Below are 57,671 nucleotides of genomic sequence, written 5' to 3' on the forward strand. Positions count from 1 at the left end.
CCCTGCAGTGGGGGTTTTCGTTTTGGAAAGTCGAAAAGGATAAATGGATCTTGGGGCTGCCGAGAGGGTTTGCCGCGCGTGGATGTGAGGGCGCGATTGGAGCCTTGAGATAATCCCCGCGCCGAAGGACGCAGGCGCGGGAGAATGACTGACAAACTCCCGAACAGCGACACCGCTGTTAATGGAGAGAATGAGGGGCCGAATGGCGAATGCTGGCCAAGCACCATTGCGCGCTCTGCCAGATTACCGGGTATTGATCGGGCGGCAGGGTGTTCAGCGCCGTGGCGAGGTTTGTATTTCCCGCTGCTCCGCACCGGTCCTTGCGTCAGGCGGGGGCGCTCGATGGCTCGGTCGTCGGGGATTCGTAAACCGCCCCTCCCACCGTGTGAAGCGAGTGGGGCTGTTAGCTCGCTTGCGTTGTGAGCTCGCTGGGGCGACCGCTTTGACGATGAGGGAATCGGTGGCTGCCTGCTGAAATTGGCAAACGGAGTTTCGATTTTCCATCCTGCAGCGATTGTCCGGTTTGCTCGATGGCTCCGGTGCAGCAGCAACTTATCAGCGATTGATGACCGCTTCGATGCGATGGCCATCGGGGTCGATGAGGAAGGCTGCGTAGTAACTCGCGCCATAGTCCGGGCGTAGTCCGGGGGCGCCATTGTCGCTACCGCCTACCGTGAGCGCATTGTTATGGAAGTGATCTACTGCCGTTTTGTCAGGTGCGCTGAAGGCGAGATGGAAGCCGGCGCTTGCTGCGTGGGCATCTGAATTTAATTTCAGGCAGAGCAGATCTTTTTCATCTTCAACGCCATAGCCAATGGCATCGTCATCCTCGAAGACACGGCGATAGCCCAAGGCGCCGAGTGCGGCATCGTAGAAGGCACCGCTATGGACAAGATCTCGGACGGGGAGGGAGATGTGATGGAGCATGCGTATATGTCTGCCGAGCGCTGTCGATGAACGCTGAGTATGGCGGTATGGCGCCGCCCTAGTATTCACGCTGACGAATCACTCTAAGGAAGTCAGCTCCTCCCATCGGCTTCTATTCGATGCATGCTGCGTCGGTTGGCGGCGAGAGTAACTCCGGCGCCCGGGCGCTTCAGATCTTCGGGTGCGGCGGTGTTTTACCAGAGTGATCGAGGAATGAATGCCAATCGCATTCCATGTAAACGCCATTGGACGAGGTTGAGGCGTCGGGAAATCCTCGCCGTGCTGGCTTGATGCGTCGGTACGCACGTATCGGCACACTATTCGGTGCGCGGATGTCGAGCAGAGCAGAGGCAATCCACACGTGGCGGCGCGCATCTTCGGGATCGTTCGACTCCTTTGCTGGGCATCTGCGACATTGGCAAAGCTCGGCTGACCCAAGAAGGTAGTTCTGCGGCCGATGGCGTTCGATGACGGGATTTTGATCCACACGCTGAGGGGGGAAGGTGAGGCGGCACCAACACAGTCAGGTGCTGTGAACCTACGGTCTTGATGTTCACTGAAGCCCGCGCCATTGCACCTGTCTTCAGTTGATTTATTGGACTGACAGAAAAAAACGGCGCCCAGTGGGCGCCGTTTTTTTTGCTGTTCGATGTGGATTATTTCGCCGGTGTGCTGGCTTGATCTTTCATCATCGTGTCGCGATTGGCTTTGAAGGGGTTGCCTTCGTACCAGTTTGGCCAGGTTGCGCCTGCAGCCAGCTGGCTGCCGACGCCGTACAGCAGCTCGAGATCCTCGACCGCACCGTCCAGTTTCCAGGTGGCCGGATCGTACTCATCCTTCGGGCCGTGGTAGCGGTCCTTGCCATAGGCTTCGGCCGCCCGCTTGCCGGCTTCAATCCCACCGTCGAGCAGGTCCTCGCCGCCGTCGGCATACAGCGCCGGGACGCCTGCCTTGGCAAAGTTGAAATGATCGGAACGAAAGTAGAAGCCGCTCTGTACCGAGCTCTCGGCGTGCAGGCTGCGGTTCTGTTTGGCAGCCAACGGCTTGAGAATGTCTTCCAGCTCCGAGCTGCCGAAACCAGTGACGGTCATGTCGCGGGCGCGGCCATTGACTGACATCGCGTCGATGTTGATGACGCCGGCAATCTTGTTGAGTGGGAAGGTCGGGTGGTTCACGTAGTACTGCGAACCGAGCAGACCTGATTCTTCCAGCGTAACGGCCAGGAACACCACCGAACGTTCCGGCGGAGTTGGCTGGTGGGCCATTGCATCGGCGACTTCAAGAATGCCGGCCACGCCGGTGGCGTTGTCCACAGCACCGTTGTAGATGTTGTCTCCTTCTTCGCCCTCGTGCTTGCCCAGGTGATCCCAGTGAGCCATGTAGACGACGGCTTCGTCGGCGCGCTTGCTGCCCGGCAGTACGCCGACCACATTGCGTGACTTCTTTTCGGCGATGGTGCTTTTCAGGTCGAGCGAGAGCTTGGCTTGCAGCGGTACCGGCTTGAAGCCGCGCTTGTTGGCGTCGCGGTAGGCTTTGTCCAGGTTGAGCCCGGCATCGGCAAACAGCTTGCCGGCGGCTTCGGCAGTGAGCCAGCCCTGAGCCTGAAGGCGTGGTTCTTTGTCTTCGGCGGCCGGCAGGTCGTACTGCGCGCCACCCCACGAATTTTTCACCACGTCCCAGCCATAGGAAGCGCCCGCGGTGTCGTGGACGATGAGCGCGGCAGCTGCGCCCTTGCGTGCGGCTTCCTCGAACTTGTAGGTCCAGCGGCCGTAGTAGGTCATGCGCTTGCCGTCGAACAGCTTGGCGTCGTCGACGTGGAAGCCCGGGTCGTTGACGAACATGACCACGGTCTTGCCCTTCCAGTCCTGGCCGGCGTAGTCGTTCCAGTTCTGCTCGGGCGCATCAACGCCGTAGCCGACGAACACCAGGTCGCTGGCGTCGATCTTGATCTCCGGCTGGCCGCTGCGGGTGCCGATGACCATGTCGGTACCGAACTTCAACTCCTGGCTGGCGGCACCGCGCTGGATGGTCAGCACGGTGTTTGGGTCGGCCGTGGTTTCGGTCATCGGCACGTCCTGGAACCAGCTGTCGCCGTTGCCCGGCTGCAGGCCGATGCGCTGCATCTGGTCGCGGATGTAGTTGACCGTAAGTTCCTCGCCCTTGCTACCGGGCGCGCGGCCTTCAAATTCATCCGATGCCAGATTCTTGACCAGCTCGCCGAAATCAGCGGCGTTGATCGCGCTGGCGAAGGCGTGGGCAGGCACAGGGGCGGGCGCTGGTGCGGAGGCGACGGGCGCCTCGGCGTCGCGTTTACAGGCGACCAGGGCCGCACTCGCGGCAAGGCACAACAACAGTTTGCGTGGCATGGAAACTCCGGAATTGCAGTCGAACCCCGATTCTAGGCCGAAGCGGGAGGACGTGACTCAGTTGGCGGGCGCGGTTTCGCTGCTGAAGTGCTGGACCGTTGCGCCGCTGACCGGCCCGATACGGGCGGTGTCATGCACATACAGGACAACTTCACGCTCGAATTGCAGCGTGCCTTCCACCACCGCATTCGGGCCGATGATGATGCGCGGCTTGCGCGGCGCCTTGAACGAAATGCCGAACGAGGGGCGCTCCACTTTGATGCCGCCCTTGACCACCGAATCGACGCCGACTGTGATGTCGCCATTCACCGTTTCAATATCACCATCGAGCTGCGTGGCGACCAGGCCGATGCCGCCGTTGACGGTGCTCACGTCACCGCTGATGCGGCTGCCACGGTCGACGAAGATGCTGCCGTTCACCGTTTCCAGGCCGCTGGACAGCACCAGATTGCGGCCGGCGCGGATGCTGCCATTTACGGTTTCGATGTTGCGCGCGGTGACGTTGTCGTCGGTACGGATGCTGCCGTTGACCGTTCCCACGCTACGCGCATTCACGCCGCTTGCCAGCTGGACGCTGCCGTTCACCGTTTCCAGATCGCGGTAGCTGGCACCGGCGGTGGTTTGAATGCTGCCGTTGACCTTGCTGATGTCATCGTCGGCCATCGCCTGCGGTGCAGCGACGGCGAGGGCCAGCAACAGGAGGAATCGTTTCATGGGGATCTCCTTGGGTAGGCATTCTGGGGGACAGGTACCGATGGCACCACGCTTGGTTACAATCCGCACCTGCCTTAAGTCACTGGAAAGTCATTGCGCCAGACGTGCTACCACGACCACCACCACCGGCTGCAGACCTCGCCGCGCTGGAGCGCGGGCTGCCTGCTGGTGTTGGCGTTGATGGCGGGCCCTTTGCTGGCGCAGAACAATTCACGTGATGCCGAGAAAAAACTGCAGCAACTGCGCGGCGAGTTGAAGGGCGTCTCCCAAGAGCGCAGGCAACTGGAAGAGCAGCGGGGCGATGCCCAGCAGCGGTTGCGCGACGCCGACCAGAAGGTCGCACGCAGCGGTCGTGCGGTGGCCGAAGCCGAAGCGGCGGCGCGTCGCCAGCAACAGGCACTGGTGGAGCTGCAGCAGCGCAAGGTTGAACTGGAAAGTGGGTTGTCGCGCCAACGCCAGCAATTGGCCGGGTTGCTGCGAGGCGCCTATCAGCTGGGTAACCATGCGCCCCTGAAGTTGCTGCTGTCACAAGACCAGGTCGCCGATGCCAACCGCCAGTTGGCGTATCACCGCTACATGCAGCGCGAGCGGGCACGGGCCATTACGGCGTTGACGGCTGACCTGCAGGCGCTCAACAGCACCGAGCAGCAGATCGTCACCCGTACCAAGGAGCTGGAGCAGGTGCGCGAGCAACAGCGTCAGCAGGCCGCCGCGCTCACCCAGGATCGGCGCCAGCGTGCTTCGTTGCTGACCGAACTGGATCAACGTTACCAAGACCGCAGTGAGCGGGAGAAGGCGCTGGGCAAGGATGCGCATTCGCTGGAACGGTTGCTGGCCAACCTGCGCGCGGCTGCGGCCCGTGCGGAAGCCGAACGCCGCACTGCTGCCCGCCGAGCAGCGGCGGAACAGGCCCGGCAGAAAGCCGCCAACGGCAGTACGGCGGGTCGCACTCCGGCCCGCAGCACAGCAGGGAAGACACCCCCGCAGGTGGTGGCCAACGCGCCCGCACCGCGGGTGGGTGGGCTGGGATGGCCGCTGTCGGGCAACTTGCTGGCGCGTTACGGTGGCCGTTTGCCGGATGGCCGCAGCAGCGCCGGTGTACTGATCGGCGCGCCGGCAGGAAGCACCGTAACGGCCGTGGCCGATGGCACGGTGGTGTTCTCCGATTGGATGACCGGCTACGGCATGATCCTGATTGTCGACCACGGCAACGGCTATATGAGTCTGTACGCGCACAACGATGCGCTGCTGCGGGATGCAGGCGCCCGCGTGCGCCGTGGCGAAGCGGTGGCCAAGGTAGGCAACTCCGGTGGTCAGGGCGTGACAGCGCTGTACTTCGAGCTGCGCCGTGGTGGCCAGCCGGTGGACCCGACAACCTGGTTGCAGCGGCAGTAAATGCCGCGTGTTCGGCGTGCCGCGACGGAGGGACCGCCGCAACGGAGAGTGAACGGAATAACGACGTCGGTTTACCGTGGCTGCCTGAGCGCATTAACCGGCACTCGGTTCAACGGGAATTTAGCTGGGCTTCGCGCATAATCGGGGCCAGCGCGCTTGGCGTGCATTCGTTTTCTCATGGAGTGGTTCATGCGTGTAGCCCGTCTTGCTGCTGCCCTGCTATTGGCCCTGTCCCCCGCCGTAACACTGGCGCAGAGTGCGTCGGACAAAGTGCCTGCGGCAGATGACCCCGATGCCAAGGAGTCGGTGACCTCACGCGTACCGTTGGATGAGATCCGCCGCTTCGTTGCGGTCTACAACGCGGTACGCGCGGCCTATGTGGAACCGGTCGATGACAAGCAGTTGATGCAGTCGGCGGTGCGCGGGCTGCTGCTGGAGTTGGACCCGCACAGCACCTACTTCGACAAGGAGGATGCACAAGCCTTCGACGAGCAAGCGACGGGTGCCTATGAAGGCATCGGCGTGGAACTGCTGCAACAGGACAACGCGCTCAAAGTGGTGTCACCCATCGACGATACGCCGGCTACACGTGCCGGCATTCGCGCGGGTGACCTGATTGTGGCCATCGACGGCAAGCCGATCAGCGCAATAGAGGCGATGGAACCGCTGCGCGGTGTAGCCGGCAGCAAGGTAGTGCTGACCATCGAGCGCGGCGATGGCAAACCGTTCGACGTCACCGTCGTGCGCGAGACCATCCGCGTCACCAGCGTGCGCAGCAAGATGCTCGAGCCTGGCTATGCCTACGTGCGCATCAGCACCTTCCAGGCCGATACCGCCGCCGATTTCCAGAAACACATCAGCCAGTTGCAGGCGCAGTCGGGCGGCAAGTTGAAAGGTCTGGTGCTCGACCTGCGCAGCAACCCCGGTGGCCTGCTGACCGCTGCGGTGCAGGTGGCCGATGACCTGCTCGACAAGGGCGGCATCGTCAGCACGCGCGGGCGCATTTCCATCAGCGATGCCAAGTTCGATGCCACACCGGGTGACCTGATGAAGGGAGCGCCGGTGATGGTGTTGGTGGACGCCGGTTCGGCCAGTGCCTCGGAAGTGTTGGCTGGCGCGTTGCGCGACAACCAGCGTGCCCGTGTGATCGGCAGCCGCACCTTCGGCAAGGGCTCGGTGCAGACCGTGTTGCCGCTGGACAACGGTGATTCGGTCAAGCTCACCACTGCGCGTTACTACACGCCGAGCGGGCGCTCGATTCAGGCCACCGGCATCCTGCCCGACGTGGAGCTGGCACCGGAGCCCAGCGATGTGAACAAGGACGTGCCGGCCAGCCTGGCCGATTACAGCGAAGCCAGCCTGCCGGGCCACCTGCGTGGTGACGACGAGGCGACGGCCAGTAAAGCGGGCGTGGTGCTGTCGGGCGAAGGCCCGGTGCAGTCGGCGTTGCGTGAGCTTAAACAACCGGGTTCGGTCGTAAGCGTTGCCAGGGCCAAGCCGGCCAATCCTGCATCGGCGACCCCGGCTGCAGCGGCACCCGCCGCGGCCAAGCCAGAGCCAGCCAAGCCGGAGGCGGTGGTGCCTGCAGCTGCCAAGCCCGAGCCCATCAAGCCCGATCCAAGCCCAGCCCCGGCGGTAACCGATTCGCCCAAGCCGGCGATTGACGACGGCAAGTGATACCGAAACGGCCCTGCAATGCAGGGCCGCTTCATTTTCCATCGTCACGGTTTGGCGAGCACGGGAAGGGTGTGATCACCTTTTCGCCGGTACCGGCGCCGTTAGAACCCGTGACTCTTGCGCAAACGCCGGGCGATGGCTGCACGCACATACAACCCATAAATGATGCCGAACAGGAAGCCAGCCACATGCGCTGACCAGGCCACCATGCCGAAGCTGGGGCCGATGTAGGCGAACACCACCTGCAGTGCCGCCCACGCGCCGATCAACAGGAAGGCGGGGGCACGGACGAATTCGAGGAACAAGCCCAGCGGCAGCACCAAGCCCAGACGCGCACTGGGGAACAGCGCCAAATAGGTGCCCATCAGCGCGGAAACGGCGCCACTGGAACCAATGATGGTCCGTTCAGGCGTGCCCATCACATACAGGGCGGCGAGGTTGGCAGCGGCACCGCCCAGCAGGAACAGCAACAACAACCGCCACGGGCCGAGCATGCGTTCGGCCGGTGGCCCAAAGATCAGCAGGAACACCAGATTGCCGAGCATGTGCAGCCAGTCGGCATGCAGAAACAAGGCGGTGAACAGCCGGAGCACGCTGCCGTCGCGCAATGCTGCCCACCAATCCTGTGGATTCCCCAAGCCCGTGGACAGTGCGCCCCAATCCAGCCAAAGCGAGCGTCGCGCCTCATCTGGGCGTGAGATTGACCACAGGAAAGCAAGCCAGATGGCCGCGAACAGCAGCGGGACAGCCCAGCGCAGGCCCGGCTTCTTACGGGAGGGAGTGGAGACGAACATGTGCGCAAAGCCTAACCCGGCACCCGTCAATGGTGGGGCTCGGGGTTTTTCGGCGCCGTTATTGTTTAGTTAAGGTTGCTGGGTAATACTGCATACGGCGTCGTATGTCGGGAGGGGACTCCGGCGCACTTCCAGCGGCTTCGGCAGCTTGGTGGTGCAGGCGCAAAAACGAACATTATCGTCTTACGTCTTACGGAGAGAGTTTCCAACATGACCGCTTCTTCAATTGCACGCGTTACCGCTCTGGCTGTCGGCATTGCCGGCGCGTTGGCCTTTGGCCATGCCCAAGGCGCGGCTTTCCAGCTGAAAGAAAACAGTGCCAAGGGCCTGGGCCGCGCATTCGCCGGTTCGACCAGCGCATGGGACGACGCTTCGGTGATCGCCACCAACCCGGCCTCGATGCGTTTGCTCGATGGTCGCCAGTTCCAGGCTGACCTGAGCGCCATCAGCTTCTCGGCTGACTTTGAGAAGAGCGCCGCCCGCAATTCCAACGGCACCCCGATCACTGGCGGCAACGGCGGCGACGCCGGCATGATCGCTCCGGTCCCGGCGGCTTACTTCCATCTGCCGTTCGGCGAAAACGACAACATGCATTTTGGTCTGTCGTTGACCGCTCCGTTCGGCTTCAAGACCGATTACGACAAGAACTGGGTGGGCCGCTACAGCGGCGTGACCACCGACCTGAAGGCCATCGACCTGGGCGCGGCGTTCTCCTATGACGTCAACCCGTACGTGTCCTTCGGCGCATCGGTGTTTGTTGAACACCTGACCATTGAGCTGTCCAACGCACTGGATATGGGTTCGGTGATCAACGGTACCGCCCAGCAGAAGGCTGCTGGCGCTGTGTTGGCCGGTGGCGGCACCCCCGCTCAGGCGCAGGCCGCTGCCAACGCCGCTGCCCAGCAGATGGCAGGGCTCGGTTTCTTCCCGGGCAGCGCTGATGGCTTCGTCACCATTGAAGGTGACAACAATGCCGTCGGTTACGTGCTCGGCACCACGCTGAGCCCGACCGAAAACACCAACATCGCTTTCAGCTACCGCTCGAAGGTTGAGCACAAGATCACCGGCGGCAAGGCCAACTTCACCGTTACGCCGGAAACCGCTGCGCTGCTGGCACAGACCGCTCCGGGTACCTTCGTGGACAGCTCGGGCAAGGCAACCGTGACCCTGCCGGCATCGGTCTCGATGAGCATCACCCACCGCATCAACGACCGTTGGACCGTGATGGGCGACCTGTCGCGCACCGCGTGGAAGACGGCGTTCGACCAGGTGACGGTGGACTTCGCTTCGAACCAGCCGGACAACACGCTGGGCTTCCACTACAACGACACCACCTTTGGCTCGATCGGTACCGAGTACAAGTTGTCTGACACCATCACCCTGCGTGGCGGCGTTGCGTATGACGAGTCGCCGACCAGCGTCGAGCACCGTGACGTGCGCGTGCCGGACGTGACCCGCAAGTGGTTGTCGCTGGGCCTGGGCTGGACCCCGTCGGAGAAGACCGAGTTCAACTTCGGTTACACCCACCTGTTCACCAGCGAGCCGAAGATCAACGTGACCTCGGTCAGCGGCAACGTGGTGCAGGGCAAGTACGACGTGGGCGGCGACATCCTCGCTGCTTCGATCAACTACAAGTTCTGATCTGACCTGTAGAAGCTTCAAGCAGGAAGCCCCGCGCAAGCGGGGCTTTTTGTTTGGTGTCGTGCACAAAAGTGCGGGTACCGTTGAGCGCAGTGCAGGCTGCGCGGGAGCACTACTGGGCGGCGCACTGCTCGGCACCACAGGCACGGGCTTTCGTTTGATTTGGATGTGGCAGAAGCAGAGGCGCGACTTTGTCGCTTTCCCTCTCCTGCCTTCAACATCCTCTGCCGGAAGGGAAGAAACGAAGAGTAAAAGCCCAAGACCAAAGCCAAAGTTCAAAGGGTGATTTTGCTGCTCTCTAGCCGTAACGCACCCGGTATCTGGCAACAAAAAACCCCGCTTTCGCGGGGTTTTTCATTACTGCATCACTGCCGCCGGATCAATCGCCCAGTGTCAGCAGCGAGGCGTTGCCGCCCGCTGCAGTGGTGTTCACCGTCACCGTCTTTTCGGTGGCGAAGCGCAGCAGGTAGTGCGGACCACCTGCCTTGGGGCCGGTGCCGGACAGACCCTGGCCGCCGAACGGCTGCACACCGACCACGGCGCCGATCTGGTTGCGGTTGACGTAGACGTTGCCGACGTTGACGCCATTGGCGATACGGTCGACGGTTTCGTCGATGCGCGAATGCAGGCCCAAGGTCAGCCCGTAACCGGTGGCGTTGATCTGATCGATCACCGCATCCAGCTGATCGGCCTTCCAGCGGATCACATGCAGCACCGGTCCGAAAATTTCCTTGTGCAGCTGGCTCAGATCCTTCAGTTCATACGCACGCGGTGCGAAGAAGGTGCCGTGTGCAGTGGCGTCGGACAGCGGCGCGACGGCGATCAGGCGTGCCTCGGTGTCCATGCGTGCGGCGTGGTCATTGAGGATCTGCAGCGCGTCAGCGTCGATGACCGGGCCGACGTCGGTGGACAGTTCGCCCGGATTGCCTATTTTCAGTTCGGCCATCGCACCGGCGAGCATGCCCATCACCTTGTCGGCGATGTCGTCCTGCACGAACAGCACGCGCGCCGCCGAGCAACGCTGGCCAGCGGAGGTGAAGGCCGAGCCAATTGCGTCCTTGACCAGCTGTTCCGGCAGCGCCGAGGAGTCAGCGATGAAGGCATTCTGGCCGCCGGTCTCGGCGATCAGCACACCGATGGCGGCGTCGCGTGCGGCCATGGCGCGGTTGATCGCGCGGGCGGTATCGGTGGAGCCGGTAAAGGCCACACCGGCCACGCGTGGGTCGGCGGTGAGCGCGGCACCGACGGTGGCACCGTTGCCTGGCAGGAACTGCAGCACGCCTTCCGGCACGCCAGCGTCGAGCAGCAGCTTCACGGCGTAGTAGCCGATCAGGTTGGTCTGTTCTGCCGGCTTGGCGATGACGCTGTTGCCGGCGGCCAGTGCGGCACTGATCTGGCCCAGGAAAATTGCCAGCGGGAAGTTCCACGGGCTGATACAGACGAACACGCCGCGTCCGTGCAGCTGCAGTTCGTTGCTTTCACCGGTCGGACTGGGCAGCTTTTCAGCGGTGCTGAACTGCTCGCGGGCCTGCTTGGCGTAATAGCGCAGGAAGTCCACCGCTTCGCGCACTTCGGCGACGCCATCGGGCAGGCTCTTGCCGGCTTCTTTCACGCACAGCGCCATGAACTCGGCGATGCGGGCTTCCAACTGGTCGGCGGCGTGCTCGAGGATGGCGGCGCGACTGGCGGCCGGGGTGCGATTCCAGGCGGGCTGTGCGGCTACCGCGTTGGCCAGGGCCTTCTGCACGGTGGCGCTGTCAGCGGCCTGCCAGTGGCCGACCACGTCGCGGCTGTCGGCCGGGTTGGTTACCGGCAACGCGGCGCCGCTGATGCTGGCGCCCGGTACCAGAGGTGCGGCCTGCCACGGCTTGGTCGCGGCGTTGAGCTGCTCGGCGAGGGCGCGCAGGTCGTTGTCGTTGGCGAGGTTGATGCCCATGGAGTTATTCCTGTCGTGGTTCTGGCTGCGCAGCAGGTCAACCGGCAGCGGGATCTTGGGGTGCGGGATGGACGCGAACGAGGACACCGCTTCGACCGGATCGCGGATCAGGTCGTCGATGGAGACGTCCTCGTCGGTGATGCGGTTGACGAAGCTGGAGTTGGCGCCGTTTTCGAGAAGGCGACGCACCAGGTACGGCAGCAGGTCTTCGTGCGAACCAACCGGTGCATAGACGCGGCATGGCACGTTGAGGCGGTCGGCCGGAATCACTTCGGCGTACAGGTCATCGCCCATGCCGTGCAGCTTCTGGTGCTCGTAAACGCCGCCCTTGGCGATCTGCTTGATCGTGGCGATGGTGGCCGCGTTGTGCGTGGCGAACATCGGGTAGATGGCATCGGCGTGGCCGAACAGGCGCTTGGCGCAGGCGATGTAGGAAACGTCAGTGTTCTGCTTGCGGGTAAACACCGGGTAGCCGGCCAGGCCGTCGACCTGCGCCCGCTTGATTTCCGCGTCCCAGTACGCGCCCTTGACCAGACGCACCTGCAGCTTGTGACCAATGCGTCGCGCCAGATCGGCGAGGTAATCAATCGTGTACGGCGTGCGCTTCTGGTACGACTGCACCACGATGCCGAAGCCTTCCCAGCCCTTGAGTGAGGGATCGCTGACCACACGCTCGATGATGTCCAGCGACAGCTCCAGACGGTCGGTTTCTTCGGCGTCCACCGTGCAACCGATGCCGTAGGACTTGGCCAGCTGCGCCAGTTCCAGCACGCCCGGCACCAGATCCTTGAGCACGCGCTCGCGCTTGGCATGTTCATAGCGCGGGTAGAGCGCCGACAACTTGATCGAGATGCCGTGCGAGGCGGTGACATCGCCATCGGCCTTGCCGCCGCGCGCGATGTTGTCGCTACCGATGGCATGGATGGCGCGACGGTAATCTTCCAGATAACGCAGTGCATCCTTCATCGTCAGCGCGCCTTCGCCGAGCATGTCGAAGGAATAGCGGTAGTTGTTGTTGTCGCCCTTGTGCGAACGCGACAGCGCTTCGTCGATGGTGCGGCCCATGACGAACTGGTGGCCCATGATTTTCATCGCTTGGCGCACGGCCAGACGAATCACCGGCTCGCCAACGCGACCGATCAGGCGCTTGAATGCGCCGTGCACATCGCGCTTGGTGCCATCAGCCAGATCGACCAGATGGCCGGTCAACATCAGGCCCCAGGTCGATGCATTGACCAGCACCGAGTCAGACTGACCCATGTGCTTTTTCCAATCCGCTTCGCCCAGCTTGTCGCGGATCAACTTGTCGGCGGTTTCCTGGTCCGGAATGCGCAGCAGTGCTTCCGCCACGCACATCAGCAGCACGCCTTCCTCGCTGCCCAGGTCGTACTGACGCATGAAGGCTTCGATGGCGCCCTGGTTCTTGGCGCGGGCGCGCACGCGGCGCACCAGATCCGCGGCGGTGGCCTGCACCTGTGCCTGTTCGGCAGCGGGTAGACGTGCCTGTTCCAGCAGTTCGCGAACGTGGCGGGTTTCATCTTTCAGCCATGCATCGGTGATGGCCTGGCGCAACGCGGACGGAGCCGGCGGCAGTTCGGGCGAAAGCAGTACTTGCGCGGGAGAGGTGACAGCGTTGGATGAGGGTGCGTGCATGCCTTGGGCCACGGTTGTGGAATTGGGCCATTTTAATCCTCGGTGACTTTTTTCCCAGCCCCTTACAGGCTCTTTTTTCATTGCCGAAAGCCTTTCGTACAGGGCGATTCGGCGTAATAAGACGAGGAAAATTATTTTGTGCCGTTTCCGGCAAGTTTGCTGCCGACGTTGTGTGAAGTGGGTGGAAAGTTTGTGTGCAACTGCAGCATCCTGCACATCAATGAATGGAAGCTTGCCGGTGTGGTTGGGCGCGGCTACCATCGAGTCGTTTTCCGCGATACGGACGCGGTTGCGCCATGATCCAGATGCTTCGGTCAGTTTCCGATGTCTCGCATGCGCAGCTGGTACTGCATCCCCCACGGGCGCTCACTGCCCGGCAGTTTGTCCTGTTGTTTGCGGCGTTGGCAGGGTTGATGGTGTTCTCGGCAGGCTTGGCTTGGTTGTCCGGAAACGTTCTTGCTCCTGTCTTCGCGTTGGTGCATTGCTTCCTGGTGGGTAGTGCGTTGCGTGCGGCATGGCGCAGCGGCGACCGCAGGGAAGAGATCCGGGTAGGGCCGGACTGCGTGGAAGTGATTCCCGCAGCCGGGAGTTCACCGGTGTTCCGGGCACACCCCTATTTGGTGCGGCTGGTCGCCGGAGAGGAACGGGTCCTGTTGGTTTCCAGCGGCAAGCAGGTGGAAGTGGGGAGTTTCCTCGCACCTGCGGAACGTCGGGAACTTGCGGCGGCACTTGAAAGCTTGCTCGCAGCCAACAATGGCTGCAAACCGACGACGTCAAGGGTCTAGGCATGAAGCAAAGCAGCGGGTGGGGCGGAAAGTTGCAGTACGGGTTCATGCTGGCAGCCATGGCGCTGTTGGCGCCTGGGGCGTGGGCGCAGTCAGCCGACCCCAAGGCGTGGCAGCTCAACATGGGCAAGGGGGTTACCCATACCGCACGCATGGCGTGGGAAGCGCACATGGTGGCGCTGTGGGTATGCGTGGTGATCGGCGTGCTGGTGTTCGGCGCCATGTTCTACGCCATCTTCAAGTTCCGCCGGTCCAAGGGTGCAGTGGCGGCCAAGTTCAGCCACAACACCAAGGCGGAAATCATCTGGACGGTCATCCCGATCGTCATCCTGGTGGTGATGGCCTGGCCGGCGACGGCCAAGCTGATCGCGATGTACGACACCCGCGACTCGGAAATGACGGTGAAGGTCACCGGCTACCAGTGGATGTGGAAGTACGAATACATGGGGCAGGACGTTGCGTTCCTCAGCCGCATGGACCGTAAATCCGACGAGGTCCGCCAGAGCGGCGTGGTGCCGACCGTGGCCAGCGATCCGCATTACCTGTTGGATGTGGACAACCCGCTGGTGCTGCCGGTCAACACCAAGATCCGCTTCGTCATCACCTCTGATGACGTGATCCACGCCTGGTGGGTGCCGGCGCTGGGTTGGAAGCAGGATGCTGTGCCGGGCTTCATCAACGAGCGCTGGACCAACATCGAGCAGGAAGGCATCTACCGCGGCCAGTGCGCCGAGTTGTGCGGCAAGGACCACGGCTTCATGCCGATCGTGGTCAAGGCCGTGTCCAAGGAAGAATTCAAGACGTGGCTGGCCTCGCGCAAACCCGCGCCTACGCCCGCTGCCGAATCTGCTGCGGCACCGGCTGCTCCGGCCACCGATACGCCGCAACCGGAAGCTGCGCCTGCTGAGCAGGCGAGCACCGGCGCCTGATCCCACTGCGTGCCGGCGCAGGCCGGCGCGATGCCTGGAAACTGGAATAACGAGGTGTAGTTGCAATGGCGAACTCCGCAGTGGATCACCACGATCACCACGGCCATCAACAAGGCTTCTTCGAGCGCTGGTTCTTCTCCACCAACCACAAAGACATCGGCACGCTGTACCTGCTTTTCAGCTTCCTGATGTTCATCATCGGTGCGGCGATGAGCGTGGTGATCCGTCTGGAACTGGCGCAACCCGGCCTGCAGTTCGTCAAGCCGGAATTCTTCAACCAGATGACCACCGTGCATGCGCTGGTGATGATCTTCGGCGGCGTGATGCCGGCCTTCGTCGGCCTGGCCAACTGGATGATCCCGCTGCAGATCGGTGCGCCGGACATGGCGCTGCCGCGCATGAACAACTGGTCGTTCTGGTTGTTGCCGGTGGCGTTCACCTTGTTGTTGATGACGTTGTTCCTGCCGGGCGGTGCGCCGGCCGGTGGCTGGACGATGTACCCGCCGTTGTCGTTGCAGGGTGGCTACAACGTCGCCTTCAGCGTGTTCGCCATCCACGTGGCCGGCATCAGTTCGATCATGGGTGCGATCAACATCATCGCCACCGTGCTCAACATGCGCGCACCGGGCATGGACCTGCTGAAGATGCCGATCTTCGTCTGGACCTGGTTGATCACCGCGTTCCTGTTGATTGCGGTGATGCCGGTGCTGGCCGGTGCGGTGACCATGCTGCTGACCGACAAATTCTTCGGCACCAGCTTCTTCAATGCCGCCGGTGGCGGTGACCCGGTGATGTACCAGCACATCTTCTGGTTCTTCGGGCACCCGGAGGTCTACATCATGATCCTGCCGGCGTTCGGCGTGGTCAGCGAGATCCTCCCCACCTTCAGTCGCAAGCCTTTGTTCGGCTACCAGGCAATGGTCTACGCCACGGCTGCGATCGCGTTCCTGTCGTTCATCGTGTGGGCCCACCACATGTTCACGGTGGGTATGCCGCTGGGTGGCGAAATCTACTTCATGTTCGCCACGATGCTGATCTCCATCCCCACCGGGGTGAAGGTGTTCAACTGGGTCAGCACGATGTGGGAGGGCTCGCTGACGTTCGAGGCACCGATGCTGTTCTCCATCGCCTTCGTCATCCTGTTCACCATCGGCGGTTTCTCCGGGCTGATGCTGGCCATCGTGCCGGCTGATTTCCAATACCACGACACGTATTTCGTGGTGGCGCACTTCCACTATGTACTGGTGACCGGCTCGGTGCTGGCGCTGATCGCGGCGGTGTACTACTGGTGGCCCAAGTGGACCGGCCGCATGTACAACGAGTTCTGGGGCAAGGTGCATTTCTGGTGGACGATGGTGTTCGTCAACCTGCTGTTCTTCCCGCAGCACTTCCTCGGTTTGGCCGGCATGCCGCGGCGCATTCCTGATTACAACCCGGTGTTTGCCGACTGGAATCTGATCAGTTCGATCGGTGCGTTCGGCATGTTCGTCACCCCGTTCCTGATGGCTGCCATCCTGTTGTCCTCGCTGCGTAGCGGCAAGCGTGCTGAAGCGCGGGCGTGGGAAGGCGCCAGGGGCCTGGAGTGGACCGTCCCGTCGCCGGCACCGGCGCATACCTTCACCGTGCCGCCGGTAATCAAGCCGGGCGATCTGGCCCATGACGATGTCGCCCATTGAGGAGCCGCAGCTGATGACCGACAAACAATGGCAGCCTGAAGAAATGGCACTGCGCCGCCGCCGCTCGCGTCGCACGGCGTTGGTGGTGGGGTTGATCGCAGTCGCGGTCTACGTCGGCTTCATCCTGTCCGGAGTGCTCGCACATTGACCACGCCGGCGCCCAAACCTGCACGCAATGCCGGCATGGTCCGGCTGATCGGCGTGGCGCTGGGCGTGTTCGTGCTGACGTTCTCGCTGGTGCCGCTGTATCGCATCGCTTGCGAGAAGGTGTTTGGCGTGCGCCTGGAACGCGGCGCAAGCCAGGTGGGTGCGCAGCACGCGGACAGCATCAAGCGCACCGTGCGGGTGGAATTCGACGGTGGCGTCAATTCGAAGTTGCCGTGGGCATTCCATCCGGAAAAACTGACGATGGAGGTTGTGCCGGGCGAGTTGAACGAAGCGATGTACTTCGCGCGCAACGAAAGCGACCGCGCGCTGGTTGGCAGCGCGGTGCCTTCGGTGGCACCGGCGCGTGCATCGGGTTACTTCAACAAAACCGAATGTTTCTGTTTCACCGCGCAGACCCTGCAGGCCGGTGAGCAGCGTGATATGCCGGTGCGCTTCATCGTCGACCCGGATCTGCCGGCCGACGTGAAGACCATCACCCTGTCCTACACGTTCTACAAGAATGATGCGCTGACTGAGCAGCTGGCGCCGGCATCTGCCGCCACCGCTGCGCATGCAGCTCCCTGATCACGGACCCGGAAGCAAACCATGGCCCACAACACGCCTGATGCCAACGTCTATTTCGTGCCGAGCCACAGCAAGTGGCCTTTCGTCGGCTCGATCGCCATGCTGGTATTGATGGTCGGGGTGGCCAGTTGGCTCAACGACACCAGCTGGGGGCGGTGGACGTTCTTCACCGGTCTGGCAATGTTGATACTCACATTGTTCATGTGGTTCGGCGATGTCATCCGCGAATCGCTGGCGGGTAGCTACAACCGCCAGGTGGATGGCTCGTTCCGCATGGGGATGGTGTGGTTCATCTTCTCCGAGGTGATGTTCTTCGGTGCGTTCTTTGGTGCGCTGTTCTACACGCGCAACATGGGCCTGCCGTGGCTCGGTGGCGAAGGCCACGGCGTGTTGACCAATGAATACTTGTGGGATGGCTTTTCGGCGGCGTGGCCAACCAATGGCCCGGCCGATATCGGTGGCGCATTCCAGACCATCCCGGCCTGGGGCCTGCCGCTGCTCAACACGCTGATCCTGTTGACCTCCGGCGTGACCCTGACCATCGCGCACCACGCGCTCAAGGCCGGTAATCGCAAGCAGTTGCTGATCTGGCTGGGCGCGACCGTGGTGCTGGGCTGTGTGTTCCTGTTCTTCCAGGCCGAGGAATACATCCACGCCTACAAGGAACTGAACCTGACGATGGGCTCGGGCATCTACGGCTCCACCTTCTTCATGCTCACCGGCTTCCATGGTGCGCACGTCGCGCTGGGCACCATCATGTTGACCGTGATGTGGCTGCGTGCCGCCAAGGGTCACTTCACCCGCGACAACCACTTCGGCTTTGAAGCAGCGGCGTGGTACTGGCATTTCGTCGACGTGGTGTGGCTGATGCTGTTCCTGTTTGTCTACGTGCTCTGAGTTGAGCGGCGGACCGGGGTCGGGGAATGAGGCGATGGCGTTGAGCGTTGCTCAATGAAACCTCATTCCCATCTCTCCGTTCTCCGCTTCAACCACCCACGCCGTGCGGTTTGATCCAGCCACTGTAGATGCCCACCGCAACCAGCAGGATCAACACCACTGAAAGCACGATGCGCCGCGTCAGCGCGTTGACCGTGCGTTTGGTCTGGCCGCGATCGATCATCAGGTAGTAGAGGCCGGCCCCCAGATTCCAGATGATGACGATCAGAAACGCGATTACCAGCAGGGTCTTCAACGAATCATTCATACGCGGCTCGATGGGTGGATGGGCAAGGCTATATCACCTGCTCGGAGCCCACTTGTCATGACGCGACAGCACACGGGAATTTTCGGCTGGCTGCTGGCGTTGCTGGTAGCCGGCGTGTTCTGCGGCTTTGGTGCCTGGCAACTGCAGCGCATGCATCAGAAAGAAGCCTTGCTGGCCCAGGTGCCACCCAGCCGCGCGGTGGCGGTGACGCTGGATGCGGCCATGCGTGCGCCGCAGTCCCTGCATTGGCTGCGTGACCGGTTGCAGTTCCTGCCCGGCACGGTGCTGTTGGACAACCAACTGCGCGAAGGCCGCGCCGGAGTGAAGGTGTACCAGGCCGCGCGAGCGCAGGGCGGTGCGGTGGTGCTGGTGGACCTGGGTTGGTTGCCATTGCCGGCCAACCGGCAGTTGCCCGTGGTGACGCCGCAGGAGGGATGGCAGCAACTGGAAGGCCTTTGGGCGCCCGCACCGTCATCGGGACTCGCATTGGGGCCAGCCATGAGCGCTGCAGCCCAAGCGCAGACCTGGCTGGCCACACGCCTGGAGTTGCCGGCCATCGCCCAACACCTCGAACTGGCGCCGTCCGCGCTGGCGCCGCGCGTGCTGCGGTTGGATCCCACGTTGCCCCTGGGTTACACGCGTGATCTGGAGTTGCTGCCCAATACCTTGCCGCCTTCCCGGCACCTGGGTTATGCGGTGCAATGGTTTGCCATGGCGCTGGCGGTGCTGGTGATCGCCGGTGTGCTGCAGTGGCGCCGCCGCAGGCGGGGAAGGCTGTCGTGATGCTGTGTGCAGCACAAAGCGATAGCGCCTCTCGTCAGCGCTCCCCTGGGGTGCGTGCATGGGAGTGGGCGAGTTCCTCGGGCCCTGTCGCCGTCGCTCACGCCGTTGCTGGCGTCCTCGTTGCCGGTGCCGCGCGTGCTTCTTTCATCGCTTGTGCGTTGACTGTCACCTTTCTCTCTCCCTTTCACCGAAAGTGAAGGGGAGGGTGCAGAGGGGGGCTTTTGTTCCTGCTCTTGCCAACGCCTCACCCCCTCCTCACCCCTCTACACATGGGAAACTGCCACGCATGAATGCCCTTACGCCCGACCAGCTCGCCGTTCGCAACCGTGGCCGTCGGGTGCTGTTGCTGATCTTCGCCATGTTCTTCGGTTCGATGGCGTTGGCCGGCATCCTTCGTTTCTCGGGTTGGACGCCGCAGATCACCCGCAATCACGGGCAGCTGTACGAACCGGCGATTGACCTGCGCGACACGCGCCTGCAACTGGCAGATGGCCAGGCTTACCCGTGGAATCCAGAAGCGCGCGTGTGGCGCATCGTGTTGGCGCCAGACGCCAATTGCGCCCCTGCCTGCGTCACTTTGTCGCAGCAGCTGGACAAGGTGTGGCAGCTGTTCGGCCATAACGCGGATAATGTCGAGATATTGTGGCTGGGTACGCCCCCTGCACAGGTGGCGGCGATGCCGGCGCTGAAGGTGCTGCAGGCCCAGCCCGCGTTCCGGGCCAAGCTGCCGGGGGTTGATGACCCGGCTGGAATCCCGGTGTATGTGATTGATCCCAATGGCTTTGTGGTGTTGCGCTATGCGCCGGGTTTTGAACCGGGTGGATTGCGGGCCGACCTTTCCAGGCTGTTGAAACTGAAGTGAGTCCCGTTCGATGAATGCCACTGCGCGTCCGGCGCTGTACCGCAATTTCCACCGCCTGGCGTGGTTCGCACTGATCATGACCGCGAGCACGATCATGTTCGGCTCGTTCGTGCGGCTGTCCGATGCTGGCCTTAGCTGCCCGGATTGGCCGACCTGCTATGGCCGCGTCACTTGGCCGCAGACACAGATGGAAGCCGCCCAGCACGTGGCCAGCGAGATCCGTCCGCTGGAAAGCCACAAGGCCTGGCGCGAACAGGTGCACCGTTTCCTGGCCGGCTTGCTGGGCGTGGAAGTACTGACCTTGGCGTTGCTCGCTGCGCGCCGACGCAAGCATGGTATTGCACAGATTGTCGGCGCCTCGGTGCTGGTGGCTCTGGCGATACCGCTATACATGCGCGGCGAGCATGTCGCTGCCAGCGTTCTGGCTATTGGCGGTGAAGCTATTCTGCTATTGGCCGCATTGCGCTGGTCCAACATCGATCTGGCACGCGCGGCGGTACTGACCCTGGCCGTGGTGGTGTTCCAGGCATTGCTGGGTATGTGGACCGTGACCTGGCTGCTCAAGCCCATCGTGGTGATGGGGCATCTGCTCGGTGGCATGTTGATGTTCGGCCTGCTGGTGTGGATGGCGTGGAAGGCGACCAATCTGCCGCTCATCCTGGCCGAGGCTTCGCGCCTGCGCTGGTGGCTGCGTGCGGGTGTGGCGCTGCTGGTGCTGCAGATCGCACTGGGTGGTTGGGTCAGCTCCAATTACGCGGCGCTGGCCTGTGGCGGCGGTAGTGCGTCGCTGGACAACTTCCCGCGTTGCGTCAGCCAATGGTGGCCGCAACAGAATTACACCGAAGGCTTCACCCTGTGGCGCGGCATCGGCGTGGACTATGAAGGTGGCGTACTGGACGGTGCATCGCGCATCGCGATCCAGATGGCGCACCGGATGATGGCCATCGTGGTGTCGCTGTACCTGCTGGTGCTGTCGGTGCGCCTGTTCCGTATCCCGGGCATGCGCGCGTGGGCGACCATGCTGGGTGTGCTGGTGTTGCTGCAGGTCACGCTGGGCGTGCTCAACGTCAAGCTGGCGCTGCCGCTGCTGGTGGCCGTGCTGCACAGTGGTGGTGCGGTGGCCTTGTTGTTCGTGCTGGTCACGCTGCTGGCGCGGCTGCGCGCTCCGGAGTGATGGCATGAAGACGACGTGGCGTGATTATTGGGATCTGACCAAGCCCAAGGTGGTGGCCTTGATTGTGTTCACCGCCTTGGTGGGCATGTTCCTGGCCGTTCCAACAGTGCCCACTGCCGCGCAGGCGGTATCGGGCGTGTTGGGCTTCCTCGGCATCTGGCTGGCGGCCTCGGCCGCAGCAGCAATCAACCAACTGCTGGATGCGCGCATTGACGCGCAGATGGCACGAACTTCCTGGCGGCCACTGGTGGTGGGCAAGGTGTCACCGCGGCAGGTGCTGGTGTTTGCCGGTGCGTTGACCGCGCTGTCGATGACCATCCTGGTGCTGTGGGTGAACGTGATCACCGCGGTGCTGACCTTCGCCTCGCTGATCGGCTATGCGGTGATCTACACCGTGTACCTGAAGCGTGCGACCTCGCAGAACATCGTCATCGGTGGTCTGGCCGGCGCCACACCGCCGTTGTTGGGCTGGGCGGCGATAACTGGCATGCAGGGCAGTTCCGACTGGGCCTATGCCTCGCTGTTGGTGTTGATCATCTTCATCTGGACGCCGCCGCACTTCTGGGCGCTGGCGATCTTCCGTCGCGCCGATTACGCCAAGGCCGACGTGCCGATGTTGCCGGTGACCCACGGTGTGCCGCATACGCGCAAGCAGATCCTGGCCTACTCAGTGGTGCTGGCGGTGGTGACGATGCTGCCGGTGGCCATCGGCATGAGTGGCATGTTCTACCTGGGCGGCGCCACGGTGCTGAACCTGGTGTTCCTCTGGTACGCATGGAAAATGCAGAACCCGCCGGACGAGATGTTCAACATGAAGATGTTCGGCTATTCCATCGTCTACCTGATGGCGTTGTTTGCCTTCCTGCTGGTCGACCACTGGTTGATGCCTTGGCTTTGATGCTGGCACCAACAAGCACACAACAACAGATACCAGAACGGCAGAAGCATGGAAGTGCTTCTGCCGTTTGTGGTTGTGGGCTGTGGTGATGAACGGTGTAGCCCGGGCAATGTAAGCCCGTCTCTGCCACACCCGTCTTGGCTACGGTTTCTCAGCGTTGCTTGCCTGCCGCGCATAGCGCTGCGCGATCACCGAACACACAATCAGCTGGATCTGGTGATAGATCATGATCGGCAGCACGATGGCGCCGAGGCTACCGCCGGCAAACAACACTTTAGCGATCGGTACGCCGGTCGCCAGGCTCTTCTTGGAGCCGCAGAACACGATGGGGATTTCGTCGAAACGGCTGAAGCCCAGGCGTCGTGCCAACCAGGTGATGCCCGGCATCGCGATGGCCAGCAGTACCACTGCCACCAACGCTGCGGTGAGCAGTGAACTGATCGGTGTCTTGGTCCATAGCCCTTCGTTGACCGACTCACCGAAGGCGGCGTACACCACCAGCAGCACCGTGCCCTGGTCGGTGTAGCGCAGTAACGCGCGCTGTTTTTCCACCCACCTGGCAATCCACGGCCGCAGCAAATGGCCGGCGACGAAGGGCACCAGCAATTGCAGCATGATCGCGCCCACCGCGTGCAGCGGGTTGGCCATCCCGCCCTGCGAGCCGGCCAGCACTGTCATCAGCAAGGGCGTGAGGAACACCCCGAGGATGCTCGACAACGAGGCCGCGCACACCGCCGCTGGCACATTGCCGCCGGCAATCGAGGTGAAGGCGATGGACGACTGCACGGTGGACGGCAGGGCGCACAGGAACAACACGCCGATGTACAGGTCGGGGGTCAGCAACGTGCCGGACAAGGGTTTGAACGCCAGCCCCAATAGCGGGAACAGCACGAAGGTGCAGACCAGGATCACGATGTGCAGGCGCCAGTGCAGCATGCCGGCGATGATCGATTCGCGCGGCAGACGCGCACCGTGCAGAAAGAACAGCGCAGCGATGGCGAAGTCGGTGAAGTGGTCGAAGCCGCGCGCGGCAGCGCCGGTCATCGGCAACACGCTGGCCAGTACAACCGTGGCGAGCAGGGCGAGAGTGAAGTTGTCCGGTCGCAGTCGCGACCACCAGCGAGTCATCGGCAGAAGCCTCCTCAGGCGGGGATGGGGCAGGGTGCCCGGTCAGGGTTTGGGGTTCTCCAGCACGGCACGCGCGGCCGGTTCCAGCGAGGTCATGCCGGCGTCGCGGCCCAGTTGCAATGCTGCATCACGTGGCGCGCCTTCCAGGCGTGCATTGATGAGCGACAGCAAGGCGCCTGCGCGGTTGCCGGAGGCGCAATGCAGCAGCGTCTTGCCATCGTCCTGCTTGAGCAGGCGCTGTAGGGCGCGCGCCTTGTCATCGGTGATGTCGCTGGCGCCGGCAATGGGCAGGCGCACATACCGCAGCCCGAGTTGTTCGGCCAATGCGGCTTCGTCGTAGCCGCGATCTTCATCGGGCTGGCGCAAATCAATGACGGTGGTGACGCCGGAGGCAGCCGCGTCACGCAATTGCTGCGCGCTGGGTTGGCCGGCGGTGTAGAGATCGGGGCGTGGCTGACGCAGCGTTGTCTCGCCGGCAAATGCGGCGCTGGATACAAGCAGGAAGAGCAGCAGGAACGGTCGGTAGGCGGTCATCGTGCTCTCCCTGGGGGTCAGCGTCGCGTGCCTGCGCGTGCTTTGAGTAGCTCGCGCAGTTCATATTTGTCGGTGTCATCCAGGCCCTGCTGGCGCTGTTTGTCCTGCAGTTCGTCCAGACGTTGCTGCAGCAGCTGTTTTTCCAGCTGGTTGATGGCGTCCTGCAGTTCCTGCGCCCAGCTGGCTTCGTCGCCGGGCAGATCCATAGCCGCCAACTTGTGCAGCGCAGTTTGTTCTTCGCGCTCGTTGAAATGTTCCAGCAGCGCGCCGGTGCTGATGTCCGGGCGTTGCTGCACCAGCTCCAGCAGTTCCAGCAACAACTCGATGCCGGGCAGGCGCAGGCCGCCAACGGCGTGGTGGCTTTCCAGGTTCATCGCCAATGACGGCTGCTGCAGCAGGATGGCGATGGCAGCGCGCACCAGGCTGCGCTTGGCTACCGGCGCAACGTTGGCGCGCGACGTCGCGCGCGTGGTGGCGGGCGCTGCACTGCTGCGGTTGCCAATACCGGTCAGGCGCGCAAGCTCCTGCTTCATCAGGTCACCGAAGGCGCCATCGGGAATCTGCGCCAGCATCGGCTTGGCGTGTTCGGCCAGGCGTGCCTTGCCGTCGAGTGTGCCGAGATTGATCTCGCGGCTGAGTTCGTCAAAGAAGAACTGCGACAACGGGGTGCCTTGCTTCAGGCGCGCATCAAACGCCTCGGCGCCTTCTTTGCGCACGATAGTGTCGGGGTCTTCGCCATCGGGCAGGAACAGGAAAAACGCCTGACGCCCGTCCTTCATGCGTGGCAATACCGACTCCAGCGCACGCCAGCCAGCGCGGCGGCCGGCGGCATCGCCGTCGAAACAAAAGTACACATCCGGTGCGTTGCGGAACAACAGCTCGGCGTGATCCGGCGTGGTTGCCGTGCCCAGCGTCGCCACTGCCTGGGTGACGCCGAACTGGAACAGCGAGACCACGTCCATGTAGCCCTCGACCACGATCAGACGCTCGATCTTCTGGTTGGCCTGACGCACCTGCCACAGGCCGTACAACTCGCGTCCCTTGTGGAACAACGCGGTTTCCGGCGAGTTGAGGTACTTGGGCCCGTCGTCCTTTTCCATGACCCGGCCACCAAAGGCGATGACGCGGCCACGGCGGTCGAAGATCGGGAACATCACCCGGTCGCGGAACTTGTCGTAGACGTGGCCGCGGTCATTCTTGGAGAACAGGCCGACGCGTTCGAGCAGCTTCATGCGCCGCTCGTCCTTGCCCAAGGCATCCTTCAACGCGCTGTAGCCGTCGGGTGCATAACCGATGGCAAAGCGCGCGCGGGTGTCGGCATCCACGTCACGGCCATCGAGATACGCGCGGGCCTTGTCGCTGCTTTCCAGCTGCTTCTGGAAGAAGCGGCTGGCGGCATCCAGCGCCGAGTACTGGTCGCGGCTGTCGTCCTGCTGCTGCGGCGTGCGGGTGTTGGTCTCGCGCGGTATTTCCATGCCCGCGCGCTTGGCCAGTTCGTCCACCGCATCGAGAAACTCGAGGCGGTCGTAGTTCATCAGGAAGCTGATGGCCGTGCCGTGCGCGCCACAACCGAAGCAGTGATAGAACTGCTTGGTTGGCGAAACGGTGAACGAAGCCGAGCGCTCGTCATGGAACGGACAGCGAGCGGAATATTCCTTGCCCTGGCGTTTGAGCGGCACGCGCGTGCCGACCACCTCGACAATGTCGGTGCGGGCTAGCAGGTCGTCGATGAACGCGTCGGGGAGTCGAGCCATGCGGCAATAGACAGCGCCGCCGGATGGCGGGGCACAACAAGGATGGCTGGGAAGTGTACTAGCCTGCGTCGGCGCTGGCAGGGCGGGTGCTCAGATCAACGGCAATGGCACCTCTCCCCACCTCTTGGCCCTGTGATGCGAAAGGGTGCAAACCTCGTAGGCCCGTAATCTGGTCGGCTGCCGAGAGCCAACGGTCGCCGGCGAAAGGGTGCGGAGTAGGCCTTTCAGCCTGGGAGGTGCGGTTCGTCCGGTATCGACTCTCGTGCCTTCCGCGCCTGCGCACGTTCATCAATCACCGCGGTGATCAACGCGCCTCCAAAGAACACCACGCTGGCGTAGTAGATCCACACCAGCATGATCACCAGCGTGCCCATCGAGCCATAGGCGCTGCCAGGGGCGGCGTTGGCGATGTACAGGCCGATGCCATAGCGGCCCAGTACGAACAGCACCGCAGTGATGGCGCCGCCCACGAACGCCTGGCGCCAGCTGACCGGGCGGTCGGGCAGGTAGTGATAGAGGAAGGCAAAGCCGAGTGCGTACAGCAGCACGGTGGTGATGTACGCGACGGCCGGCAGTACCGAGGGCAGGTGCGCGAAGATCACCTGCAACGCGGTGGTGGCGACCATCGACACGATCAGCAGGAAGCCCAGCGCCAGCACCACGCCGGCAGAGAACATGCGCTTCTGCAGCCAGCCAAAGAGGCCTTCGAAACGTCGCGAGTCGGAATGAAAGATCAGGTTCAACGCGGCCTGCAGCTGCGCGAACACCACCGTGGCGCCGATGAACAGCAGCAACAGGCTCCACAGGCCGGCCAGCGAGCCCAGGTCCGGCTGGGCCGAGGCATTGGCGATGATGGTTTGTGCCACCTGCGCCACGCTTGGCCCTGCCAGTGAGGCGATCTGGTCAACCAATGCCTGCTGCGCCGGCGGATACAGCGAGGCGGTCAGCCACAGCAGCAATATCAGCAACGGGGCCAGCGAGAGCAGGGTGTAGAACGCCAGCGAAGCGGCCTGGGTCATCACATCGGTTTCGACGAAGCGCCGCATCAAGGCGGCGGGCAGACTCTGTTGCAGCTTGTCGAAACGGGAACGCAGGGAGTCGATGGACATACGGCCTTGCATGCGAATGGTGTTGCCTCTGAGATGCCGGTGATGCGGATGTTGTAGTGGAAAGCAGCTTTTGCGCAGGTGAAGGCGAGCCGCCGCGAAGCTGGCAATACCGCTGGCTTGCCGGCCGCAGGGTGATTCCCATACCTCGATCACGTATGGCGCCCCCGTGGGCTTTCGGCGGCCGACATGCGTTGCAGGCATGCCGTGAATCATGGGTAGGGCGGGTGATTGCGCACCGGGTGCGCTGTGCCTGCCCGGGCAACGTGGCCCCCGCAGGAGGTGGCTTAAGCGGCTCCCATCCGTCCGGCGCGACCTGGAAACAACAAGGCCCGCTTGCTGGCGGGCCTTGTTGAATGCGGCAAGGGCGGGGCTGGATCAGCCGCCCAGAGCCTGCTTGACCAGCTTGGACACCAAGCCCATGTCGGCCTTGCCTGCCAGCTTGGGCTTGAGTACGCCCATCAGCTTGCCCATGTCCGCCGCGCTGGCTGCGCCGGTTTCGGCGATGGCAGCGGTGACAGCCGCCTGGATTTCGGCGTCGCCCATCTTGGCCGGCAGGTAGCGCTCGATCACGACGATTTCGTCGCGTTCGATCACGGCCAAGTCTTCGCGGCTGGCTGCTTCAAACTGGGTGACCGAGTCCTTGCGCTGCTTGACCATCTTGTCGAGCACGGCAATCACGTCGGCGTCGGTCAGCTCGATGCGCTCGTCTACTTCACGCTGCTTGATGGCGGCGTTGATCAGGCGGATCACGCCCAGGGAGTGCTTGTCGCCGGCCTTCATGGCGGCCTTCATGTCATCGATTAGCTGTTGCTTCATGCTCATGGATCACCTCATGTCGGGATCGGATTGCGGTTTGAACAACGGATTCAGGTATGACGGGAACGCAAAAAGCCGGCTACGCTTGCGCGTGCCGGCTCTCACTCCAGTACGGAAGGCCGAAGCCCTCCGTTCAGGAGTCGCGTCCGATCAGTACAGGCGCTGACGCTTGGTGACGTCGCGCGAGGAACGACGCAGCTGGCGCTTGACGGCAGCAGCGGCCTTGCGCTTGCGTTCCTGGGTCGGCTTTTCGTAGAACTCGCGCTTGCGGGTTTCGGCCAGCACGCCGGCCTTTTCGCAAGTGCGCTTGAAGCGGCGGAGAGCAAACTCGAAGGGCTCGTTCTCGCGGACTTTAACGCTGGGCATGGAATCTCCGGGACACAATGAAACCGGGTCACGCCCGGCGAGCCGCGCATTATAGTCCCTTTAAAAATGGGTGCAAGTCCCCCGGGGTTTGCTGCGCGACGGGAGAGGTCCACAATGGCTCCCATGAAAGTTCTCGGCATTGAATCATCCTGTGATGAGACCGGCGTAGCGGTCTATGACACGGCCCTTTCCGGCGCGGCGGCCCTGCGTGCGCATGCGGTTTACAGCCAGATTGCGCTGCATGCTGAATACGGCGGCGTAGTACCGGAGCTGGCCAGTCGCGACCACGTGCGCAAGACGCTGCCGCTGATCCGGCAGACCCTGGACGAGGCGGGCATCGCCATCTCTGACATTGAGGGCGTGGCCTATACGGCCGGTCCCGGGCTGGTCGGCGCCTTGTTGGTGGGGGCCGGCGTTGCGCGGTCGCTGGCCTGGGGGCTGGATGTGCCGGCCATTGCCGTACATCACATGGAAGGCCACTTGTTGGCACCCCTGATGGAGGACGACCCACCGGAGGCACCGTTCGTGGCGCTGCTGGTGTCCGGCGGGCATACCCAGCTGATCGCGGTGGAGGCCATTGGCAAGTACCGCCTGCTGGGCGAAACACTGGATGACGCGGCCGGTGAGGCTTTTGACAAGACCGCCAAAATGATGGGCCTGCCGTACCCGGGCGGCCCACAGCTGGCCAAGCTGGCCGAAGCGGGAACGCCGGGGCGCTACAAGTTCGCGCGGCCGATGACCGACCGCCCAGGTGTGGATTTCAGCTTCTCTGGGCTCAAGACCCAAGTGCTGCTGGCTTGGCGCGACAGTGACCAGAGCGAGCAGACCCGCGCTGATATCGCCAGGGGCTTCGAGGATGCAGTGGTCGATACATTGGCCATCAAGTGTGGCCGCGCGCTGGATGCGGCCGGTTGTGACGTCCTGGTGGTGGCTGGCGGGGTCGGTGCCAACAAGCGCCTGCGTGCCAAGCTGCAGGATGCGGCGCAGCGTCGCGGTGGCCGGGTGTGTTTCCCGCGTCCGGAACTGTGCACCGACAACGGCGCGATGATTGCCTTCGCTGGCGCGCTGCGGCTGCAGGCGGGCCAGCGCAGTCCCGCTGAGGTCAAGGTCACTCCGCGTTGGGACATGGCGTTGTTGCCGCCGTTGGTGGCGCAGAGCGGGGAGTAACAGCAGGGAGAGCAAAGAGCGGGGAAGGGGTGCTGGTGGCGCGTGCGGTGGTGTTTTCCCCCGTTGTTTTCAACACGCTGAAATCTTGATCCCCCGCTTTTAACGCCCCTGCACTTACCATTCCCTGTTCCCCAATTCCGGTTCCTTGCTTCAAATGGACAAAGTATTCATCGAAGGGCTCGAGATCGACGCCCTGATCGGCATCTACGACTGGGAACGGCGTATTCGCCAGACGCTGGTGTTCGATCTGGAAATGGGCTTCGACAATCGCAAGCCTGCGGCGACCGACGACATTGCCCACACCCTCAATTACAAGGCAGTGAGCAAGCGCCTGATGGAATTCGTGCGCGGCTCCGACTTCGGCCTGGTAGAGACGCTGGCTGAGCGCTGTGCGCAGATCGTGCTGGATGAGTTCAACGTGCAATGGCTGCGTTTGAAGCTGAGCAAACCCGGCGCAGTGCGTGGTGCGCGTGCGGTAGGTGTGATCATCGAGCGCTCGCGCGCTGCTGAGTAATCCCTCGTCGTGATCCTGATTGGCGGCAGCGCATGCCGCCTGTCGACAAGTGCGTGCGCGGTAGTTCGCGGCCGGCAGTTGCACGGGCCGCGAATGAAAACAGAGACAAAAGGAACGAAAACTGATGGCAGTAATGGGAATCCGTTGGCTGGCTGAGCTGGAAGCCACCTTGGCGCCGTATCCGATGGCGTACCCGGCCGTGGCGCTGGCCGCGCTGGTACTGGTGGCGTGGCTGGCCAATTTCATCACCAAGCGCATTCTGCTCGCGGGCCTGCACCGGGTGATCGAGCGTTTCTCCGGCCCGGAACGGGATACCAAGCAGTCGCTGCGGGTGATCGCACGGCTGGCCAACATCGTGCCGTCGGTGGTGCTCGCCGCTGGCCTGAGCATTGTGCCGGAGCTGCCGCCGGGGCTGGTCACGGTGCTGAAAGCGTTGTGCCATGCATGGACCGTGCTGACCATCGCCCTGGCGATTTCGCATGCACTGGACGCCTTCAACAACTTCTACGAACGCCGCGCCGACGCACGCAACAAGCCGATCAAGGGCTACCTGCAGGTGGTCAGGATCGTGGTGTTCGTGGTGGCCGGTTTGTCGATCGTGGCGGTGCTGGTTGGCGTTGAGCTGCTACACCTGATCACCGGCCTGGGCGCGGCCACGGCGGTGTTCATGCTGATTTTCCAGGACACCATCCTGTCGTTGGTGGCCAGTGTGCAGATCAGCGGCGATGGCCGCGTGCGCATTGGCGACTGGATCGAAATGCCCAGCCAGAACGCCGATGGCGACGTGATCGATATCGCGTTGCACACCGTCACGGTGCAGAACTGGGATAAGACCGTCACCACCATTCCGACCAAGAAGCTGGTGACCGAGTCGTTCAAGAACTGGCGCGGCATGCAGGAGTCGGGCGGTCGGCGAATCAAGCGGTCGATCTACCTGGACCAGCACAGCGTGCGTTTTGTGGATGCGCAGGGGCTGCAGCGATTGAGCCAGTTCGCCCTGCTCGATGACTACCTGGCCGGCAAGCAGCAGGAGCTGCAGCAGTGGAACGCGCAGGTGGCGCAGGCGCATCCGGAGCCGGTCAATGCGCGCCGGCTGACCAACCTGGGTACCTTCCGTGCCTATGTGGAGCTTTACCTGCGGCACAACGCTGAAATCCACCAGGACATGACCCTGTTGGTGCGACAGATGGCGCCCACCCCGCAGGGGCTGCCGCTGGAAATCTACTGCTTCACCGCCTCCACGGCATGGGCGAAGTACGAGGCCACCCAGTCGGATGTGTTTGACCACCTGCTGGCGATCCTGCCGGAGTTCGGTTTGAACGTGTTCCAGGAATCCAGCGACGCCATGCTGATGCGCGCCCGCGAGCTGCGGGAGTAGTAACGGGCCGCCGAGCGTTGCCGGGGCGGGGCCGCTGAAGCGGGTGTTTGGGAACCGAGCCGCGCTGCGCGGGGGTATTCCCGGCGAGCCCTTTGCTCAGCATGGTTCGGCACTCCCGGCGCGCCTGCTTCACGGCGGTGGCGCTAGAATCCGCGCCTTGCAAACGTTTTCAATGAAGGATTTCCGGTGGCTTCAGACCATATCGAATCGCTGATCGCCCGAATGACCGTCGACGAGAAGGTCGGCCAGTTGGGAGTGTTCGCCGACATGGTTCGCCCGTTCGCGCCCGACGTGAACCCGGAAGCCAATGTGCACAACGCCGAGCAGGTGTTGGAGCAAGTGCGTGCCGGGCGAGTGGGCTCGCTGTTCAACGGCGTCGGTGCAGAAGCTGGGCGCCGTATCCAGCAGGTGGCGGTGGAAGAGAGCCGCCTGGGCATTCCGGTGATTCTGGCCGCCGATGTCATCCACGGCATGCGCACGGTGTTCCCGATCCCGCTGGGCGAAGCCGCCAGCTTTGAGCCGGAACTGGCCCGCCGTACCGCACGCGCCACTGCCGTTGAAGCGACCGCTGCCGGTATCCATTGGACTTACGCACCCAACGTGGATATCGCCCGTGACCAGCGTTGGGGCCGGGGTGCCGAAGGTGCTGGCGAAGACGTGGTGCTGGGCACCGCCTTTGCCGTGGCCCGCGTGCGCGGATTCCAGGGCGATGACCTGAGGGCCGAAGACGCGCTGTTGTCCACACCCAAGCATTTCGCCGCGTATGGCGCGGTGGCTGCCGGCATGGAGTATGCGCAGGTGGATATTTCGCCGCAGACATTGCGTGACACGCACCTGCCGCCGTTCAAGGCCGCGTTGGAGGCCGGCGCGTTGAGCGTGATGAGCGCCTTCAACGACATCAATGGTGTGCCGGCCAGCGCCAACCGTGCGCTGCTCACCGAGTTGCTGCGCGATGAATGGAAGTTCGATGGCGTGGTGGTTTCCGACTACACCGCCGACATGGAACTGATTGCACATGGTTACGCTGCCGACGAAGTAGACGCCACGCGCAAGGCTTTCATGGCGGGTCTGGATCTGAGCATGCAGAGCGGCTTCTACGACCGGCACCTGGCCGGTTTGGTGGAAGCGGGCGATGTCCCGATGGCCGTGCTGGATGCCTCGGTGCGCCGCATCCTGCAGCTGAAGGAGGCCATCGGTTTGTTCGATGATCCCTACCGTTCGCTGGACCCGGTGCGCGAGGCCGATCAATCGTATATCGCCGCGCACGATGCCTTGTCGCGTGACGCCGCGCGGCGTTCGATCGTACTGCTGAAGAACGACGATGCTGTGCTGCCATTGAAGAAGCAGGGGCAGAAGATCGCGCTGATCGGGCCCTTCGTGCAGGACCGCGACAACATCGAAGGTTGCTGGACCCTGTTCGGTGACAAGGCGCGTTACGTCACCCTGGAAAGCGGTGTGCGTGCCGCACTGGACGACGACTCTGTATTGGAGGTCGTGCCCGGGTGTGAACTGGAAGCCCCATTGGATGGCGGTATTGAAGCCGCGGTGGATGCCGCACGGCGCGCGGATGTGGCGGTGCTGGCACTGGGCGAACCGCAGCGTTACACCGGCGAGGCGCAGTCGCGGGTTGAACTCACGTTGCCACCGGCACAGCAGGCGCTGGCCGAGGCCGTTGCCGCCACCGGTACGCCGGTGGTGGTGCTGCTGCGCAATGGCCGTGCGTTGGCATTGCAGGGCGCGGTGCGTGATGCGCAGGCCATCGCAGTGACGTGGTACCTGGGCACACAGACCGGCCCGGCGGTGGCCGATGTGTTGTTCGGCGATTACAGCCCGTCGGCACGGTTGCCAGTGAGCTTCCCATTGGCGTCGGGGCAACAACCGTTCTTCTACAACCACCCGCGCAGTGGCCGGCCGGAATTGCCGGGCGTCACCGAGTTCAAATCGCGTTGGCGCGAAATTCCGAATGCGCCGCTGTATGCATTCGGGCATGGTTTGGCTTACACCACGTTCGCTTATGACGCACCGCGTTTGAGCACGCCGCAGCTGGATTGGGACGGTGAACTGGTCATCAGTACCACCGTCACCAACAGCGGCAATGTGGCTGGCGAAGAGGTGGTGCAGCTGTATGTGCATGACCGTGTCGCCAGCCGCGTGCGCCCGGTGCGCGAGCTGAAGGATTTCCGCAAGATCGCGCTGGCACCGGGTGAATCGATGCAGGTGCAGTTCCACCTGCAGCGTGAGCAGCTTGCCTTCACCGGTGTTGATGGCGTGTTCCGCGCCGAGCCGGGTTTGTTCGACGTGTGGGTATGCGCCTCGTCGGCAAGCGGGGAGCCGGTGACCTTCGAGCTGCTGGCGCCCTGACAATCTGGGGCGGTTCCTGGGCGCATTGCGCTCACCCGGACTGCCAATGCGCCGTACGGGGTAGCTCGGCGCTGATCTCACAGGCATGGATGCAAACGGGTGACAGTTGACACATTGCAGCGGCGCACGGACGTGTGATGCTCGCGCCATCTTGGGGAAAGCCGCGATGCCAGCACCGATGCCTGTGTACCTTCCGTGGTTGATGACCGCCGGTTTTGGCTGGCTGTACTACCGGCGCATCCGTCGCCATTTTGGGTGGCAACCCTGGCGTCCAGTGCGGAATAGTGTCCGCATCGTGTTGCTGTCGGTGCTGGGCCTGCTGCTGGCATGGGGCGCGACGTATATGCGGCATGCGGCCCCGGGGATGATGATCGGCGCGGTAACGGGCATTGCCCTGGGCGTGTTTGGTTTGAAGTACACCCGCATCAGCCCGCGTGATGGCAGACCCGGTTACACGCCCAACCCCTGGATCGGTGGCGTGCTGTCGATAGTGCTGGTCGGCCGCCTGGCGTGGCGCTGGTACAACGGGGCTTTCAGTCAGGGAATGATGCAGGGCGGCGGCAGCGTCAGCCCGTTGACGATGGGCCTGGTGGCCGCGTTGCTCAGCTACGGCCTGGTGCAGGCGGTGGGGCTGAGCCTGCGGTTGCGGCGCGCCGTTGTGTAGGAACGACTTCAGTCGCCAAGCATGTACGCCTGAGGCAGTACGTGCTTGGCGACCAAGCCCGCTCCTAGAAGCGGGCTTTGACGGTCAGCTGGCTTTGGGCGTCAGTTTCAGCAGGCGACCCTCGCTGCCATCTTCCAACAGCCACAGGGCGCCGTCCGGGCCTTGTTCCACTTCGCGGATACGGTTACCCATGTCGAAGCGTTCGGCCTCACGCGCTTTATCGCCGTCGAATGCCACGCGCACCAGCGACTTGGACGACAGGCCACCGATGAAACCGCTGCCCTGCCACTGCGGGAACAGTGTGCCGCTGTAGATGATGAAACCCGCCGGTGAGATCACCTGGCGCCACGTCACCACCGGAGCGATGAATTCCGGGCGCGTGTCATGGTCGGGAATCGGGCGGCCGTCGTAGTGATCGCCGTTGGAGACGATGGGATAACCGTAGTTGCCGCCGCGCTGGATCAGGTTCAGCTCATCGCCGCCCTTCGGGCCCATTTCGTGTTCCCACAGTTTGCCGTGGGTATCGAAGGCCAAACCCAGCACGCTGCGGTGGCCCAGCGACCACACCTGGTCGGCGGGGGAGCCCTGCGCGACGAAGGGGTTGTCGGCCGGAATGCTGCCGTCGTCGTTGATGCGGATGATCTTGCCCAGGTTGCTCTTCATGTCCTGGGCCGGATCGAACTTCTGCCGCTCGCTGGAGCTGATCCACAGCTTGCCGTCCGGGCCGAATGCCATGCGATGTCCATAGTGGCCGCGACCACTGACCTTGGGCGTCTGCCGCCAGATCACCTGCGCGTCACTGAGCTGTCCGCCACCGGCGGCATCAAGCACCAGTTTGGCGCGTGCCACGGCCGCGCCGCGGGTATCGCCTTCGCCTTCCTCGGCATAGCTGTAATAGACCCAACCGTTGCTGGCGAACTGCGGATGCACGACCACATCACCCAGGCCGCCCTGGCCGCCGTAGGCCACGGCCGGTACGCCGCTGATCTGGCCACGTTTGCCGCTGGCCGGGTCGAAGTGGACCAGCTTGCCGGCTTTCTCGGTGATGAGCGCGCTGCCATCGGGCAGGAACGTCATCGCCCAGGGCTCGTTGAAGCGGGCGGTTTCCGTCGCGGTGAACGGCCATTGCGCGGCCTTCACCGCCGCTTCGGCGGCGGGGTCTGCCGGGTCGGCGGAACAGGCGGAGGTGAACAGGGCGGGGGTCAGTGCCAGCGCCATGCTGAGCAGAAGGGGACGGGGCATAGGGATCTCCGGGTGCGGGAAGCGATGTCCAAGTGGGTTTTTTACAGCATGCTGGTCAGCTTTGCTGGCGGTTTGGGGTGGGAGTAATTGCTGCAATCACTCAACATGGTCAGCCGCGTGCCGACAGGTAGCGCTTTTACCTCCAAGGAAAGGAATCATGATGAACAAGCACGCCAATCGACCGTCAGCCGCCTTCATTGCCGCATCGTGGTGCGGGTTGCTGCTGGGTGCCGCCTCTTACCTCATCGGCCTGTTCAATGCCGGCATGCAGCTCAATGAGAAGGGCTACTACCTGGCGTTGCTGCTGTTTGGCTTGTTTGCGGCGGTGTCGCTGCAGAAGAGCGTGCGTGACCGGGTGGAAGGCGTGGCAGTGAGTGGTTTGTACTATTCACTGGCGTGGTTCGCGCTGCTGTCGGCGTTGCTGTTGCTGGTGGTCGGCTTGTGGAATGCGACGCTGATGCTCAGCGAAAAGGGCTTCTACGGCATGGCGTATGCGCTGGCGTTGTTTGGTGCAGTAGCCGTGCAGAAGAATACGCGTGACCTGATGGCGGCCGATGCGGCCTATGGGGAAGCCCCGCTGCCAGCGTTGCCGTCGCAGGAATAAGCTTCATGCGGTAACGGCAACAACAAGAAGGGCGGGAGCACAGCTCCCGCCCTTTTGTTTTCAGCGTCTCGCACGGCTCAGCCTTCGGCGGGACTGTCCGGCTCTGCGGTTATGCGCGAGTGCTTGGCGACGATGCCGGTGGCGGTGACGCCGCCCGTGGCGTTGCCGATGGTGCAGAACACATCCGGGATGGTGTCCACCGCCAGCAGCACGCCCAGCGGCTCGACCGGCAAGCCCAGGCTCTGGGTGATCGGCAGGTTGTTGGTCATGAAGTTGGCCTGGCCGGGCAGGCCGGTGGAGCCCATGCTGATGACCGCTGCCAGCAATACCGCGACCGCGTACTGCGAGGTGTGCACCTCAATGCCATACAACCAGGCGATGAAGCTGGCCACAGCGATGTACTGCGCCGGGCTGGTGATGCGGAACAGCGACACCGCCATCGGCAGCACCAGTGAGGTCAACGCCGCCGGGTAGCCCAGTCGATTGCGTGCGCTGTCGATCATCGCCGGCAGTGATGCCAGTGACGACTGCGTGCTGCCGGCAATCACCTGCACCGGTACCAGCGCGGCGGCGAAGCGGCGCAGCGGTTCACCGGCGGCAACGCGGGCCACGCCGTACAGCAGCAACGTGATCAGGATGTAGATCACGCACATCAGCACGATGTAGTAGCCGAGCACGCCGAGCACGCTCATGCCCACTTCGGCACAGACCACCAGCACCAGTGCAAACACACCCACCGGCGCGGCCCACAGCACCCAGCGCACGATGGTGATCATGGTGTCGGCAATGATGCGGATGATGTCCAGGATGCGGTCGCGGCGTTCCGGCTCCTGTCGGCTCAGCGCAAAGCCGAAGAACATGGCAAACACCACCAGCGGCAGCATCGCCGAGGACGCGGCCGCAGAGATGGCATTGCTGGGAATCAACGAGCTGATCCACTGCGCAGCACTCAGTGGTGTAGCGGCGGCGGTGGGCGACCGCAGGGCGTCGCGGAAGGTCTGGATGGTGTCCGCATCACGCGGCAGCAGATCCAGCAGGGCCGGAGTGATCACGGCGGAGAAGGCAGCCGAGCCCACCAGCAATATCAGGAACACGATGATCGCGTTGCGTGCAGTGCGCCCCGACGCGGCAGCGTTGCTGGCGGTATTGACGCCCACAATCACCAGCGCGGTGACCAATGGCACCACCGTCATCTGCAGCGCGTTGAGCCAGAGCCGGCCGATGGGCCGCACGACGTCGGCGACTTTCAGGGCGAGCACTTGGTCGTAGGCGGTCAGGGAAAGGCCGACGATGGCGGCCAGTACCAGTGCGATCAGCACTTTCACGGGTGCCGACAGGGTGAAGCGGTGTGTGGAATTGCTCAATGCATGGCCTCCTTCAGTGCTGGCAGACCCCAGCTGAGGCGCAGGCGTTCGTACTCCTGTTCGGGAAGCAGGACGAACAACGGCTTGGCAGCGGGCGAAAGCCAGGCGAGCAGGTCGCTCATCTGCGGTGGCTCCATCGCGGTGCAACCGGCAGTGGCCTCGCCGGCCTCGCGGCGCAGGTGGGCGAAGATGCAGCTGCCCTGGCCGGGGACATTGGCCGGGTTGTGCTCGATGACGAAGCCTTCGCGATACCGCAGGTCGCCATTGTTGTGCAGGTCCAGGCGCATGGCTTCGGTCGAGCCCTTCACCGCATCGGTACCCACCTGCGCGGCATCAACGATGCGGTTGTACAGCGGCGATGCGGGTACATCCATGCAATAGCTGCTGGCCCGCATTGGCTGGTACGGCAGTGCGCTGCGGATGTGCTCGGCATAGCCGAATGCAGGGCCGATGTTGAAGATGCCAGCCGGGCTGCGACCGTCGCCTTCGTGTTTTTGCGGGCCATCGTTCTGTTGCGGATGCAGGCCAATGCCCCATGCGCTACCGGCGCGGCCCAGCGATACATCAAAGCCGGCAGCGTGAGCCTGCCAGCCGCCCTCAGTACGCTCAAAGGCTTGCAGTCGGCCGGAAGGCGCGTCCCACGAAGGCGTGGTGACTACCACCAGCTGCTGTGCGCCGTGTACGGGCGTGGCCAGTGGCGCGGCGGAGGCAACCGAGGCCGCCAGCGTGAGCAGGCACACCAGCGGTGACAGCAACTGCCGAGCAGTGGAGTGGAACAGTGAAGACATGGCGACGGCTCCGGCGGTCAGTTGTCGATCAGTTGCTGGATGCGTTCCTGGTTCAATGCCAGTTGCCGTTGCCTGTCTGGATTGGACTGGCACAACAGCACGAATACGAAATCCAGCAGGTATTGCAGCGAGCAACGGTACAACAGTTGCGCGATCGGAGGCTGCAGATCGTGCGCGCAGATGGCAAGTGATGCATCGGCATGCGCACGCAACGGATTGGCGGTGTGGCGGGTGATCGACACCACTTTTCCACCGACTTCCTGGAACTGACGCGACAGCTGCCACAGCTGTGGCAGCTTGCCGAATTCGGAAAACACCAACATCACATCACCCGGGCGCGCGGCTGACAGATTGGCGGTCATCAGGATGGGGTCGGCGTGTTGCACAGTGAGAATGCCGAGCAGCGACAGGCGCATGGCGAATTCACGTGCATACAGGCCGTCATCGCCGAGGCCATAGATGAAAACCTTGGGCGCGTTGTCGAGCAGTGCGATCACCGCTTCCACATCGGCCTGCGGGTTGGCGACCATGGTTTCTTCTTCGGCCGCAGCCTTGGCACGGCGCAGCGTTTCTGCTGCCTGCAAATAGCCACCGGGCTGGTCTTCCGGCGGCCAATCGGTGGTGTCGCCATTACCGGCCAATGCGACGGCAGCGCCGACTGAATACTTGAGATCCGGGTAGCCCTTGAAGCCGAGTTTCTGGCTGAACTTGACCACGCTGGACTGGCTGATGCCCAGGGCATTGGCCAGTTGCTGCGAGGAGTAGTCGCGCAACAGGTGGGCGTTGTCGAGGATGAAGTCGGCGATACGCCGTTCGATGGCCGACATCTGTTCGCGTTCTGAGCGGATTTTCAGCAGGGGTGGCATGGGCGGGCTGTCGGTTGTCCGATGGCGACTCTAAGGGATTGTGGACGGTTGTGGCGCGGGTGCTGTGGCTGTATCCCTCGGCCTCTCCCCTGTGCGTTGCGCACGGGAGCGGGTGAAGCTGCGGATTCGTAGCGGGTGACGACGGCGGCACCCACAACAAAAACAGCACCTGCGTTGACAGGTGCTGTATCAGATTTTCTGGCGCGCGCTGGGGCAGCGGCAGCAACTGCGTCTGTGCAGATTGCCGTCGCCACTGCGGTCACGGCTTGATCATCTCCAGCCCGCGTACCTCCACAATGCCCAGCCCCGGTGCGTCGGTAATGCTGATCTCCGATTCGTTGAAGATCACGCCACCCTCCACGGGGTTGAACTGGCTCAACGACGGACCATCAAGGTCCACCTTGCTGATCACGCCCGCCTTGGCGACTGCCAGGTGCACCGCTGCGGCCACGCTGATGCTCGACTCGAGCATGCAGCCGATCATGCATGGCACGCCATACAACGAGGCGATATCGGCAATCTTGATCGCGTTGGAAATGCCGCCGGTCTTCATCAATTTGATGTTGATGATGTCCGCCGCGCCCTGCTGGATCAGGTCGAACACCTGCTCAGGACTGAACACACTTTCGTCGGCCATCACGGGCGTGTTGACCCGCTCGGTCACGTACTTCATGCCGGCGATGTCGGCCGCCTTCACTGGCTGCTCCAGCAGTTCCAGGATCACGCCGGCGTTTTCCAGCTCGCGCATGGCATACACCGCCTGTTTGGCAGTCCAGCCCTGGTTGGCGTCCAGGCGTAACAAGGCACGGCCTTCGACGGCAGCGTGGATCGCCTTGACCCGTTCGATGTCCAGGCCGATGTCCTTGCCCACCTTGATCTTCAGTGATTCAAAGCCGCGTTCCACCGCCGATAGCGAGTCGGACACCATCTTGTCGATGTAGTCCACGCTGATGGTGATGTCGGTGGTGATGACCGGGTCGCCGCCGCCAAGCATCTGGTACAGCGGTGCACCATGCAGCTGCGCCCACAGATCGTAGACGGCGATTTCCACCGCGGCCTTGGCGCTGGTGTTGCGCTCCAGCGAGGACTGGATGAGCCCGCAGATGCGGTTGAGGTTGGCGATGTCTTCGCCTATCAAACGCGGCTTGATGAAGGTGTTGATGGCTTCGATGATCGAGCCGTGGGTGTCGCCGGTGATCACCGCGGTCGGCGGTGCTTCGCCGTAGCCGGTGTGGCCGGTGTCGGTGCGCACCATCACCACCACGTCCTCCATCGTTTCGACGGTGCGCAGTGCGGTCTTGAACGGGGTTTTCAGGGGCACGCGCAGCATGCCCAGTTCGATGTCGGTGATCTTCATTTGGTCGCTTGTGGGCGGATGCGCTGGATGTTGGTCATGCGGTCGATGTAGCTGGCGGTGTCACTGGCCATCATCGGCTGCAGCGGAGTTACCGAGACGCCGTTGAGGCTGGCATGGACGCGCTTGCCACTGGCATCGAACCAGCTGCCACCGGAGGTGTCGTGGATCACCCAGGTCATGCCGTTGGATTGGCCAATGGCCATCATCACGTGGCCCGGGATGTAGATCAGATCGCCGACCTGCAGGTTGCCGATGGCAGCATCGCGCTTGGCGGTGTTGTCCTTGTCGCTGAAGGCGATGCGGTCCAACGCCGGGCTCACTGCCTGCGCGCTGGTATTGCGTGGCAGTAGCACGCCGAAGCTGCGGTAAATCTCGGAGACGAAGCCACTGCAGTCGCGGGTGTCGTAAGCGTGGCCCCAGCCATAACGCTCGCCCAGGAACTTGAATGCCTGGGTGATGAGGTTGGCCTGGGTCAGTGGCAGGTAGTCGGCGGCGGTGTCCTGCGAACGCGGCAGCAACGCTGGCACCAGCGCCAGGCTGCCGTCGTCATTGCGCACCGGTAGCTGGATGACGTGGCTGGCGTGCGCCTGCTGACCGTTGACCGGTGTCATGGCTGGCCAGTCGGTGAGTACCGGCACGCGCACCCCCATTTCCAGTTGCAGGTCCGACACGCGCGGTTCTTCCGGCGTGTGCACGGTGCGCGCGGTGGCGCCGGTGATCACCCGGTGCGTTGTTGCCTTGCCGTAACCGAAGACCTGCTCGGCAGTGCCGACGCCGACAAAACGCTTTTCCATCCATGCCGCATAGCGCTCGCTGGCGACGAACACCCACTTGCCGTCAGCGCTTTCGTGCAGCACCGCGACCGCGTCACCGGGAAACAGCGCCGATTCCTGGAAGCGGTCGATGTCGGTATCGCCCTGGCTGCTGAACACGCGCAGCTCGGTGGGGAAGGCGCGCAGCGCGGCGCGGTGTACCACCAGCCCGTACTGCACGGGGCGGGTGGCGGGAATGCTGGCCAGCGCCAGGTTGTCGCTGACGGCCTGCAATTGCGCAGCGCTCACCTGTTTGCCCTGTACGTCGTACAGGGTGCGGGTGGGGGCGCGGGAGATGCTGTTGATCTGTTCCTGCACGAAGGTGCGTGTCAGGTTGGCCGGCAATGCCTGCAGGTCGTGGATGGAGCCGTCGAGCTGGCGCATGCGCGTGTTCTGCGCGTCGATGCCAGCGCGGTCCAGGATCACCGCATTGGCATTGGGTTGCTGCGCGATCCAGTGCTGCGGTGCGAGGAAAGACTCTTCCAGCCCGATGATGCCGGCGTAGGCCGGGGCAAGCGGTACGGGCTTTTGCGGGGTAAGCGACAGCGCGAACGCAGGCCCGGCGCACAAAGCCACAGCAAGAATCAGCGCCCGGGACAGCGGGGCAAGACGTCGGCGCTGGGACAGCGTCGGGATGGCGTTCATTGGAGTTCCCCTCGGAGATGCCTTGGAATATTTATTCCTTTCGCCGACGAAAGCAAGAATAAATTATTGACCCGCTACCGGGTGCGTGTTACACAGCGGTTACCACCCCGCTCCTTCTGGATGTGTCGTTGTGGCTTCAACCGCCGATTCTGCATGCTTTGCCCGAGTCCCGTTCGCCCGTAAGGCGGTGGTTTCCGTCCTTTGCATGGCGATGATGTGGACGGTGCAGGCTGGCGAGGCGCCATCCACGCCGCTCCCGGAACTGGAGGCCCGCGTTGACCGCGGTGACTTTGCCGGAGCGCAGGCTGAAATCGACAAGGCCTTGGCAGCACCGGGTACGGATGCACAGGCACGCGATGCCTACGCCTTCCAGCAGGAACGGATGCGACGCATGCGTCTGGATTTCACGCTGGACGAAGCGCAGGCCAAGGCCGCCGTGCGCAAGTCGATTCCTGATCTGCGTGATGAAGAGTTCAAGGCCTGGGACGACGCCGGCCTGATCGAACACCTGGACATCGACGGGCAGCGCCGCTGGTTCAAGCGCGCGCCGAACAACCTGTTCCTGTTCAGCCCGCAAGCGTCTGCGCGTCGCGCACCGGACAAACAATCGTCCCGTCCCGGCCCGTATGAACGGTTGGGGCCGCACCACGCCGCGGTCATCAAGGCATCCGAGCAGAGCGGGCAGACCAGCATCACTCCCAATCGCATCCGCGTCACCCAGTCCATCACGGTGGATGCCGACGCGGTGCCTGCCGGTGAAACCGTGCGCGCATGGATTCCGTACCCGCGTTCGATCCCGGGCCAGCAGGAGAACATCCAATGGCTGGGCAGCATGCCGGAAGGCGCGCAGATTGCACCGGAAGACACGATGCAGCGCACCGCCTACCTGGAGCGCAAGGCCGTTGCCGGCACGCCGACCGAGTTCTCGGTCAGCTACGAACTCACCATCTCCGCACGCCGCTTCATCATTGACCCAGACAAGGTCTTGCCGACGCCCTCTGATCCGGCATTGGCACCGTATCTGGCCGCACGTGCACCGCACGTGGTGTTCACCCCAGCCATGCGTGAGTTTTCGCGCAAGGCCGTCGGCAATGAGACCAACCCTTATCGCGTTGCGAAGAAGCTGTTTGCTGCAGTCGACGCCATTCCATGGGGCGGCGCGCGCGAATATTCCACCATCAGCAACATCTCCGACTACGCGCTGCACGCTGGCCACGCGGACTGTGGCCAGCAGACGCTGCTGCTGATCTCGCTGTTGCGCATGAATGGAATCCCGGCGCGTTGGCAGTCGGGCATGGTCTATTCCGACAACGAGGTGGGTTACAACAACCTGCATGACTGGGGCGCGATGTACCTGGCGCCCTACGGCTGGGTGCCCATGGACGTGAGCACAGGGGCGCTGGCCAGCCCGGAGCCGGCCGAGCGTGATTTCTATTTCGGTGGGCTGGATGCTTATCGAATTGCATTCAATGACGATTACTCGCGCGCGTTTGTGCCTGCAAAGCAGCACTTCCGTTCGGAGACCGTCGATCTGCAGCGCGGTGAAGTGGAGTGGTCCGGGGGGAATCTCTACTTCAACCAATGGCAATACGACTTCCAGACGCAGGTCCTCGCGCCGGAGTCCAAGCAATAGAACGTCGTAACCGTTGTCTTACATACCGATCAACATCTGCAGGAGAGAGCAGGGGATGAACACGAAAATGTTGAAAAGGGCGGCACTGACCGTCGCACTGGGTGCCTGTCTGGGCGTCATGGCGCCGAGCGTCATGGCACAGAGCGCGAGCGGTGCCATTGCGGGCCGCGCCAGCTCCGGTGACCAGATCACCATCGTCAACAAGGCGACGGGTTTGACCCGCAGCATCACCGTCGGCAGCGACGGTTCTTACCGTTTGAGTCAGCTGCCAGTGGGTGATTACAGCCTTCAGGTGAAGCGTGGCGGTGAAGTCGATAAGGAACCGGTGGCGGTAAATGTATCGCTGGGCGGCACCACCACGGTAAACCTCGGCGGCGGCGGCAGTGGCGCGGTCACACTGGATTCGGTGCAGGTGGTCGGCTCCAAAATCGTCAACCGGGTCGATGTCTACTCGACCGAATCCTCATTCAACATCAAGCGCGAAGAACTCTCGCGCATGCCGGTTGATCAGAGCGTGGCTGCCGTTGCATTGCTGGCACCGGGCGTGGTGGACTCCGGCTCGAGCTTTGGTGGCTTGAGCTTCGGTGGTTCTTCCGTGGCCGAGAACGTGGCCTACATCAACGGCCTGAATGTCACCGATCCGTACCGCCGTCAGGGTTTCTCCGAGGTTCCCTTCAATTTCTATGAAGAGTTCCAGATCAAGACCGGTGGCTACTCGGCCGAGTTCGGCCGCAGCACCGGTGGCGTCATCAACGCCATCACCCGTTCGGGCGGCAATGAGTTCAAGGGCGGCGTGCAAGTCACCATGGAGCCGTCGGCATGGGCGTCGGATCGGAAGGATCATTTCCACCGCGATGGCACCATTGACGAGCGCAATCGCACCAGCCGCGACCGCGCCCCGCTGACCAAGACCAACGTGTGGGCGTCCGGCCCGATCATGCAGGACAAGCTGTTCTTCTTCGCGATGTACGAAAACCGCGACAGCAAGTCGCAGGACGTCGATAACTCCGAAGCGTGGAAGACCAAGAGCAACAACGATTTCTGGGGCACCAAGCTCGACTGGCGCATCAACGACAACCACCTGCTGGAGTTGCTTGCGTTCTCCGACAAGACGGACTCGGTGACCAGTAGTTACGACGATTACGACTGGGACAGCAACACGTTCGGTGACTCCAGTGGCCAGAGCAGCGGATCTTCCGGTGGTGACAACTGGTCGTTGACGTATACCGGCCACCTCACCGACAACTTCGTCGCCAAGGCGATGTATGGCGTCAACAAGCGTAGTGCAGTGAGCGACAGCCCGTCGGATGGCGACTGCAGCATCATCACGGTGGCGTCCAGCTACACCAAGATATATGGCGAACAGGAAGGCGTGGGTTGCCACCCGACCAACGAAGCCATCAGCAACCGTCAAGACAAGCGTGAAGCGGCGCGCCTGGACTTTGAATGGACATTGGGTGACCACCTGGTTCGTTTCGGTCTGGACCAGGAGGTGATGGATTCAGTCAGCTCGACGGTTTACCCGGGCGATGGATCCACCTATCAGGTGCTCTCCGTAGACGCCGGCAGTTCCGTCAACGGCGTGGCGTTGCCTCCAGGTGTCACCAACATCGTCGACGCACGCTACAAGGTCACCGGTGCGCCGGTCAGCACCAAGGCGCAGGCGTTCTATCTGGAAGACAACTGGAACGTCACCCCGAATCTGTTGCTGAATCTCGGCGTGCGTTTCGACCAGTTCCACAACAAGCTGGCCTCGGGCGCCACCTTTGCCAAGTCCAAGTTCAACGACATGATCTCGCCGCGCCTGGGCTTCAGCTGGGACGTGAAGGGTGATGGCTCGATGAAGGTGTTCGGTAACGCCGGCCGTTACTACACCCCGCTGACCAACAAGCTCACTGACTATTTCGGCGGCGGTACCACCGATGAGCACACCTACTATGCGCTCGATGGCTGGGCACAGAAGCAGAGCTCAAACGGGAATACCTACGTTGTTCCGGTGCTGGGCCAGCAGATCGGCCCGGTCAATACCGAAGGCAATGCCCCGGCACCGACGGATGTGCGCACGGCAGTGGCACGTGACCTGAAGCAGGTGTTCCAGGACGAGTACATCCTTGGCTTCCAGCAGGCGCTCAACGAGGAATGGTCGTACGGCGTCAATGCTACTTACCGCCGTATGACGCGTGCGGTGGAAGATGCGCGCATCAATCACGTCGAAGGCTGCGACTGGTATTCGGGTGACTGGCCGATCATCAACCCGGGTGAAACCAACAAGCTGTGGTGTCCGGATACCAACAGCTGGGTGAGCCTGGACTCGTCCAAGGACGGCTACAAGGCCCTGGGCAGCGGCAACATCATGGGCTACAAGCGGCCCAAGCGTACCTACAAGGCCCTCGAGTTCCAGATCGATCGCAGCTGGAATGACAAGTGGTCGTTCAATGCCAGCTACCTGCTGTCCAAGAGCGAAGGCAACATCGAAGGGCCGGTCAATTCGGACACCGGCTACAACGACACCAACCTGGTGCAGTACTACGATCACCCGGCGGTCAACGAGCGCTTTGGTGTGACCTTCAATGACGCCCGCCACCAGTTCAAACTGCGTGGTGCATTCAAGTTGAATGAGCAGTGGTCCTTCGGCAGCACGTTGTCGGCCCGCTCGGGTGGCCCGATCACCGCGTTTGGCGTGGTGTGGCCGGATGACAACCGCAATGCCGGTGGCCCGGGTGAATACAGTGGCGGTGGTTCGGGCTGGCTGTGCAAAGCCAACTGCTCGACCTGGGCGACCCGTGAGCTGGAGTACTCCGAGCGCGGTGCCTTCGGTCGCATGCCGTGGGTAATTGATCTCGGTGCCAGCGTGATGTGGACCTTGCCGGTGGAGGGCATCGATCTGAAGGCACGCCTGTCGGTCTACAACCTGCTCAACCGGCAGACGGTGGTCAACGTGCACTCCCGTTACGAGAGCACGCCGGGTACGAAGATGCCTTACTTCAGCGAAGGCACAAACTGGCAGGCTCCGCGTTACACGAACCTTGTCGTGACCTGGAACTTCTGATGTAGCGTGTGAGAACGGCCCGCTTCGGCGGGCCGTTCGTTTTTGTGGAGAGGCATGACGATGCGACTGAAATTTCTGCTGGTCATCACCGCAGCATTCCTGAGCGGCCCGGTGCTCGCCGCCGACGCGGACAACGCGCGGATGGACACGCTGGTCGACCAGGCGGTGCAGCGTTATCAGCTGCCGGGTATCGCGGTGGGCGTGATCGAGAATGGCAAAGTCGTCCGTCGCATCACCCGCGGTGAGTTGGCGGTGGGTGAGGGGGCGGCGATCAATGACGACACCTTGTTCAAGATCGCCTCCAACACCAAGGCGATGACCGCTGCGGTGCTTGCGCGGCTGGTGCAGGCCGGCACGCTGCGCTGGGATGACCCGGTGACGAAGCACCTGCCGCAGTTCCGCATGTACGACCCGTGGGTGACGCGCAACATGCAGGTGCGCGACCTGTTGATCCACAACAGTGGGCTGGGACTGGGCGCAGGTGATCTGATGCTGTGGCCCGAGCCGAACCACTTTGACCGCAACGACATCATCGCCGGGCTGGCGCATCTGAAGCCGACCGGGGGCTTTCGCGCTGACTATGCGTACGACAACCTGCTGTACGTGGTGGCCGGCGAAGTGGCGGCGGCCGCAGCAGGCAAACCGTACTCGGTGCTGGTGCGACAGGAAATCTTCGCGCCGCTGGGCATGCAGCGTTGTCAGGTGGGCGAATGGTCGCCGTCTGAAGTGGACAATGTTGCCCGTCCGCATTATCGCGACGGCAAGAAGAACATCGCCGCTGCGGCGGATCCCGCGCGTGTGGACGACTTCCCGTCGATGGCCGCTGGCGGCATTCGCTGCAGTCTCAACGACATGCTGCGCTGGATGCAGGTGCTGCTGGACCCCGCGCAGACACCGGGCTGGCTCGACGCAACGCAACGTCGTGCGCTGTGGACGGCACATATGCCGATGCCGATCAGCCAGCGCCTGCGTGAGTGGGACAACACCCACTTCCTCGCTTATGGCTATGGCTGGCGTCTGTCCGACATGGATGGGCAATGGAAGGTGGCGCACACCGGCACGCTGTCGGGCATGTATTCGTCGCTGGCGTTGTTGCCCGATAGCAAGAACGGCGTGGTGATCCTGATCAACGGCGAGGCCGAGGACGCTCGAACTGCGCTGATGCAGGCCATGCTCAAGCGATACACCGCCCCGGCCGCACATCACGACGTGCTGTATTACGCGCAACGCATTGATCACGACGCCGCACAGCGCCGTTCCGCTGGCCATGTGCGCCCGGCGATGCCAGATCGCCAGCCGCTGAAACGCGACGCTTCCAGCCGCCATAACGGCATATGGCGCGACGCATGGTTTGGTGACGTGCAACTCTGCCCGCACGAGGGCACATTGCGATTCGCCTCAATCAAATCACCGCAGATGCGCGGACAGGTGATGCACAGCGGGGAGCGCTGGTTTGTCGCCTGGGAAACGCAAGGCGAAGACGCCGAGGCATGGCTGGAATTTTCCGGTGATGCCAAGCACCCTGTCCTGCGCATGCGCGCCATCGACCCGGAGATCGACTTCAGCTATGACTATCAGGATCTGGAATTCCAGCGCATCGGCGATTGCCCGTAGCACGTTGATCGCAGCGGCACTGGCGGCCGCTGCCGGCAACGCGATGGCGGTGGAGATATCACCGGCCACCACACCCGCTGACGCCAACATGGTGGATGTCACCACCCTGGCGTCGGGCTTTGCGTTGGACATGCGCTACGCCACCACGGACAACTTCACCGGGCGCGTGGTGCCAGGCTACGAAGCACCACGCTGCTACCTGCTGCAGCCGGTGGCGCAGGCACTGGCGCGTGTGCAGAACGCCTTGCGCGCGCAGGGCTATACGCTGCAGCTGTTCGACTGCTATCGGCCGGCGCATTCGGTGAGGTCGTTCGTGGCCTGGGCACATGACCTGAGCGATCAGCAGGCCAAAGCGCGCTACTACCCCAATGTGGACAAGACCCGCCTGCTCGACGGTTACATCGCCGAGACCTCGGGCCACAGCCGTGGTGCAACTCTCGATCTGGGGCTGCTGCAGTGTCGCCAGGGCGATTGCCAGCCGCTGGACATGGGCACCGGCTTTGACCGCTTCGATCCATTGGCGCATACCGCCAGCCCGGACATCACGCCCGAGCAGAAGCACAATCGCCGGGTGCTGTTGGATGCAATGGGCGCCGAGGGCTTTGCCAACTACCCGATGGAATGGTGGCACTTCACCTTCAAGCCCGAGCCCACGCCTGACACCGCCTACGACTTCCCGGTGCGTTGAGCAGGGGCGGGGCAGGTAGACTGCGCGTCCTTGCCCTGATCCCACCGCGCGCATGAATCTGGTTTTGCACTACGGCCTGCTGGGCTCCCTGGAAGCGGCATTGATTGCCCTGGCGATCGGTTTTGTGGTGTTCGCGCTGTGGTGGCAGGTGTGCAAGCGCACCGGTCTGTCGGATGGGCACGCCATTGCCTGGGCCTGCCTGCTGGCGATCGCCATCGCGGCGGGTGTGGACAGCTGGAATCTGTTTTACCTCGGGATGATGGGTCTGGAGTCGCCGCTATACGTCAAATTGGCGTTGGCCAGCATCCACGACCCGGACCAACTGGGCACTCGCGTGGTGCTGGAACTGATTGGCGCCACCGTAGGCGTGGGTCTTGGCTGGTGGTTGTTCAGTTCGCGGCAATCTTTGCGTGACACCACCGATGCGCCTTAAACGCCGTTTGCTGCCGGCTTAAGTGTGATGAATGGAACACTCGAATCACCGTGTTACATCTGCTTCACGGTTGTCTAACCACGGCGGTAACCGCATCCGCCGGTGTGGTGGTTAACACGATGTTTTGAGGCGATTTGCAGGGGCAGGACGATTCAGTTGCAGCTTGTCACGGTAGGGGCGTGCGGAGTTTCCGTGCGTTTCCCAAAAAAAGACGAGGTACACCTGATGACCCTTCGTAATCGCACCCCGTTGTTCGCTCTGGTTGCCCTTGTAGGTTCCGCGCTGGCACTGCCGGCCATGGCCCAGGACGCGCAGGATCAGGCTGCAACCCAGGCGCAGCAGGAACAAGCCGCCGGTCAGGCCCAGGGCGCAGCGGCCGCCAATAGTGATAGTGGCGGGCAGACGTGGGCCAGTGTCGACACTGATGGCGACGGCAGCATCAGCAAGGCCGAATCGCAGGCCAATGCCGGTCTTGCCCAGGTGTTTGATGACGCCGACGCCGACAAGGACGGCAAGTTGACTCAGGAGGAGTACCGCACCTACGCGGCGAAGCAGCAGAAGTAAGCAAGTCTGTTGTTCCGCTGCAAACCCCTCTCCCGCACGCGGGAGAGGGGTGAGGGGCAGCTCTTGAGGCTTGAGCTTCAAGCATCAAAAACACCGCCGCGCAGCCACGCGTTATCCTGTGCGGCATGAACCCGAACACATCCCTTTCCGCCATCGGCCTGGTCGGCTTTGATGGCGATGACACGCTCTGGAAGAGCGAGGACTACTACCGTCTGGCCGAGCAGGAATTCGAGGCCATCCTCGGTCACTACATTGACCTGCACGACGCGCAGACCGCACAGCACCTGCTCAAGGTCGAACGCCGCAATCTGGAGATCTTCGGCTACGGCGCCAAGGGCATGACCCTGTCGATGCTGGAAGCCGCCATCGAGCTGACCGACGAAAAGATTTCCGCTCACGATCTGCACCAGATCATCGAGATCGGTCGTCGCACCCTGCAGCATCCGGTGGAAGTGATCGACGGCGTGCGTGAGGCGGTAGCCGCCATCGCAGCCGACTACCCGGTGGTGCTCATCACCAAGGGCGATCTGTTCCACCAGGAGCAGAAGATCGAGCGTTCCGGCCTGCGTGATCTGTTCCCGCGCATCGAAATTGTTTCCGAGAAGGATCTGTCCACCTACGCGCGCGTGCTGGCCGAGTTCAAGTTGCCGGCGGAGCGTTTCGTGATGGTCGGCAACTCGCTGCGCTCGGATATCGAACCGGTGTTGGGCCTGGGTGGCTGGGGCGTGTATACGCCGTATGCAGTCACCTGGGCGCATGAAGCCGAGCATGGGGTGTCTGACGACGCCCCACGCCTGCACCATGCCGACACGGCGCACCAGTGGCCGGATGCGGTACGCGCCATTGCCGCACAGGCGGCGGGCAACTGAGGGTGGCGGCGCCCCGCGCCCAGCGTTGCATGTGGCAGTGGCCTGCCCGTTGCGCATTGGTGCTGGGCGTGCTGGCCGCTGTGCCGTTGGCTGCACAGGCGCAACAGCCGACGGCCACTGTGCCCGCCATTCCCGAGTACGCAGCAGGCACGGGTGACGCCTGGGTTGATCGGCAACTGGCCGACATCAACGCCTATGCCGCGCGTTATCCCGAGGCCTTCATCGATGAGTTGTCGCGTTATGCCGGTGCCCGGCCGGCATACGTGGAAGCGCTGCTGCGCAACCATGGCTGGAAGCCGGCAGATGTCTACTTCGCCTGTTTCTGGGCACATGTGACTGACAGTTCCTGCCGCACGCTGGTACGTGCCCGCAGCAACATGCCGGATAGGGGCTGGAAAGCCGTGCTGGACAGCCTGCAACCGCCGCCAGAAAACCTGCACTGGCGCGCGTTGCGCCACGCCATCGTCGCAAGCTACGACCATTGGGACCGCCCGATCACCCTGGATACCTTGCTCAAGCGCCAGCTGGGCGACCGTACACAGCGCGATGCGGCGGCGAGAAAGGCGAATTGAGAATTGTCTCAATACCGTGATGTTGTCGCGCATGCTCAACGTGCACTGCGCGCCTACGTTCTCGTCGAAATGATGTAAGCGCGAACACGGCTCTCAGCGTGCTCGAGGCGAAAGCCTAGCCCGGCTAAGCGCGCCTGCCCCACGCTTTGGGCGACCCAATTTGTCATGACGCATGACTCCTGCCACGCGTGACCGAGACATTCGGAGTGCGTGGAGGGTTGTGGCTACAAGAGCTGGCTGAGCGAACTGCTCAGTCATCTGTAGACCGTGTTCGATGCAATATCAGATGACGGCCGTTGGGAAATTACGAAGGGTCTATCTGCTTAAGGCTGTTGCCTCCTGCGGCGGTGTCAGCGTTCGGCGATTGCTGGAGCGGATGGGAAAAACCCAGGCTGGAATGTGGCACTAGGGGAATCCCAGTCCAATGACTGTGCACGGACATCGGGCAGTAATCAGACGAAATTTTGAGATCAATTGTGATTAAGCGTAATATAGCGTGATAAATTCGCACGCTTAATTCTTAGAAGGGCCCGCCGATCTGGTGGGTTGTCCCCAAGGATGGGACTGCCATGGATCAGTTGAACAACCTGATGGCACAGGTTTCTGTGTTGAGTGACGGTCAGCGTCTATACCGCTTGCAGTCCGAAGGAGTCGGTGCCTGCGTGGTGGATCGATGGTGGGGGCGTGATGCGCTGAGCGCGCACACGACCACGGAAGTGGATGTGCTCTCCATGGAGCAGGGGTTGGTTCTGGATGATCTGCTCGGAACTCAGGTTTCCTTGCTGACCCGTACTGCAGAGGGAATTTGGTGGCGACGCAGCGGCCTGATTCACGAAGCCCGCAGGTTGTGCAGTGATGGTGGCCTGGTGCGCTATCGCTTGTTGCTGGCATCGTGGACGTGGTGGTTGCAGCACGCACGCAACAGCCGTGTGTTTCAGGAAAAGACTGTCCGCCAGATAGTGGATTCCGTGCTGGCTGAACATGGCGAGTTGGCACGCTGGCGATGGGCCGAGGGATGTGATGCCTTCCTCGGTACCCGCTCACGCAGCTACTGCGTGCAGTACCGCGAAAGTGATCTTTCGTTCATGCAGCGTATCTTGGCCGAAGAGGGATTGGCGTGGCGCCTGTATGCCGATGACCAAGCCCGATGTGGAAACGGCATGGAAATTTTTGCCGATAGCATCGTTCTTCCGGAGGACGATGCCAGCGCTTCGGTGGGCATTCGCTTCCATCGCAACGATTCCATCGAGTCCAGCGATGGCATCCAGGCACTGGGCCGTCGGCATGAACTGAGCAGCACGCGGGTAACGTTGCTGAGTGACGACTATCGGCAGGCAAGCATCGTCGGGCTTCAGCTTCCAATGGATGGCGGCGGTGAGTTGTCGCAGCGGGAGAGCTATGACGCGGTAGGCGCCCATGCATTCTCCGATAGTCGCGAGGGCTATCACTACGCGCGTATCCAAGCACAAGCACGCGAAGTTCACCGCCGTACCTGGAACGGACAGGGAAGCGTGCGTGGCCTCCAATCGGGTACGTGGTTGAGCGTGCAGAAGGCGCCGTTCGTGCAGCCACCCGAGTTGCTGTTGGTGGAGGTCGAGCACACCGGCATCAACAATATTCCAACAGATGTGCGGAGCGAACTGGGTGAAGCACAGGGCGTGATGAGTATGCTTGGGGCCAGTCTGGCGTGCTGGGAACAGGCCGAGAAAACAGGTTACGGCAATGCCTTCAAGGCGACTGAGCGCAGCTTGCCGTGGCGCCCGGTGCTGGAGGATGAAACCGGCGCACGCCTGAATCCGCGCCCGACCGCACCGGGTTATCAGACCGCACTGGTTGTCGCTGCGCATGACGGAAGCGGGCAGGATGTGCATGCGGATGCTTTGGGACGGATACGGGTTCGATTCCACTTTCAAAACGGGGAGGGACACAGCACCTGGCTGCGCGTCGCGCAACGTTATGCGGGCCACGGCGTGGGAAGCCAGTTCCTACCGCGTGTCGGCCAGGAAGTGATTGTCGGATTTCTGCATGGAGACATTGACCTGCCCATCGTGCTTGGCGCGCTATACAACGGTCGTGGCGAAGGCGGTGTTGCGCCGACCCCCGGCGGTGCCGAAGGGACTTCGGATCGCAGCGGATACGCGCGCGCGACCGACCAGCGCACCAGTGCGCAGGCCAATCTGAGTGGTGGCCATGCCCCTGCCTGGCATGCAGCGGGCGGCGGTGAGGACGCGCATCGACATGAGGGCGCCGTATGGGGCATCCGCTCACAGGAATGGAACGGCGGGCAAGGCAGCAATCACGTGATGTTTGATGACTCCGATCAACAGTTGCGCGTGCAGTTGGCTAGCAGCCAGCAGACCTCGCAATTGACGCTCGGCCATCTGCGGCACCAGACGGACAACTTCCTTGGCAGTCTGCGCGGCACCGGCTTTGAACTGCGCAGCGACGCATGGGGCGCGATACGCGCGACTGCCGGTGGGTGGCTCACCGCTTATGGCCGCCAGCAGCCAGCCCCTGCCGGCGAAGTCGTGCAGCCAGCAGCGTTGCTAAAACAACTGCAAACCATGAGTAATCGTTTCAGTGCGGTGGCACGCACGCATCAGACCAGCCCTTTGATGATGGAAGAGGGTGCACACGGCAAAGAGGTCATGGAAATGCATCGAGACCGACACCAGTTTGCAGATCGCGGTGTCAATGTCGCTGCATGGACAAGAGCGATAAAGAGAAATGAGGCGGAGGTCGAAGCGGCTCGGACCCGAGGAGACGCGGAGCTAACCATTGGGTGGTATGAAGATAGAGTTGAGAACTCTCGCAAAGAGCTGCGTATCGCCCAGAATCGTCGCATCCACAGTTTCGGTCTTCCGGATGAGCTGGCAACCGAGAATGGCACCGGAGATCTGATGATCCGCACTCGGATGGGCGGGCACATCATCAGCTTTTCGGGGTTTTTGGTATCCAAAGAAGGGGACCCTCATCGCGAGATGGTTTTGGCGCAGATCCGCAGCGACATCAAACGCATGCGTCTACGTGCACCCGGTGAAATTCCGGATGAACCCGGTGTTTGCTTCCCCGGTTTGTTCTTCGCCGATGACGGTACGGGCGACTATCAGGCACATGCCTCGTTCCGCTATGTGGACCGCCCGAACATCGCTTACAGCATCGATACCGGGTACGTGCCGGCACCGGAGGCAGACGGCGGCGTGGCCTTTCCACCGGTTTCCAACTGGCGCCGTGTTTTGGCCTATCCCGGTGTGCTGTTGACGATGCCGGCGGACAACGTGATACGTCGCGACGTGGTTCGGCCCACCGGCATTCTTGCCGGCGGTTTGAGCTTCGACAAGACCGGTATCGCCATCACGCGCAAGGGCAAGAGCTGGCGTGAACCGAATCTGCGCACCTACCAGCTGTATTCGGGGATGCCGGGCATCGCGGGCGTGCAGGCAATGCCGTTTGTGGCGATGACGATTCAGAGTTGGTCGCAGCAGGCGTATCCACAACTGCAGCAACAGCCACCGCCGATGGAGGAGAGCGAGAAGCGCTTCGACGCGATCCTGCACAACATGCACCTGCGCCATACCACGCCGGAGATGCCGGACTACGTGCGTCTGCTGGGTGAGAAGACGCGTGAACCCGTTGAGTAGTTGAAGCAGAGGGTGAGCGTCAAGCCGGACGTCGGCTGGGCTGAAATCCCAGCGCTCTTGTTCACCGCCCTGGGTGTCGCCCGGATTTCATCCACATTTATATGTCCCGGCTGCCACGGCTGACCCAAACTCTCGGTAATTCACGCCGGATATCGGTCGGGATTGTTAGCCGGCGGATAGGCGTTGCCTGCCATTCCGGGCGAAAATGGCGGCTCCTTCGATCCAGCGCCAGCGCACTTCATCATGACCGCCGACCGTTTCGTTTCTTCCGACCACATTCGCAGCCTGTTCTCGCAGGCCATGTCGCATATGTACCGCACCGAAGTGCCGCTGTACGGCACGCTGATGGAGCTGGTTGGGGAGGTGAATACCGATGTGCTGGCCGCACAGCCGGCGCTGGCCGCGCAGATGCAGCGCAGCGGTGAGCGCGACCGCCTGGAGGTGGAGCGCCACGGCGCCATCCGCGTTGGCACCGCGCAGGAGCTGGCGACGCTGGGCCGTTTGTTTGCGGTGATGGGCATGCAGCCGGTCGGTTATTACGACCTGTCCGTCGCGGGCGTGCCGGTGCACTCCACTGCGTTCCGTCCGGTGGATGGCGAGGCGCTCAACCGCAACCCGTTCCGTGTGTTTACCTCGTTGCTGCGTCTTGAGTTGATTGAAGACGACGTCCTGCGTACGCAGGCGGCGGAGATACTGTCCCGCCGCAACATCTTCACCCCCGGCGTGCTGCAGCTCATCGCGCAGTGCGAACGCGAGGGTGGTCTGAGTGAAGACGATGCGTGGCGCTTTGTGGTCGAGGCGCTGGAAACCTTCCGTTGGCACAACGAAGCCACCGTGTCGCTGCAGACTTACCACGCGCTGCACGGCGCGCATCGTCTGGTGGCCGACGTGGTCAGCTTCCGCGGTCCGCACATCAACCACCTCACGCCACGCACGCTGGATATCGATGCCGCGCAGGCACAGATGCATGCCCGTGGCCTTGCTGCCAAGGCGGTGATCGAAGGCCCGCCGCGTCGCGAATGCCCGATCCTGCTGCGCCAGACCAGCTTCAAGGCGCTGGAGGAGATGGTGCATTTCCCCTCCGACGACGACAACGAAGCGGGGACGCACACCGCACGTTTTGGCGAGATTGAACAACGTGGCCTGGCGCTGACGCCGAAGGGCCGCGCGCTGTATGACACGTTGCTGGCGCAGGCGCGCGAAAGTGGCGGCGCTGGCAGCACTGGTGGCGACTATATGCAGCGCCTGCAGGCGGCATTTTCCGGCTTCCCGGACGAGCATGGCGTGCTGCGTCGCGAAGGCTTGGGCTATTACCGTTATGCGTTGACCGACGCCGGCCAGGCCCTGCCTGCGACGGAACGTGATCTGCCGGCGGAAGTGTTGATCGAACGCGGGCTGGCAACGGCCGATCCGATCATCTACGAAGATTTCCTGCCGGTCAGTGCCGCAGGTATCTTCCAGTCCAACCTCGGTGGCGGCGAGCAGCGCGCTTACGCCGCACGCGCCAACCGCGATGCATTCGAGCAGGCATTGGGGGCGACCGTCAGCGACGAATTCGGCATCTACGAGCATCTGCAGGCTGAATCGTTGGCCACCCTGTCAATCTGACAGGGTGGGGTGCAGCCACGGCACGCGCGATGCCGGTATGCTCGGGCCACCCGAGGCAAGGAGCTGGCCCATGAAGTTGTGCACAGGTGTGTTGGTTGCGATCACGGTCGTGATGTTGCCAGGCTGTTTCAAGAAGGTCGCCGAGGCACCTGAGCAGTTCTACCGCATGGCCCCTCCTTCGCCCCCGGCTCCGGCGGCGCACTTCAACTATGCCGCGCCAGCGCTGGTCGTCAGCGGCTCGACGCAGGTGCCTGCCGCCAATACCGAGGTCTACGAACGGCCGGCAGACAACCCGGTCAAGCGCACCAGCGAGCAGCCGGTCTCCACCTTTTCGGTGGATGTGGACACCGGCAGCTACAGCAATGTGCGGCGCATGCTGGAAAGTGGCGTGCGACCACCGGCCGATGCGGTGCGAGCCGAGGAATTCATCAACTATTTCGACTACAGCTACGCGGTGCCGGCCGACAAGGCCACGCCGTTCCGCGTGCACACCGAGCTGGCCGTTGCGCCGTGGGACAAGCGCAAGCAGGTGATGATGATCGGCATCAAGGGTTACGAGCAGGCCCAGGCAAGCCTGCCGCCGATGAACCTGGTGTTCCTGATTGATACCTCCGGCTCGATGTACTCGGACGACAAGCTGCCGCTGCTCAAGCGAGCGTTCGCGCAGCTGGTGCCGCAGCTGCGCAGTCAGGACCGGGTGGCCATCGTTGCTTATGCCGGTTCGGCCGGCTTGGTGCTTGAGCCCACCCGTGGCGATCAGCGCGGCAAGATACTGGCCGCGCTGGAGCAGTTGCAGGCCGGGGGAAGCACCAATGGTGGTGCTGGCATCGAGCTCGCCTATGCCATGGCCAAGCAGTCGTTTGTGGAAGGCGGCGCCAACCGCGTCATCCTGGCCACCGACGGTGATTTCAACGTTGGCATCGCCAATCGTCAGGCGCTGGAAACGCTGGTGGCCGACCAGCGCAAGAGCGGCGTGGCATTGACCACGCTGGGCTTTGGTACGGGCAACTACAGCGACGCGATGGCCGAGCGGCTGGCAGATGTCGGCGATGGCAACCATGCCTATATCGATAGCCTGTCCGAGGCGCGACGCGTGCTTGTGCGTGAGATGGGGAGCACCTTGTTCACCATTGCCCGTGACGTGAAAATCCAGGTCGAGTTCAACCCGTCGCGTGTCGCCGAGTACCGCTTGATCGGTTATGAAAACCGCGTGCTCAACAACGAAGATTTCGCCAACGACAAAGTGGATGCCGGCGATATCGGCCCCGGCCATGAAGTCACGGCCCTGTACGAAATCGTGACGGTAGGCAGTGGTGCCGAGCAGCTGCCGGCGCTGCGTTACGGCGACAAGCCTGCGGCCAATACCGCGCATGGCGATGAAGTGG

At 62.8% G+C, this 57,671-nt stretch carries 47 protein-coding genes and 1 pseudogene (1 of these 48 running past the window's edge); 30 read left to right on the forward strand and 18 right to left on the reverse strand.

Annotated features, from left to right (window positions below):
• Positions 1-555: 555 nt before the first annotated feature.
• The 3 genes from PAN08_RS16735 to PAN08_RS16745 form a co-directional block, all read right to left on the reverse strand.
• Complete coding sequence (locus PAN08_RS16735) at positions 556-927, reverse strand: VOC family protein (RefSeq protein ID WP_269792662.1); 372 nt, start codon at positions 925-927, stop codon at positions 556-558.
• A 656-nt stretch (positions 928-1,583) separates the two neighbouring features.
• The gene (locus PAN08_RS16740; protein ID WP_269792663.1) at positions 1,584-3,293 is read right to left on the reverse strand and encodes a M28 family metallopeptidase; all 1,710 of its coding nucleotides are present in this window, start codon (positions 3,291-3,293) and stop codon (positions 1,584-1,586) included.
• Between the two features lie 57 nt (positions 3,294-3,350).
• Positions 3,351-4,007 (reverse strand): hypothetical protein, encoded by a 657-nt coding sequence (locus PAN08_RS16745; RefSeq protein WP_269792664.1) that lies wholly within the window; start codon positions 4,005-4,007, stop codon positions 3,351-3,353.
• A 180-nt stretch (positions 4,008-4,187) separates the two neighbouring features.
• Here PAN08_RS16745 and PAN08_RS16750 point away from each other — a divergent pair, with 180 nt between their 5' ends.
• Together PAN08_RS16750 and PAN08_RS16755 are read left to right on the forward strand one after the other, a co-directional pair.
• Positions 4,188-5,402 (forward strand): peptidoglycan DD-metalloendopeptidase family protein, encoded by a 1,215-nt coding sequence (locus PAN08_RS16750; RefSeq protein ID WP_269792829.1) that lies wholly within the window; start codon positions 4,188-4,190, stop codon positions 5,400-5,402.
• Positions 5,403-5,591: 189 nt separating this feature from the next.
• Positions 5,592-7,079 carry a S41 family peptidase gene (locus tag PAN08_RS16755; protein WP_269792665.1) on the forward strand — a complete coding sequence of 496 codons (1,488 nt, stop codon included), beginning with the start codon at positions 5,592-5,594 and terminating at the stop codon, positions 7,077-7,079.
• Between the two features lie 101 nt (positions 7,080-7,180).
• Here PAN08_RS16755 and PAN08_RS16760 read toward each other — a convergent pair whose 3' ends face one another.
• Complete coding sequence (locus PAN08_RS16760; RefSeq protein ID WP_269792666.1) at positions 7,181-7,873, reverse strand: rhomboid family intramembrane serine protease; 693 nt, start codon at positions 7,871-7,873, stop codon at positions 7,181-7,183.
• 210 nt (positions 7,874-8,083) lie between these two features.
• Between PAN08_RS16760 and PAN08_RS16765 the strand changes: the two genes are divergently transcribed.
• Positions 8,084-9,514 (forward strand): outer membrane protein transport protein, encoded by a 1,431-nt coding sequence (locus PAN08_RS16765; protein ID WP_269792667.1) that lies wholly within the window; start codon positions 8,084-8,086, stop codon positions 9,512-9,514.
• Positions 9,515-9,893: 379 nt separating this feature from the next.
• On the opposite strand, the gene putA is transcribed toward PAN08_RS16765, so the two are convergent.
• Complete coding sequence (gene putA / locus PAN08_RS16770) at positions 9,894-13,103, reverse strand: bifunctional proline dehydrogenase/L-glutamate gamma-semialdehyde dehydrogenase PutA (protein WP_269792668.1); 3,210 nt, start codon at positions 13,101-13,103, stop codon at positions 9,894-9,896.
• A gap of 296 nt (positions 13,104-13,399) precedes the next feature.
• Here putA and PAN08_RS16775 point away from each other — a divergent pair, with 296 nt between their 5' ends.
• The 6 genes from PAN08_RS16775 (at position 13,400) to PAN08_RS16800 (ending at position 18,122) form a co-directional block, all read left to right on the forward strand.
• Positions 13,400-13,888, forward strand: a complete 489-nt coding sequence (locus PAN08_RS16775; RefSeq protein ID WP_269792669.1) for a DUF2244 domain-containing protein — start codon at positions 13,400-13,402, stop codon at positions 13,886-13,888.
• Positions 13,889-13,890: 2 nt separating this feature from the next.
• The gene (gene coxB, locus PAN08_RS16780; protein ID WP_269792670.1) at positions 13,891-14,817 is read left to right on the forward strand and encodes a cytochrome c oxidase subunit II; all 927 of its coding nucleotides are present in this window, start codon (positions 13,891-13,893) and stop codon (positions 14,815-14,817) included.
• A 65-nt stretch (positions 14,818-14,882) separates the two neighbouring features.
• Positions 14,883-16,493: a cytochrome c oxidase subunit I gene (gene ctaD / locus PAN08_RS16785; protein ID WP_269792671.1), complete on the forward strand. Its 1,611-nt coding sequence runs from the start codon at positions 14,883-14,885 to the stop codon at positions 16,491-16,493.
• A 13-nt stretch (positions 16,494-16,506) separates the two neighbouring features.
• Positions 16,507-16,641 carry a hypothetical protein gene (locus PAN08_RS16790; RefSeq protein WP_269792672.1) on the forward strand — a complete coding sequence of 45 codons (135 nt, stop codon included), beginning with the start codon at positions 16,507-16,509 and terminating at the stop codon, positions 16,639-16,641.
• Positions 16,638-17,225, forward strand: coding sequence for a cytochrome c oxidase assembly protein (locus PAN08_RS16795; protein ID WP_269792673.1), 588 nt, complete (start codon positions 16,638-16,640; stop codon positions 17,223-17,225). The genes PAN08_RS16790 and PAN08_RS16795 overlap by 4 nt, the downstream gene beginning before the upstream one ends.
• Positions 17,226-17,246: 21 nt before the next feature.
• Positions 17,247-18,122: a cytochrome c oxidase subunit 3 gene (locus PAN08_RS16800; RefSeq protein ID WP_269792674.1), complete on the forward strand. Its 876-nt coding sequence runs from the start codon at positions 17,247-17,249 to the stop codon at positions 18,120-18,122.
• 88 nt (positions 18,123-18,210) lie between these two features.
• On the opposite strand, the gene PAN08_RS16805 is transcribed toward PAN08_RS16800, so the two are convergent.
• Positions 18,211-18,429: a twin transmembrane helix small protein gene (locus tag PAN08_RS16805; protein WP_269792675.1), complete on the reverse strand. Its 219-nt coding sequence runs from the start codon at positions 18,427-18,429 to the stop codon at positions 18,211-18,213.
• A 57-nt stretch (positions 18,430-18,486) separates the two neighbouring features.
• Between PAN08_RS16805 and PAN08_RS16810 the strand changes: the two genes are divergently transcribed.
• The 4 genes from PAN08_RS16810 to cyoE all read left to right on the forward strand — a co-directional run bounded on the left by PAN08_RS16810 (position 18,487) and on the right by cyoE (position 22,146).
• Entirely contained in the window at positions 18,487-19,212 is a 726-nt protein-coding gene (locus PAN08_RS16810; protein WP_269792676.1) for an SURF1 family protein, read from the forward strand.
• A gap of 286 nt (positions 19,213-19,498) precedes the next feature.
• The gene (locus PAN08_RS16815; protein WP_269792677.1) at positions 19,499-20,074 is read left to right on the forward strand and encodes a hypothetical protein; all 576 of its coding nucleotides are present in this window, start codon (positions 19,499-19,501) and stop codon (positions 20,072-20,074) included.
• A gap of 10 nt (positions 20,075-20,084) precedes the next feature.
• Positions 20,085-21,248, forward strand: a complete 1,164-nt coding sequence (locus PAN08_RS16820; protein ID WP_269792678.1) for a COX15/CtaA family protein — start codon at positions 20,085-20,087, stop codon at positions 21,246-21,248.
• Positions 21,249-21,252: 4 nt separating this feature from the next.
• Positions 21,253-22,146, forward strand: a complete 894-nt coding sequence (cyoE, locus tag PAN08_RS16825) for a heme o synthase (RefSeq protein WP_269792679.1) — start codon at positions 21,253-21,255, stop codon at positions 22,144-22,146.
• Positions 22,147-22,287: 141 nt separating this feature from the next.
• Here the strand turns inward: cyoE and PAN08_RS16830 are convergent, their stop codons facing one another.
• The 6 genes and pseudogenes from PAN08_RS16830 to rpsU form a co-directional block, all read right to left on the reverse strand.
• Positions 22,288-23,274, reverse strand: a complete 987-nt coding sequence (locus tag PAN08_RS16830; RefSeq protein ID WP_269792680.1) for a bile acid:sodium symporter family protein — start codon at positions 23,272-23,274, stop codon at positions 22,288-22,290.
• Positions 23,275-23,316: 42 nt separating this feature from the next.
• A complete protein-coding gene (locus PAN08_RS16835; protein WP_269792681.1) occupies positions 23,317-23,808 on the reverse strand; it encodes a protein tyrosine phosphatase family protein in 492 nt (163 codons plus the stop codon).
• A gap of 17 nt (positions 23,809-23,825) precedes the next feature.
• Positions 23,826-25,562: a DNA primase gene (gene dnaG, locus PAN08_RS16840; RefSeq protein WP_269792682.1), complete on the reverse strand. Its 1,737-nt coding sequence runs from the start codon at positions 25,560-25,562 to the stop codon at positions 23,826-23,828.
• A gap of 254 nt (positions 25,563-25,816) precedes the next feature.
• Positions 25,817-26,671 (reverse strand): annotated as a pseudogene (locus tag PAN08_RS16845) (YihY/virulence factor BrkB family protein); the annotation flags it as partial.
• Positions 26,672-27,046: 375 nt separating this feature from the next.
• Positions 27,047-27,493: a GatB/YqeY domain-containing protein gene (locus tag PAN08_RS16850; RefSeq protein WP_269792683.1), complete on the reverse strand. Its 447-nt coding sequence runs from the start codon at positions 27,491-27,493 to the stop codon at positions 27,047-27,049.
• A 144-nt stretch (positions 27,494-27,637) separates the two neighbouring features.
• Positions 27,638-27,853, reverse strand: a complete 216-nt coding sequence (gene rpsU / locus PAN08_RS16855) for a 30S ribosomal protein S21 (RefSeq protein WP_002808376.1) — start codon at positions 27,851-27,853, stop codon at positions 27,638-27,640.
• Between the two features lie 123 nt (positions 27,854-27,976).
• Between rpsU and tsaD the strand changes: the two genes are divergently transcribed.
• The 5 genes from tsaD (at position 27,977) to PAN08_RS16880 (ending at position 33,937) form a co-directional block, all read left to right on the forward strand.
• Positions 27,977-29,020, forward strand: a complete 1,044-nt coding sequence (tsaD, locus tag PAN08_RS16860; RefSeq protein ID WP_269792684.1) for a tRNA (adenosine(37)-N6)-threonylcarbamoyltransferase complex transferase subunit TsaD — start codon at positions 27,977-27,979, stop codon at positions 29,018-29,020.
• Between the two features lie 154 nt (positions 29,021-29,174).
• A complete protein-coding gene (gene folB, locus PAN08_RS16865; RefSeq protein ID WP_057633341.1) occupies positions 29,175-29,534 on the forward strand; it encodes a dihydroneopterin aldolase in 360 nt (119 codons plus the stop codon).
• Between the two features lie 124 nt (positions 29,535-29,658).
• Positions 29,659-30,912: a mechanosensitive ion channel domain-containing protein gene (locus tag PAN08_RS16870; protein WP_269792685.1), complete on the forward strand. Its 1,254-nt coding sequence runs from the start codon at positions 29,659-29,661 to the stop codon at positions 30,910-30,912.
• A 186-nt stretch (positions 30,913-31,098) separates the two neighbouring features.
• Positions 31,099-33,273 carry a beta-glucosidase BglX gene (gene bglX / locus PAN08_RS16875; protein ID WP_269792686.1) on the forward strand — a complete coding sequence of 725 codons (2,175 nt, stop codon included), beginning with the start codon at positions 31,099-31,101 and terminating at the stop codon, positions 33,271-33,273.
• 178 nt (positions 33,274-33,451) lie between these two features.
• The gene (locus PAN08_RS16880) at positions 33,452-33,937 is read left to right on the forward strand and encodes a hypothetical protein (protein ID WP_269792687.1); all 486 of its coding nucleotides are present in this window, start codon (positions 33,452-33,454) and stop codon (positions 33,935-33,937) included.
• A gap of 84 nt (positions 33,938-34,021) precedes the next feature.
• On the opposite strand, the gene PAN08_RS16885 is transcribed toward PAN08_RS16880, so the two are convergent.
• Positions 34,022-35,179, reverse strand: coding sequence for a PQQ-dependent sugar dehydrogenase (locus PAN08_RS16885; protein ID WP_269792688.1), 1,158 nt, complete (start codon positions 35,177-35,179; stop codon positions 34,022-34,024).
• Between the two features lie 160 nt (positions 35,180-35,339).
• On the opposite strand from PAN08_RS16885, the gene yiaA reads away from it, so the two are divergent.
• Entirely contained in the window at positions 35,340-35,783 is a 444-nt protein-coding gene (gene yiaA / locus PAN08_RS16890; protein WP_269792830.1) for an inner membrane protein YiaA, read from the forward strand.
• Positions 35,784-35,860: 77 nt separating this feature from the next.
• Here yiaA and PAN08_RS16895 read toward each other — a convergent pair whose 3' ends face one another.
• The 5 genes from PAN08_RS16895 to PAN08_RS16915 all read right to left on the reverse strand — a co-directional run bounded on the left by PAN08_RS16895 (position 35,861) and on the right by PAN08_RS16915 (position 41,615).
• Positions 35,861-37,147, reverse strand: coding sequence for a cation:dicarboxylase symporter family transporter (locus tag PAN08_RS16895; protein ID WP_269792689.1), 1,287 nt, complete (start codon positions 37,145-37,147; stop codon positions 35,861-35,863).
• A complete protein-coding gene (locus PAN08_RS16900; protein ID WP_269792690.1) occupies positions 37,144-37,935 on the reverse strand; it encodes a hypothetical protein in 792 nt (263 codons plus the stop codon). Before PAN08_RS16900 ends, PAN08_RS16895 begins: the two co-directional genes overlap by 4 nt.
• A gap of 17 nt (positions 37,936-37,952) precedes the next feature.
• Positions 37,953-38,801: a MurR/RpiR family transcriptional regulator gene (locus tag PAN08_RS16905; protein WP_269792691.1), complete on the reverse strand. Its 849-nt coding sequence runs from the start codon at positions 38,799-38,801 to the stop codon at positions 37,953-37,955.
• A 259-nt stretch (positions 38,802-39,060) separates the two neighbouring features.
• Complete coding sequence (locus tag PAN08_RS16910; protein ID WP_269792692.1) at positions 39,061-40,158, reverse strand: dipeptide epimerase; 1,098 nt, start codon at positions 40,156-40,158, stop codon at positions 39,061-39,063.
• Complete coding sequence (locus PAN08_RS16915; RefSeq protein WP_269792693.1) at positions 40,155-41,615, reverse strand: SH3 domain-containing protein; 1,461 nt, start codon at positions 41,613-41,615, stop codon at positions 40,155-40,157. Before PAN08_RS16915 ends, PAN08_RS16910 begins: the two co-directional genes overlap by 4 nt.
• A gap of 214 nt (positions 41,616-41,829) precedes the next feature.
• Here PAN08_RS16915 and PAN08_RS16920 point away from each other — a divergent pair, with 214 nt between their 5' ends.
• The 11 genes from PAN08_RS16920 to PAN08_RS16970 form a co-directional block, all read left to right on the forward strand.
• The gene (locus PAN08_RS16920) at positions 41,830-43,248 is read left to right on the forward strand and encodes a transglutaminase-like domain-containing protein (RefSeq protein WP_269792831.1); all 1,419 of its coding nucleotides are present in this window, start codon (positions 41,830-41,832) and stop codon (positions 43,246-43,248) included.
• A 55-nt stretch (positions 43,249-43,303) separates the two neighbouring features.
• Entirely contained in the window at positions 43,304-46,297 is a 2,994-nt protein-coding gene (locus tag PAN08_RS16925) for a TonB-dependent receptor (protein ID WP_269792694.1), read from the forward strand.
• Positions 46,298-46,351: 54 nt separating this feature from the next.
• Positions 46,352-47,911 (forward strand): serine hydrolase domain-containing protein, encoded by a 1,560-nt coding sequence (locus PAN08_RS16930; protein ID WP_269792695.1) that lies wholly within the window; start codon positions 46,352-46,354, stop codon positions 47,909-47,911.
• A 43-nt stretch (positions 47,912-47,954) separates the two neighbouring features.
• Positions 47,955-48,599 (forward strand): M15 family metallopeptidase, encoded by a 645-nt coding sequence (locus PAN08_RS16935; protein ID WP_269792832.1) that lies wholly within the window; start codon positions 47,955-47,957, stop codon positions 48,597-48,599.
• Between the two features lie 52 nt (positions 48,600-48,651).
• Complete coding sequence (locus tag PAN08_RS16940; protein ID WP_269792696.1) at positions 48,652-49,032, forward strand: hypothetical protein; 381 nt, start codon at positions 48,652-48,654, stop codon at positions 49,030-49,032.
• 225 nt (positions 49,033-49,257) lie between these two features.
• Entirely contained in the window at positions 49,258-49,596 is a 339-nt protein-coding gene (locus tag PAN08_RS16945) for an EF-hand domain-containing protein (protein ID WP_269792697.1), read from the forward strand.
• A 125-nt stretch (positions 49,597-49,721) separates the two neighbouring features.
• On the forward strand, positions 49,722-50,465 hold the full coding sequence (locus PAN08_RS16950; RefSeq protein ID WP_269792698.1) for an HAD family hydrolase: 744 nt from the start codon (positions 49,722-49,724) through the stop codon (positions 50,463-50,465).
• Between the two features lie 29 nt (positions 50,466-50,494).
• A complete protein-coding gene (locus tag PAN08_RS16955) occupies positions 50,495-51,037 on the forward strand; it encodes a hypothetical protein (protein ID WP_269792699.1) in 543 nt (180 codons plus the stop codon).
• A 569-nt stretch (positions 51,038-51,606) separates the two neighbouring features.
• Entirely contained in the window at positions 51,607-54,678 is a 3,072-nt protein-coding gene (gene tssI / locus PAN08_RS16960) for a type VI secretion system tip protein TssI/VgrG (RefSeq protein WP_269792700.1), read from the forward strand.
• Between the two features lie 243 nt (positions 54,679-54,921).
• Positions 54,922-56,286 (forward strand): VOC family protein, encoded by a 1,365-nt coding sequence (locus PAN08_RS16965; protein WP_269792701.1) that lies wholly within the window; start codon positions 54,922-54,924, stop codon positions 56,284-56,286.
• A 70-nt stretch (positions 56,287-56,356) separates the two neighbouring features.
• On the forward strand, positions 56,357-57,671 hold the 5' portion of the coding sequence (locus PAN08_RS16970; protein ID WP_269792702.1) for a VWA domain-containing protein. It continues 311 nt past the right edge of the window; the window shows 1,315 of its 1,626 coding nt (coding positions 1-1,315); the start codon lies at positions 56,357-56,359; the stop codon falls past the right edge of the window.

This window comes from Stenotrophomonas sp. Iso1 (genome assembly GCF_027497995.1).
In the GTDB taxonomy this organism is placed as follows: Bacteria; Pseudomonadota; Gammaproteobacteria; order Xanthomonadales; family Xanthomonadaceae; genus Stenotrophomonas.

What these genes read in the sequence shown, in the direction of transcription:
- PAN08_RS16905 (WP_269792691.1), bottom strand. Translation starts at nt 38,801, where the DNA reads ATGCCACCCCTGCTGAAAATCCGCTCAGAACGCGAACAGATGTCGGCC.
- PAN08_RS16790 (WP_269792672.1), top strand. Translation starts at nt 16,507, where the DNA reads ATGACCGACAAACAATGGCAGCCTGAAGAAATGGCACTGCGCCGCCGC.
- PAN08_RS16765 (WP_269792667.1), top strand. Translation starts at nt 8,084, where the DNA reads ATGACCGCTTCTTCAATTGCACGCGTTACCGCTCTGGCTGTCGGCATT.
- PAN08_RS16775 (WP_269792669.1), top strand. Translation starts at nt 13,400, where the DNA reads ATGATCCAGATGCTTCGGTCAGTTTCCGATGTCTCGCATGCGCAGCTG.
- tsaD (WP_269792684.1), top strand. Translation starts at nt 27,977, where the DNA reads ATGAAAGTTCTCGGCATTGAATCATCCTGTGATGAGACCGGCGTAGCG.
- PAN08_RS16830 (WP_269792680.1), bottom strand. Translation starts at nt 23,274, where the DNA reads ATGACTCGCTGGTGGTCGCGACTGCGACCGGACAACTTCACTCTCGCC.
- PAN08_RS16805 (WP_269792675.1), bottom strand. Translation starts at nt 18,429, where the DNA reads ATGAATGATTCGTTGAAGACCCTGCTGGTAATCGCGTTTCTGATCGTC.
- yiaA (WP_269792830.1), top strand. Translation starts at nt 35,340, where the DNA reads ATGAACAAGCACGCCAATCGACCGTCAGCCGCCTTCATTGCCGCATCG.
- tssI (WP_269792700.1), top strand. Translation starts at nt 51,607, where the DNA reads ATGGATCAGTTGAACAACCTGATGGCACAGGTTTCTGTGTTGAGTGAC.
- PAN08_RS16900 (WP_269792690.1), bottom strand. Translation starts at nt 37,935, where the DNA reads ATGTCTTCACTGTTCCACTCCACTGCTCGGCAGTTGCTGTCACCGCTG.
- PAN08_RS16835 (WP_269792681.1), bottom strand. Translation starts at nt 23,808, where the DNA reads ATGACCGCCTACCGACCGTTCCTGCTGCTCTTCCTGCTTGTATCCAGC.
- PAN08_RS16945 (WP_269792697.1), top strand. Translation starts at nt 49,258, where the DNA reads ATGACCCTTCGTAATCGCACCCCGTTGTTCGCTCTGGTTGCCCTTGTA.
- PAN08_RS16810 (WP_269792676.1), top strand. Translation starts at nt 18,487, where the DNA reads ATGACGCGACAGCACACGGGAATTTTCGGCTGGCTGCTGGCGTTGCTG.
- PAN08_RS16930 (WP_269792695.1), top strand. Translation starts at nt 46,352, where the DNA reads ATGACGATGCGACTGAAATTTCTGCTGGTCATCACCGCAGCATTCCTG.
- rpsU (WP_002808376.1), bottom strand. Translation starts at nt 27,853, where the DNA reads ATGCCCAGCGTTAAAGTCCGCGAGAACGAGCCCTTCGAGTTTGCTCTC.
- PAN08_RS16815 (WP_269792677.1), top strand. Translation starts at nt 19,499, where the DNA reads ATGAATGCCCTTACGCCCGACCAGCTCGCCGTTCGCAACCGTGGCCGT.
- PAN08_RS16910 (WP_269792692.1), bottom strand. Translation starts at nt 40,158, where the DNA reads ATGAAGATCACCGACATCGAACTGGGCATGCTGCGCGTGCCCCTGAAA.
- PAN08_RS16735 (WP_269792662.1), bottom strand. Translation starts at nt 927, where the DNA reads ATGCTCCATCACATCTCCCTCCCCGTCCGAGATCTTGTCCATAGCGGT.
- PAN08_RS16940 (WP_269792696.1), top strand. Translation starts at nt 48,652, where the DNA reads ATGAATCTGGTTTTGCACTACGGCCTGCTGGGCTCCCTGGAAGCGGCA.
- PAN08_RS16820 (WP_269792678.1), top strand. Translation starts at nt 20,085, where the DNA reads ATGAATGCCACTGCGCGTCCGGCGCTGTACCGCAATTTCCACCGCCTG.
- PAN08_RS16745 (WP_269792664.1), bottom strand. Translation starts at nt 4,007, where the DNA reads ATGAAACGATTCCTCCTGTTGCTGGCCCTCGCCGTCGCTGCACCGCAG.
- cyoE (WP_269792679.1), top strand. Translation starts at nt 21,253, where the DNA reads ATGAAGACGACGTGGCGTGATTATTGGGATCTGACCAAGCCCAAGGTG.
- PAN08_RS16880 (WP_269792687.1), top strand. Translation starts at nt 33,452, where the DNA reads ATGCCTGTGTACCTTCCGTGGTTGATGACCGCCGGTTTTGGCTGGCTG.
- PAN08_RS16760 (WP_269792666.1), bottom strand. Translation starts at nt 7,873, where the DNA reads ATGTTCGTCTCCACTCCCTCCCGTAAGAAGCCGGGCCTGCGCTGGGCT.
- PAN08_RS16750 (WP_269792829.1), top strand. Translation starts at nt 4,188, where the DNA reads ATGGCGGGCCCTTTGCTGGCGCAGAACAATTCACGTGATGCCGAGAAA.
- PAN08_RS16925 (WP_269792694.1), top strand. Translation starts at nt 43,304, where the DNA reads ATGAACACGAAAATGTTGAAAAGGGCGGCACTGACCGTCGCACTGGGT.
- dnaG (WP_269792682.1), bottom strand. Translation starts at nt 25,562, where the DNA reads ATGGCTCGACTCCCCGACGCGTTCATCGACGACCTGCTAGCCCGCACC.
- folB (WP_057633341.1), top strand. Translation starts at nt 29,175, where the DNA reads ATGGACAAAGTATTCATCGAAGGGCTCGAGATCGACGCCCTGATCGGC.
- PAN08_RS16920 (WP_269792831.1), top strand. Translation starts at nt 41,830, where the DNA reads ATGTGGACGGTGCAGGCTGGCGAGGCGCCATCCACGCCGCTCCCGGAA.
- PAN08_RS16965 (WP_269792701.1), top strand. Translation starts at nt 54,922, where the DNA reads ATGACCGCCGACCGTTTCGTTTCTTCCGACCACATTCGCAGCCTGTTC.
- coxB (WP_269792670.1), top strand. Translation starts at nt 13,891, where the DNA reads ATGAAGCAAAGCAGCGGGTGGGGCGGAAAGTTGCAGTACGGGTTCATG.
- PAN08_RS16915 (WP_269792693.1), bottom strand. Translation starts at nt 41,615, where the DNA reads ATGAACGCCATCCCGACGCTGTCCCAGCGCCGACGTCTTGCCCCGCTG.
- putA (WP_269792668.1), bottom strand. Translation starts at nt 13,103, where the DNA reads ATGCACGCACCCTCATCCAACGCTGTCACCTCTCCCGCGCAAGTACTG.
- PAN08_RS16850 (WP_269792683.1), bottom strand. Translation starts at nt 27,493, where the DNA reads ATGAGCATGAAGCAACAGCTAATCGATGACATGAAGGCCGCCATGAAG.
- PAN08_RS16870 (WP_269792685.1), top strand. Translation starts at nt 29,659, where the DNA reads ATGGCAGTAATGGGAATCCGTTGGCTGGCTGAGCTGGAAGCCACCTTG.
- PAN08_RS16800 (WP_269792674.1), top strand. Translation starts at nt 17,247, where the DNA reads ATGGCCCACAACACGCCTGATGCCAACGTCTATTTCGTGCCGAGCCAC.
- PAN08_RS16955 (WP_269792699.1), top strand. Translation starts at nt 50,495, where the DNA reads ATGTGGCAGTGGCCTGCCCGTTGCGCATTGGTGCTGGGCGTGCTGGCC.
- PAN08_RS16755 (WP_269792665.1), top strand. Translation starts at nt 5,592, where the DNA reads ATGCGTGTAGCCCGTCTTGCTGCTGCCCTGCTATTGGCCCTGTCCCCC.
- PAN08_RS16740 (WP_269792663.1), bottom strand. Translation starts at nt 3,293, where the DNA reads ATGCCACGCAAACTGTTGTTGTGCCTTGCCGCGAGTGCGGCCCTGGTC.
- ctaD (WP_269792671.1), top strand. Translation starts at nt 14,883, where the DNA reads ATGGCGAACTCCGCAGTGGATCACCACGATCACCACGGCCATCAACAA.
- PAN08_RS16950 (WP_269792698.1), top strand. Translation starts at nt 49,722, where the DNA reads ATGAACCCGAACACATCCCTTTCCGCCATCGGCCTGGTCGGCTTTGAT.
- PAN08_RS16885 (WP_269792688.1), bottom strand. Translation starts at nt 35,179, where the DNA reads ATGCCCCGTCCCCTTCTGCTCAGCATGGCGCTGGCACTGACCCCCGCC.
- PAN08_RS16935 (WP_269792832.1), top strand. Translation starts at nt 47,955, where the DNA reads ATGGCGGTGGAGATATCACCGGCCACCACACCCGCTGACGCCAACATG.